The organism is Herbidospora cretacea, assembly GCF_001570605.1.
GTDB classification, from domain to species: domain Bacteria; phylum Actinomycetota; class Actinomycetes; order Streptosporangiales; family Streptosporangiaceae; genus Herbidospora; species Herbidospora cretacea.
The window spans coordinates 1-55277 of sequence record NZ_BBXG01000011.1; the positions used below are offsets into that span (position 1 = coordinate 1).

At 70.0% G+C, this 55277-nt stretch carries 54 protein-coding genes and 3 tRNA genes (1 of these 57 running past the window's edge); 16 read left to right on the forward strand and 41 right to left on the reverse strand.

The genetic code is table 11. From position 1 onward, the window contains the following. The 4 genes from AW270_RS22060 to AW270_RS22075 form a co-directional block, all read right to left on the reverse strand. On the reverse strand, positions 1–304 hold a 304-nt coding region (locus AW270_RS22060), incomplete at its 3' end, for a helix-turn-helix domain-containing protein (RefSeq protein WP_157522393.1). Between the two features lie 98 nt (positions 305–402). Then, positions 403–1392 carry an SMI1/KNR4 family protein gene (locus AW270_RS22065; protein ID WP_157522396.1) on the reverse strand — a complete coding sequence of 330 codons (990 nt, stop codon included), beginning with the start codon at positions 1390–1392 and terminating at the stop codon, positions 403–405. 142 nt (positions 1393–1534) lie between these two features. Further along, positions 1535–2272, reverse strand: a complete 738-nt coding sequence (locus tag AW270_RS22070) for a hypothetical protein (protein ID WP_061297034.1) — start codon at positions 2270–2272, stop codon at positions 1535–1537. A 127-nt stretch (positions 2273–2399) separates the two neighbouring features. Further along, entirely contained in the window at positions 2400–2987 is a 588-nt protein-coding gene (locus tag AW270_RS22075; protein WP_061297035.1) for a sigma-70 family RNA polymerase sigma factor, read from the reverse strand. 228 nt (positions 2988–3215) lie between these two features. Here AW270_RS22075 and AW270_RS22080 point away from each other — a divergent pair, with 228 nt between their 5' ends. Together AW270_RS22080 and AW270_RS22085 are read left to right on the forward strand one after the other, a co-directional pair. Then, positions 3216–4286 carry a PLP-dependent cysteine synthase family protein gene (locus AW270_RS22080; protein WP_061297036.1) on the forward strand — a complete coding sequence of 357 codons (1071 nt, stop codon included), beginning with the start codon at positions 3216–3218 and terminating at the stop codon, positions 4284–4286. A 19-nt stretch (positions 4287–4305) separates the two neighbouring features. Beyond that, positions 4306–4794, forward strand: a complete 489-nt coding sequence (locus AW270_RS22085; RefSeq protein ID WP_061297037.1) for a DUF6461 domain-containing protein — start codon at positions 4306–4308, stop codon at positions 4792–4794. A 121-nt stretch (positions 4795–4915) separates the two neighbouring features. Here AW270_RS22085 and ftsY read toward each other — a convergent pair whose 3' ends face one another. The 14 genes from ftsY to AW270_RS22155 form a co-directional block, all read right to left on the reverse strand. Then, positions 4916–6082 carry a signal recognition particle-docking protein FtsY gene (gene ftsY, locus AW270_RS22090; RefSeq protein WP_061297038.1) on the reverse strand — a complete coding sequence of 389 codons (1167 nt, stop codon included), beginning with the start codon at positions 6080–6082 and terminating at the stop codon, positions 4916–4918. 295 nt (positions 6083–6377) lie between these two features. Then, on the reverse strand, positions 6378–9269 hold the full coding sequence (locus AW270_RS22095) for a glycosyl hydrolase family 95 catalytic domain-containing protein (protein ID WP_061297039.1): 2892 nt from the start codon (positions 9267–9269) through the stop codon (positions 6378–6380). Positions 9270–9560: 291 nt separating this feature from the next. Further along, positions 9561–13250, reverse strand: a complete 3690-nt coding sequence (locus AW270_RS22100; protein ID WP_061297040.1) for an AAA family ATPase — start codon at positions 13248–13250, stop codon at positions 9561–9563. A gap of 128 nt (positions 13251–13378) precedes the next feature. Next, entirely contained in the window at positions 13379–13573 is a 195-nt protein-coding gene (locus AW270_RS41365; RefSeq protein ID WP_061297041.1) for a hypothetical protein, read from the reverse strand. Positions 13574–13762: 189 nt separating this feature from the next. Next, positions 13763–14032 carry an acylphosphatase gene (locus AW270_RS22110; protein ID WP_245674800.1) on the reverse strand — a complete coding sequence of 90 codons (270 nt, stop codon included), beginning with the start codon at positions 14030–14032 and terminating at the stop codon, positions 13763–13765. Then, entirely contained in the window at positions 14026–14883 is an 858-nt protein-coding gene (gene mutM / locus AW270_RS22115) for a bifunctional DNA-formamidopyrimidine glycosylase/DNA-(apurinic or apyrimidinic site) lyase (protein WP_061297043.1), read from the reverse strand. Before mutM ends, AW270_RS22110 begins: the two co-directional genes overlap by 7 nt. After that, complete coding sequence (gene rnc / locus AW270_RS22120) at positions 14883–15638, reverse strand: ribonuclease III (protein WP_061297044.1); 756 nt, start codon at positions 15636–15638, stop codon at positions 14883–14885. Before rnc ends, mutM begins: the two co-directional genes overlap by 1 nt. A gap of 241 nt (positions 15639–15879) precedes the next feature. Then, entirely contained in the window at positions 15880–16059 is a 180-nt protein-coding gene (gene rpmF, locus AW270_RS22125; RefSeq protein WP_030456611.1) for a 50S ribosomal protein L32, read from the reverse strand. Position 16060: 1 nt separating this feature from the next. After that, entirely contained in the window at positions 16061–16618 is a 558-nt protein-coding gene (locus AW270_RS22130; RefSeq protein WP_061297045.1) for a YceD family protein, read from the reverse strand. 75 nt (positions 16619–16693) lie between these two features. Further along, positions 16694–17170, reverse strand: a complete 477-nt coding sequence (coaD, locus tag AW270_RS22135) for a pantetheine-phosphate adenylyltransferase (protein ID WP_061297046.1) — start codon at positions 17168–17170, stop codon at positions 16694–16696. 10 nt (positions 17171–17180) lie between these two features. Continuing rightward, on the reverse strand, positions 17181–17747 hold the full coding sequence (gene rsmD / locus AW270_RS22140) for a 16S rRNA (guanine(966)-N(2))-methyltransferase RsmD (RefSeq protein WP_061297047.1): 567 nt from the start codon (positions 17745–17747) through the stop codon (positions 17181–17183). A 535-nt stretch (positions 17748–18282) separates the two neighbouring features. Further along, entirely contained in the window at positions 18283–18783 is a 501-nt protein-coding gene (locus AW270_RS22145) for a hypothetical protein (protein WP_157522399.1), read from the reverse strand. 74 nt (positions 18784–18857) lie between these two features. Continuing rightward, a complete protein-coding gene (recG, locus tag AW270_RS22150) occupies positions 18858–21020 on the reverse strand; it encodes an ATP-dependent DNA helicase RecG (RefSeq protein ID WP_061297049.1) in 2163 nt (720 codons plus the stop codon). 34 nt (positions 21021–21054) lie between these two features. After that, on the reverse strand, positions 21055–22590 hold the full coding sequence (locus tag AW270_RS22155; protein ID WP_061297050.1) for a DAK2 domain-containing protein: 1536 nt from the start codon (positions 22588–22590) through the stop codon (positions 21055–21057). A gap of 122 nt (positions 22591–22712) precedes the next feature. On the opposite strand from AW270_RS22155, the gene rpmB reads away from it, so the two are divergent. Then, positions 22713–22898 (forward strand): 50S ribosomal protein L28, encoded by a 186-nt coding sequence (rpmB, locus tag AW270_RS22160; RefSeq protein ID WP_030456605.1) that lies wholly within the window; start codon positions 22713–22715, stop codon positions 22896–22898. Positions 22899–22948: 50 nt separating this feature from the next. Here rpmB and thiD read toward each other — a convergent pair whose 3' ends face one another. The 3 genes from thiD to AW270_RS22175 form a co-directional block, all read right to left on the reverse strand. Continuing rightward, a complete protein-coding gene (gene thiD / locus AW270_RS22165; protein WP_061297051.1) occupies positions 22949–23752 on the reverse strand; it encodes a bifunctional hydroxymethylpyrimidine kinase/phosphomethylpyrimidine kinase in 804 nt (267 codons plus the stop codon). Between the two features lie 19 nt (positions 23753–23771). Continuing rightward, a complete protein-coding gene (locus AW270_RS22170) occupies positions 23772–24905 on the reverse strand; it encodes a hypothetical protein (RefSeq protein ID WP_169807353.1) in 1134 nt (377 codons plus the stop codon). Positions 24906–25066: 161 nt separating this feature from the next. Next, the gene (locus AW270_RS22175) at positions 25067–25999 is read right to left on the reverse strand and encodes a thiamine-phosphate kinase (RefSeq protein ID WP_061297053.1); all 933 of its coding nucleotides are present in this window, start codon (positions 25997–25999) and stop codon (positions 25067–25069) included. 64 nt (positions 26000–26063) lie between these two features. Here AW270_RS22175 and AW270_RS22180 point away from each other — a divergent pair, with 64 nt between their 5' ends. Both AW270_RS22180 and AW270_RS22185 read left to right on the forward strand, forming a co-directional pair. Beyond that, entirely contained in the window at positions 26064–26297 is a 234-nt protein-coding gene (locus AW270_RS22180) for an Lrp/AsnC family transcriptional regulator (RefSeq protein ID WP_061297054.1), read from the forward strand. After that, positions 26294–26713, forward strand: coding sequence for a DUF3515 domain-containing protein (locus AW270_RS22185; protein ID WP_061297055.1), 420 nt, complete (start codon positions 26294–26296; stop codon positions 26711–26713). Before AW270_RS22180 ends, AW270_RS22185 begins: the two co-directional genes overlap by 4 nt. A gap of 10 nt (positions 26714–26723) precedes the next feature. Here AW270_RS22185 and AW270_RS22190 read toward each other — a convergent pair whose 3' ends face one another. The 3 genes from AW270_RS22190 to AW270_RS22200 all read right to left on the reverse strand — a co-directional run bounded on the left by AW270_RS22190 (position 26724) and on the right by AW270_RS22200 (position 29605). After that, a complete protein-coding gene (locus tag AW270_RS22190; protein WP_061297056.1) occupies positions 26724–27818 on the reverse strand; it encodes a D-alanine--D-alanine ligase family protein in 1095 nt (364 codons plus the stop codon). Between the two features lie 83 nt (positions 27819–27901). Further along, positions 27902–28906: an NAD(P)H-dependent glycerol-3-phosphate dehydrogenase gene (locus tag AW270_RS22195; RefSeq protein WP_061297057.1), complete on the reverse strand. Its 1005-nt coding sequence runs from the start codon at positions 28904–28906 to the stop codon at positions 27902–27904. A gap of 21 nt (positions 28907–28927) precedes the next feature. Continuing rightward, on the reverse strand, positions 28928–29605 hold the full coding sequence (locus AW270_RS22200) for a lysophospholipid acyltransferase family protein (protein WP_061297058.1): 678 nt from the start codon (positions 29603–29605) through the stop codon (positions 28928–28930). Positions 29606–29688: 83 nt separating this feature from the next. Here AW270_RS22200 and cofC point away from each other — a divergent pair, with 83 nt between their 5' ends. Next, complete coding sequence (gene cofC, locus AW270_RS22205; protein WP_082801748.1) at positions 29689–30315, forward strand: 2-phospho-L-lactate guanylyltransferase; 627 nt, start codon at positions 29689–29691, stop codon at positions 30313–30315. Here the strand turns inward: cofC and AW270_RS22210 are convergent. Next, positions 30304–31746: an MFS transporter gene (locus tag AW270_RS22210; RefSeq protein ID WP_157522405.1), complete on the reverse strand. Its 1443-nt coding sequence runs from the start codon at positions 31744–31746 to the stop codon at positions 30304–30306. The two genes, cofC and AW270_RS22210, sit on opposite strands and share 12 nt — an antisense overlap. 107 nt (positions 31747–31853) lie before the next feature. Here AW270_RS22210 and AW270_RS22215 point away from each other — a divergent pair, with 107 nt between their 5' ends. Next, positions 31854–32771 (forward strand): TetR/AcrR family transcriptional regulator, encoded by a 918-nt coding sequence (locus AW270_RS22215; RefSeq protein WP_063819301.1) that lies wholly within the window; start codon positions 31854–31856, stop codon positions 32769–32771. 59 nt (positions 32772–32830) lie between these two features. Here AW270_RS22215 and AW270_RS22220 read toward each other — a convergent pair whose 3' ends face one another. From AW270_RS22220 to leuC, 4 genes are read right to left on the reverse strand one after another with little or no spacing between them, the layout of a single operon-like run. Next, a complete protein-coding gene (locus tag AW270_RS22220; protein WP_030456592.1) occupies positions 32831–33130 on the reverse strand; it encodes an HU family DNA-binding protein in 300 nt (99 codons plus the stop codon). A 60-nt stretch (positions 33131–33190) separates the two neighbouring features. After that, the gene (locus AW270_RS22225) at positions 33191–33433 is read right to left on the reverse strand and encodes an SCO5555 family protein (RefSeq protein ID WP_061297060.1); all 243 of its coding nucleotides are present in this window, start codon (positions 33431–33433) and stop codon (positions 33191–33193) included. After that, positions 33412–33999, reverse strand: coding sequence for a 3-isopropylmalate dehydratase small subunit (leuD, locus tag AW270_RS22230; RefSeq protein ID WP_061297061.1), 588 nt, complete (start codon positions 33997–33999; stop codon positions 33412–33414). The genes AW270_RS22225 and leuD overlap by 22 nt, the downstream gene beginning before the upstream one ends. A 14-nt stretch (positions 34000–34013) precedes the next feature. After that, positions 34014–35402, reverse strand: coding sequence for a 3-isopropylmalate dehydratase large subunit (gene leuC, locus AW270_RS22235; protein WP_061297205.1), 1389 nt, complete (start codon positions 35400–35402; stop codon positions 34014–34016). A gap of 119 nt (positions 35403–35521) precedes the next feature. Here leuC and AW270_RS22240 point away from each other — a divergent pair, with 119 nt between their 5' ends. Continuing rightward, entirely contained in the window at positions 35522–36250 is a 729-nt protein-coding gene (locus AW270_RS22240) for an IclR family transcriptional regulator (protein WP_061297062.1), read from the forward strand. A 52-nt stretch (positions 36251–36302) separates the two neighbouring features. Then, positions 36303–38000 (forward strand): hypothetical protein, encoded by a 1698-nt coding sequence (locus AW270_RS22245; RefSeq protein ID WP_061297063.1) that lies wholly within the window; start codon positions 36303–36305, stop codon positions 37998–38000. On the opposite strand, the gene AW270_RS22250 is transcribed toward AW270_RS22245, so the two are convergent. The 5 genes from AW270_RS22250 to AW270_RS22270 form a co-directional block, all read right to left on the reverse strand. Beyond that, positions 37997–38494 (reverse strand): PaaI family thioesterase, encoded by a 498-nt coding sequence (locus AW270_RS22250; protein ID WP_157522407.1) that lies wholly within the window; start codon positions 38492–38494, stop codon positions 37997–37999. The two genes, AW270_RS22245 and AW270_RS22250, sit on opposite strands and share 4 nt — an antisense overlap. 56 nt (positions 38495–38550) lie before the next feature. Next, positions 38551–39495 (reverse strand): TlpA disulfide reductase family protein, encoded by a 945-nt coding sequence (locus tag AW270_RS22255; protein WP_061297065.1) that lies wholly within the window; start codon positions 39493–39495, stop codon positions 38551–38553. Between the two features lie 72 nt (positions 39496–39567). Beyond that, a tRNA-Glu gene (locus AW270_RS22260) sits at positions 39568–39640 on the reverse strand. 31 nt (positions 39641–39671) lie between these two features. Continuing rightward, positions 39672–39744: transfer RNA gene (locus AW270_RS22265), tRNA-Glu, on the reverse strand. An 18-nt stretch (positions 39745–39762) separates the two neighbouring features. Further along, positions 39763–39834, reverse strand: a tRNA-Gln gene (locus AW270_RS22270). Positions 39835–39982: 148 nt separating this feature from the next. Here AW270_RS22270 and AW270_RS22275 point away from each other — a divergent pair. Further along, positions 39983–41953, forward strand: coding sequence for a M3 family metallopeptidase (locus tag AW270_RS22275; RefSeq protein ID WP_061297066.1), 1971 nt, complete (start codon positions 39983–39985; stop codon positions 41951–41953). Positions 41954–41957: 4 nt separating this feature from the next. Here AW270_RS22275 and AW270_RS22280 read toward each other — a convergent pair whose 3' ends face one another. From AW270_RS22280 to AW270_RS22290, 3 genes are all read right to left on the reverse strand, one after another. Next, on the reverse strand, positions 41958–42536 hold the full coding sequence (locus AW270_RS22280) for a hypothetical protein (protein ID WP_157522410.1): 579 nt from the start codon (positions 42534–42536) through the stop codon (positions 41958–41960). 186 nt (positions 42537–42722) lie between these two features. Further along, positions 42723–44093 (reverse strand): glutamate--tRNA ligase, encoded by a 1371-nt coding sequence (gene gltX, locus AW270_RS22285; protein ID WP_082801749.1) that lies wholly within the window; start codon positions 44091–44093, stop codon positions 42723–42725. After that, positions 44086–44856 (reverse strand): fumarylacetoacetate hydrolase family protein, encoded by a 771-nt coding sequence (locus AW270_RS22290; protein WP_061297069.1) that lies wholly within the window; start codon positions 44854–44856, stop codon positions 44086–44088. The genes gltX and AW270_RS22290 overlap by 8 nt, the downstream gene beginning before the upstream one ends. Positions 44857–44888: 32 nt before the next feature. Between AW270_RS22290 and AW270_RS22295 the strand changes: the two genes are divergently transcribed. From AW270_RS22295 to AW270_RS22310, 4 genes are all read left to right on the forward strand, one after another. Continuing rightward, positions 44889–45179: an antibiotic biosynthesis monooxygenase family protein gene (locus AW270_RS22295; RefSeq protein ID WP_061297070.1), complete on the forward strand. Its 291-nt coding sequence runs from the start codon at positions 44889–44891 to the stop codon at positions 45177–45179. A 47-nt stretch (positions 45180–45226) separates the two neighbouring features. Then, the gene (locus tag AW270_RS22300; protein WP_063819302.1) at positions 45227–45619 is read left to right on the forward strand and encodes a hypothetical protein; all 393 of its coding nucleotides are present in this window, start codon (positions 45227–45229) and stop codon (positions 45617–45619) included. Then, a complete protein-coding gene (locus AW270_RS22305) occupies positions 45619–46281 on the forward strand; it encodes a nucleotidyl transferase AbiEii/AbiGii toxin family protein (RefSeq protein WP_061297071.1) in 663 nt (220 codons plus the stop codon). The genes AW270_RS22300 and AW270_RS22305 overlap by 1 nt, the downstream gene beginning before the upstream one ends. 247 nt (positions 46282–46528) lie before the next feature. Then, complete coding sequence (locus AW270_RS22310) at positions 46529–48052, forward strand: heparinase II/III family protein (protein WP_245674801.1); 1524 nt, start codon at positions 46529–46531, stop codon at positions 48050–48052. 141 nt (positions 48053–48193) lie between these two features. Here AW270_RS22310 and cimA read toward each other — a convergent pair whose 3' ends face one another. Further along, complete coding sequence (gene cimA, locus AW270_RS22315) at positions 48194–49768, reverse strand: citramalate synthase (RefSeq protein ID WP_061297072.1); 1575 nt, start codon at positions 49766–49768, stop codon at positions 48194–48196. Positions 49769–49970: 202 nt separating this feature from the next. Between cimA and AW270_RS22320 the strand changes: the two genes are divergently transcribed. Continuing rightward, a complete protein-coding gene (locus AW270_RS22320) occupies positions 49971–50621 on the forward strand; it encodes an O-methyltransferase (RefSeq protein WP_061297073.1) in 651 nt (216 codons plus the stop codon). Here the strand turns inward: AW270_RS22320 and AW270_RS22325 are convergent. From AW270_RS22325 to serA, 3 genes are all read right to left on the reverse strand, one after another. After that, the gene (locus AW270_RS22325) at positions 50618–51709 is read right to left on the reverse strand and encodes a branched-chain amino acid aminotransferase (protein ID WP_061297074.1); all 1092 of its coding nucleotides are present in this window, start codon (positions 51707–51709) and stop codon (positions 50618–50620) included. The genes AW270_RS22320 and AW270_RS22325 overlap by 4 nt on opposite strands. A 119-nt stretch (positions 51710–51828) precedes the next feature. Continuing rightward, entirely contained in the window at positions 51829–52875 is a 1047-nt protein-coding gene (locus tag AW270_RS22330) for a 3-isopropylmalate dehydrogenase (protein ID WP_061297075.1), read from the reverse strand. A 400-nt stretch (positions 52876–53275) separates the two neighbouring features. Beyond that, on the reverse strand, positions 53276–54865 hold the full coding sequence (gene serA / locus AW270_RS22335; protein ID WP_061297076.1) for a phosphoglycerate dehydrogenase: 1590 nt from the start codon (positions 54863–54865) through the stop codon (positions 53276–53278). Positions 54866–55124: 259 nt separating this feature from the next. Here serA and AW270_RS22340 point away from each other — a divergent pair, with 259 nt between their 5' ends. Then, positions 55125–55277, forward strand: the 5' end (the start) of a protein-coding gene (locus AW270_RS22340) for a hypothetical protein (RefSeq protein ID WP_061297077.1). 741 nt of this gene lie beyond the right edge of the window; the window shows 153 of its 894 coding nt (coding positions 1–153); it begins with the start codon at positions 55125–55127; its stop codon lies beyond the right edge, outside the window.

Genomic DNA, 55277 nt, shown 5'->3' on the forward strand with positions numbered 1-55277 from the left:
CCGTTGAGGGCGGCAGGCCCACGATCGGGCCCAGGCGGGCCGGGCCGAGTTTGCGGGTGGCGCGCAGCTGGCAGACCTGGGTCTCGACCTCCGCCGGGGTGCGATGCGGTGTAGTGCGGGGGCGGCTGGAGCGGTCATGGAGACCAGAGGGCCCTTCCTGCCGCCAGCGGCGCACCCATTTGTGGGCGGTGGCGCGGGAGATGCCCATCTCGGCCGCCACGTGGGCCACCGGCCGTCCGGATTGGACCCGATCGATGAGCAGTTGGCGGCCATACACGGTCAGCCGGGCGTTACGGTGGGGCACGAAGACCTCCGGTGGGCGGTTCCTAGACAGCTCCACCACACCGGAGGTCTTCGCTATTGATCAACCCCTGCAGTCAACAACGTTCGTGGTCAATACATCTAGTCGACGATCACGTCCCACTCCAGCTCACCCTTGACCACCGTGGGCTTCCAGTAGCCGACCTGGCCGCCCTTCTCCAGCGCGTCGGCGGTGAGCCGGAGGAGCTCCAGGTACGAGCGGATCTCGCGGCCTCCCGGCGTGAAGCTCATCGAGCCCTCATGGTCGGTGTCGCCGACGTCCCCCACGACCGAGTCGATGACGAGATGGTCGCCGCCCAGACTGGCCGCGAAGGGGATCATGCGGCCGTCCCACCAGTCGAACCGGTCGTCGTAGTTCATGGTGTCGATCTCACACAGCGTCTTCCAGTTCGACGCCATCCCGGCCACCGGCAGGAGTTCGCCGCCGAGGATGCCGAACCCCCACGCCTTACGGCTGGTGACGCTGCCGTCGTGCCGCAGCAGCGAGGCCTTCAGATCGTCGGGGAACCGCAGGCCCATATTCGCCTCGGCGGCCGCGATCCTCTTCGGGGTGGCGGGCCCGGCGAGGGTGGCGCGGGTCTTGGGCGCGTTGGCCGCGAGCCACCGCTCGATCCGCCGCCACTGGTGATCGACCAGCCGGGTGGTCCTCTTCGCGGGCGCGGCGACCACTGGCCGTCTCTTCGGGGGTAAGCAGTCGGCGTCCCGCTCGTCGACCGGCTCACTGACCGGTTCACTGACCGGTTCACTGACCGGGGCGGGGAAGGACTCGTTCTCCAGATACGCCGGGCCCGGGTCCCTGAACTCGTCGATCCCGGCCCAGTCGACCTCGACCTCTTCGACGGGGACACTTGAGTCGACGTCGGGCTTGTCGAAGACGGCGTACACGACCGCCTGCCCGAGAACGGCCACGACGGTCAGCGCCACCCCGGCGACCGCCCAGCGCGGCCACGGCCCGCGCGGCTTCCGGGGCACCCGCTCGCCCCGCATGCGGGCGAAGTCCTCCTCGGTGGGCCGCCCGAGAACCGGAACGGGAGGCCACTCCGGGATCTCCGGCTCCGCGGATTGCGCCACGACTGGTTCCGGGTGTCGACGCCATAAGAAGAACACAGTGGCCACGGCCGTCGCGACCGTGACCAAGAAGATGATTAACGCCTGGGGCGTGAGAAATCGCCGCACGCCCGGCAGGCTATACCGGGCGACGATCTCCAAAACCCTAATACCTGTGGCCGGGCCACCGCGGGTCCTCGTAACGCGCCGGATCCGGCAGGCCCAGCAGCCTCACCCGATCGAGCAGTTCCCCGGAGGCGCCGGCCCTCCGGAGCCGGGCCGGGGCGTGGCGCAGGACCCAGGCCGTCAGCTCGACGCGTTTGTCCTCCTCGTCGTCCCAGCTCTCCCAGGGCAGCTGGTCCCCGAGGAGGGCGTACTCCCAGGACGCCACCGCTTCGGCCAGGTGCCGGTCGGCCACGTCATGCGTCTGCCTCTCCCATACCTGGAGCCACGGGCTCAGCGTGCCGGAGGCCTCGACACAGACGGTGAGGACGTCGTGGGCGGGCATCCCCGGATCCGGGTCGCCCAGCGTGCACGCCCACCAGACGCGCAGGAAGTCCCCCACCGCCGCGCCCTCCTCGGCGGGCCGCTCGTGCCAGTCGCCCCGATCCAGGCAACGCCCGGCCTGGCCCATTCCGAACCACGGCTCGACCCGGCCATGGACGAGGGCGACGGTGAACTGGGGCAGGATGCGGCGCAGCACGGCCCCGGGGTCGTCCCAGTCGCCCGCCCGCCAGGTGCGCTGGAGGAGGTCGTGGTCCAGCTCCACGTCAGGCACCTTCAGCAGGGCGAGCTCTTCCGCGCTCCCCCAGTGACACTCGCAGTTGCTCTCGTCGGGACGGGCGGTCGCGCCGCGGAAGGTGACGGCCACCTGGTCGAGCGCGGCGACGAGGTCAGGGTGCATGGGGGCATTGTTCCGGGGGGCGTTCGCCTTCCGGAACGCCACCAGCCGTGAAGGCCACACCTGGTCGTGTGGCCGGCCAGGCGGAGCCGTAACGGAAGAAAGCCTTTGAACCGACTGCGGCGAGGAGTTACGCGGCCATCGCCTCGCGGACGACGCCCTCCTCGCGGGCGTAGCCCTCCAGCATCCCCCGCAACTGCCGCCGCCCCCGGTGCAGCCGCGACATCACCGTCCCGATGGGGGTGCCCATCCGGTCGGCGATCTCTTTGTAGGCGAAGCCCTCGACGTCGGCGAGGTAGACGGCCACCCGGAACTCCTCGGGCAGCGAGCGGAGCGCGTTCATCACGATGTTGTCCGGGAGCGAGTCGAGCGCCTCGTTCTCCGCCGAGCGGAGCCCGGTGGAGGTGTGGGACTCGGCGGCGGCGAGCTGCCAGTCCTCGATCTCCTCGGCCGCCGACAGCTTGGGCGAGCGCTGCTTCTTGCGGTAGTCGTTGATGAAGTTGTTGGTCAGGATGCGGTGCAGCCAGGCCTTGAGGTTGGTGCCCTCGCGGAACTGGTGGTAGGAGGTGAACGCCTTGGTCACCGTCTCCTGCACGAGATCCTCGGCGTCGGCCGGGTTGCGGGTGAGTCGCATGGCGGACGCGTAGAGCTGGCTGGTCACCGGCACGACGTCGCGCTCGAACCAGGCCTGACGCTGCTCGTCGGTCATCGAGATCATGTCATCCCCCCTGCTGAACTCTCCCCCGATTACCCGTCCGCTGTGGCTCCATGCGGGTTCGGCGGATCCCGTCGCTATGGTCTCAACCGGCCCGTAAGTCGGGCGTTAGGCGGTGAATCAGCGAGCGTGGCCTCGGTCACACGCAAGCCGGACAGGTCTCATTAGCGTAACACTGAACCCCCTAACCGGCGTAAAATGTGTCAAACCACACTCACTACAGTGGGCCGCATGAAACACGTGGACCGGCACGACCCCGCGACGCGGACCTGGGTGAACGACGCCATCCGCGCCGTCGAGGCCGACGCGAACCGCAGCTGCGACACCCATCTCCACGTCTTTCCTCTCCCGCCCTCGTGGGGCGTGGACCTCTACCTGAAAGACGAGTCGGTCCACCCGACCGGTTCACTCAAACACCGGCTGGCCCGCTCCCTTTTCCTCTACGGCCTGGCCAACGGCTGGATCGGCCCGGCCACGACGATCATCGAAGCCTCCTCCGGCTCGACGGCGGTCAGCGAGGCGTACTTCGCCCGGCTCCTGGGTCTGCCCTTCATCGCGGTGATCCCAGCCACCACTTCTCCCGAGAAACGGGAGATCATCGAGTTCTACGGCGGCAAGTGCCACCTGGTCGACGACCCCGGGAAGATCTACGAAGAGTCCACGAGACTGGCGGCCGAGACCGGCGGCCACTACATGGACCAGTTCACCTACGCCGAACGGGCCACCGACTGGCGCGGCAACAACAACATCGCCGAGAGCATCTACGAGCAGATGGCGATGGAGCGCTTCCCCGAACCGGCCTGGATCGTCGTCGGCGCCGGCACCGGCGGCACCTCCGCGACGATCGGCCGCTACATCCGCTACCGCCGCCACTCCACCCGCCTGTGCGTGGCAGACCCCGAGGGCTCGGCCTTCTACCCCTCATGGGTGACCGGCGGCTCCCACCCCGGAACCCCGTCGAGGATCGAGGGCATCGGCCGCCCCCGCGTGGAACCGTCGTTCCTCCCGATGATCATCGACCGGATGACCTCGGTCCCTGACGCGACCTCGATCGCCGCCATGCGCTGGGTCAACGAGGTCACCCACCACGAGGTCGGAGCCTCGACCGGCACCAACGTGGCCGCCGCCATCGAGATCATCCGCGAGATGCGCAGCCACGGCGTCCGAGGCAGCGTGGTGACCCTGATCTGCGACAGCGCCACCCGCTACAAGGGCACCTACCTGAAGGACTCCTGGCTCAAGAAGAGCGGCATCGACATCACCCCGGCCCTCGACGACTTCCGCGCCCTGTTCCGCCGCTAGAGCCTGGCATGATCGCCGGATGAGGAAGGCCACCGCCCGCACCTACACCTGGCTCTACCGCGACTCCACCGACGACGCCGGGGACACCTGGCTGGAGGTCGCGTTCGTCCGGGGCCTGTCCCCCGACGAGGCGCTCGCCCGGCTCGCCGGCGAGAAGGAGCTCTACGCGGCCCCCGCCGAGGGCGGCACGGTCGTGTTCTGCGGCGAACTCAGCGAGCACCCGCTCCGCCTGGCTGCCATGGCCTCCGCCGGGACCGCCGCCGCCGTGGTCATGATCACCGTCGGCGACGACCTCTTCGCCTACTACGAAGACGGCAGACTGATCACCAAGTTCAGCCTGTTCTCCTACGACCGCCGCGAGGGCGTCGACCCCGACCGGCTCGGAGCCGAGGTCGAAGACCTGCGCCTCCACCTCACGGGCGAGTCGAACGACTTCCCCAGCGACTACGTGGCCCGCGCGCTCGCACTGGCCGACCGCGCGACGGGAGTGCGGCTCCCGCGCCAGTGAAGATCTTCTTCCGTTACGGCTCCGCCCACCCCAGCCCCGACCGAGGCTCCCGGCGATCGCCACCCCCGGCGCCGACCGGCCGCGCCCGCCTCCGCGCCCAACGCCGTAAAGCCGAACGGTGTTAGGCGTCGCCCAGGAGGGCGTCCACGAAGACCTCGGGGTCGAACGGCGCCAGGTCGTCGGGACCCTCGCCGAGGCCCACCAGCTTCACCGGCACCCCCAGCTCCCGCTGCACCGAGATCACGATGCCGCCCTTGGCCGTCCCGTCGAGCTTGGTCAGCGCGATCCCCGTGATGTTGACGACCTCGCCGAACACCTGCGCCTGCCGCATCCCGTTCTGCCCCGTCGTCGCGTCGAGCACGAGCAGCACCTCGTCAACCTGGGCCTTCTTCTCGATGACCCGCTTGACCTTGCCCAGCTCGTCCATCAGACCGGTCTTCGTGTGGAGCCGCCCGGCGGTGTCGACGATCACCACGTCGGCCTTGTCGGCGATCCCCCGCGACACCGCGTCGAACGCCACCGACGCCGGGTCACCCGCCTCCGGACCCCGGACCACCGGAGCCCCGACCCGGTCCCCCCACGTCTGGAGCTGGTCGGCGGCGGCGGCACGGAAGGTGTCGGCCGCGCCCAGCACCACGGTCTTGCCGTCGCCGATCAGCGAGCGGGCCAGCTTGCCGGTCGTGGTCGTCTTCCCCGTCCCGTTCACCCCGACGACCAGCAGGACCGCCGGGCGCGCACCGGGCGCGGACGTGTGGAGGGTCCGGTCGAGGCCCGGGTCGATCTGGGTGAGCAACTCGGCCCGGAGCAGGGCACGCACCTCCGACGGGGTGCGGCTGCCCAGAACCTTCACCTTGGTCTTCAGGTCCTCCACCATGGCCCGCGTCGGCGCGACCCCGACATCGGCCGTGATCAGGGTCTCCTCGATCTCGTCCCAGACGTCGTCGTCGAGCCGGTCACGCGACAGCAGTTCCAGCAGCCCCCGGCCCAGCGTCGTCTGCGACCGCGCCAGCCGCGCCCGCAGCCGGATCATCCGCCCCGCCGACGGCGGCGGGACCTCCACCTCGGGAGCCTTGACCAGCTCCTCGGCCGGCGCGGCCGGAGCCGGCGGCGCGAGCGTGTCGACCGCCCCCGCCTCTTCCTCCTCGACCGGCGGCGCGGGGGCCTGCGGGGTCGGGGCCGGCGGCGGCAGGGTCGTCTTCGACCGCGGCCTGACGAGCAGGGCGGTGGTGCCTACGCCCAGCAGAAGGACGACGATGATGATCGCGATGATGCCGATGTACCCATCCACAAAACGTCAGTCTGGCAGAGCTGTGTCAATGGCCGTGCCTCCGGCACGGCGGGCCTGCCGCTCTTGTCCGCTGTCTTCCCTCCTCCGCTCTGGTCGCTGCGCTCCCGGCGCTCCGTCAGTCCAGACACCGGCGCGGCAGGCCGGTCTATGGCCGTGCCTCCGGCACGGCGGGCCTGCCGCTGACGGGCAGGGGGTACCTGCGTGTAGCGGAGACCGGTCTGAGCGTATGAAGTCGCCGGCCCGGCAGCACGAGGACAACGAACGGGGGGCGGTGAACGGAAGCGGGTCGGGGGTGTCACACGGCGATGATCTGCCACTCCTGGTTGGCGCCGCTATTGGTGGTCCATTGGATGACTCGGGCGCCGTCGGCTGTGGAGCCCGCCTCGACGTCGGCGCACAATCCGTTGCCGATGTTGACCAGTCGGTAGTAGCCGCTTGTGGTGGCGGGGACGAGTCTCCACCGCTGGTTCGCGCTGTTGTTGTCGGTCATCTGAACCAGGGCGGTGCCCTGATTGGCGTTCGGGCTGCTGAGGACCTTACCGCTGCCGACACCAGACAGCCGGAACGAGCCGTCGGAGTTCTGCGACATCTGCCAGCGCTGGTTGGCCCCGCCGCTCCACGGCCACTGGACGATGGCGGCGCCGTCGGCGCTGGAGCCGCCGAAGACGTCCAGCACCTTGCCGCTGTTGCGGTTGACCAGGCGGACGACGCCGGTGGACGGGCCGCCGGCCCCCAGGCCGATGGAGATCAGGGTTGTCGTGCCGGCGATGAGTGAGACCTGTCGGGCGTAGCTGCCCACCGGCGAGGTGGCCACGCCTGCACCGGTGGTGATGGACGCGATCCCGCGCCGGCAGATGAGCGTCACGGTCTGGGTGATGTCGGAGATGACGGTGGCGGTGACGGTCCGGGCGCTGAGGTCCCAGGCGAGCGACTGGATCCGGATGCGGTTGCGGCCGCGCACGCCGGTGATCGTGCCCTTGGCCAGCTGATCGGGTAGCGCGGGCAGCAACTCCAGGATGCCGGGCCTGGTGTAGATCAACGCCTCGGCGAGAATCGCGGGCAGCGAATTGGCGGCATCGGCGTTGTAGATCGCCAAATTCGGGTTGTGGGAGGTCATCAACGACCGGAAGATCATGTTGTTGCCCAGGATCTTCCGCAGGTTGCCGTACACACCGGCGCCGTCCTTGAGCCGGGCCCGGGCGAGGCTGCGGTGGATGGCGCCGTGGGCCTCTCCTGACTCGTCTCCTCGCAGGTCCAGGGCGCGGCTCGCGTAGCGGATCAGGTCGGGCTTGTCCTCGGGGTTGATCTCATGCAGCGGCCAGAGGGGGTACATGTGCTGTACGTGACGGTGGTTGTACCGGTCGGCCAGGCTGGGCCACGACCATTCCGCGAGTGCCCCGTCGCCGTTGATTCGATAATCGGGCATCTTGGCCAGCAAGGCGGTCCAGCGTTGCACGCCTTGGCCTGAGCCCTGTTCGGTGCCGAGGGCGTTGGCGGCTTCGATGGCGGCCTGCAGCGCGTGCTTACCTGCGGCGATCTCCCCGGTCGCATTGATCGACAGTTGCCGGCCCGTGTTGCCGGGGCTGTTCTCCATGGAGAAGCACGGCACGAAGATGACCTTGCCGTTGGCGTCGGTGCGGGTGAGGAAGTCCTCGTAGAACAACGCGAGCTCGATCAGAACGGGAGCGAGCTTGGTGCGGTAGAAGGTGGCGTCACCGGTGACCTGGTAGTACTCGAGAAGCGGATAGAGCAGCCAGTCGGCGCCGCCGATCCAGGTGTGGCCGGGAAATCCGCCATCGAAATGCAGCATCTTGCCGTACTCACCGTCGGTCCGGGAAGGAGCGAGCAGGCCGCGAGTGCCGTAGAGGTTCCTGGCGTTGATGCGCCAGTCGTTGATCTGGCCGAGGATCAGGGTGAAGTAGCCGTCCATGGCTTCGGTGAGGGACAGGATGTTGCCGCCGGCGACCTGGAAGTTGACGTTGGCGTCGGTGGTGAAGTCGCCGGCCCACGCCGCGTCCCATGCGCCCGTCCACAAGCCAGTCAGCCGTGGCGGCAGGACGCCGCTGGAACTGAGGAACAGGTAACGGCCGGAGTCGTACATCCGCTCCAGTAACGCGAGGTCGATGACATTGCGGTTGGAATTTTGCCGCGCGATCAGCTCACTGGTCGACAGTTGCCTGTCGGCGGCGCTGACGCTCAGGTCGAGGCGTGAACGGTCGTACAGTTCGGCGTGCAGGGCGGTATGCCTCGTGAGCGACGTCGCGTAGTCGGCGCTGAGCGCGGCCAGGGCCGTGTGCAACGGTTTGGCGTCCCACGCGGTGGACGAGTCGTAGCGATCGAGTTTGGTCAGCAGTAAGAGCTTGGTCGCCGCTGCCACGACGATGGCCGACCCGCTCACCCGTACCGAACCGCCGGTCGCGACCACCCGGGTGACGCCCTCATAGCCGAACGCCCCCTGCCCTGTCGGGTATCTGCCCCGCAGGTTCAAGTAGCCCTCACCGTTGCTGACCGTGGCCGAAGTGGTGAAACCGACGGACCCCGGCACACCGCTCAGGGCTGTGTTGACACTCAGGGTGGTGTCGATCGTCCGGCCCGGCGCGGCAGTGAGTTCGTGGACGATCACCCGGTCGGCTCGGGAGGCGAAAGCCCGCCGGGTCCACGTGCCGTAATTGTCGGTCCACGTCGAGGTGACCTCACCGGTCCTGAAATCGGTGATCCGGGCGTAATTACTGGCCGTCGTCATTCCCGGGGTGCTGATCTGCAGCTCATAGCCCGGATGGAAGGTCTGGGTCCAGCGCAGCGACCAACCGGAGGTGAAGTCGCCGGTCGCACCGTTGAAATCACCGGCGAGCGCCTTGTTCCTGACCCCCGCCAACCGGTCCGACAGCACCGGCGGAGTCACGTTACGGGTGCCGTTGGGCAGCACGAACCGATGATGTGTGAAGATCACCTTCTCCAGGGTGGGCGCGCCGTAGAACATGGCCCCGTACTCACCGTTGCCGGTCAAGAAGGCATCGGCCCAATTCGTTGCGGCGGCCGTGTCGTAGATGCCGCGCTGCGGCAGCGTCACCTGTGGCGGTACGGCGGCGGCCACCCGGCCAACGAAGATCACCGAAGGCAGCGCGGCAGCACCGACGGTCGCCGCCGTGGTGGCGATGAAGCGTCGACGGTTCAGCGGCATGTTCATCCAGTCTCCTGGTGGCGAGGTGGGGGTGACGGTTGCCGCTTATGTCGCTACCGGTCCATCGCCCCGGTCGGGACCACCGTTTGACGAGACACCCTGAGATGGGGGCATGTGGCTGAAGGCCACCTCTGGGCGTAAGAGCACAATCGGTTTGCCAACGGCAACATTCGCGAAACGTATGACGTCTCATGTATGACGTCAAGAGTCACCGTGAGCACTGTGCGAGGATGATCGGCCGCCTGCTCGCCAACCGGAATTGGCTGACCGGGCATCACCGACGTGGCCGTCTTAGGGTCAGGCGTGTTCGCGGAGGCGTTGGCTGACGACCTGGGTGACGCCGTCGCCGCGCATCGAGACGCCGTAGAGGGCGTCGGCGATCTCCATCGTGCGCTTCTGGTGGGTGATGACGATGAGCTGGGAGCTCTGCCGCAGTTCCTCGAAGAGGGTCAGGAGGCGTTGGGTGTTGGTGTCGTCGAGGGCGGCCTCGACCTCGTCCATCACGTAGAAGGGGGAGGGGCGGGCCTTGAAGATGGCGACCAGGAAGGCCACCGCCGTCAGCGACCGTTCGCCGCCTGACAGCAGGGACAACCGCTTGACCTTCTTGCCCGGCGGGCGGGCCTCGACCTCGACGCCGGTGGTGAGCATGTCGGTGGGGTCGGTCAGCAGCAGGCGGCCCTCGCCGCCCGGGAAGACCCGCTCGAAGATGGTCGAGAACTCGCGCTGGACGTCCTCATAAGCTGCGGAGAACACCTGCTCGACCCGGTCGTCGACCTCCTTCACGACCAGCAGCAGGTCGCGGCGGGTCTTCTTGAGGTCTTCGAGCTGCGAGGTGAGGAACGTGTGGCGCTCCTCCAGGGCGGCGAACTCCTCCAGGGCCAGCGGGTTGACCTTGCCGAGCTGCTGCATCTGCTTGTCGGCGACGCGGGCCCGCTTCTCCTGCTCCTCGCGCACGTAGGGGACCGGAGGGTCTCCGGGGACGAGCGCCTTCGGGCCGTATTCGGTGGACAGGGCCTCCAGTTCGACGCCGTACTCCTCCAGCGCGCGCTCCTCCAGCTGTTCGAGGCGCATGCGCTGTTCGGTGCGGGCCATCTCGCTGCCGTGGGCGCGGTTGACCAGCTTGTCGAGCTCCGAGCCCAGCTCGCGGACCCGGACGCGGACCGTCTTGAGCTCGGCGTCGACGGCCTCCCGGGCGACCGCGAGCTCGTCGCGCTCGGCGGCGGCCCGCATGATCGAGGCCTCCAGCGAGTGGAGGGCCACCCGTGCGGCCACGACCACGCTCGCGGCGACCTGGGCCTGCCGGCGGCGCCTGGCCCGCTGGGCGGCGGCCTGGGCGCGGTCGTCGCGTTCGCGCTGGGCGGCGCGCATGAGGCCGTCGGCCCGGCCGGCGATGCCGCGCACCCGCTCCTCGGCGGTGCGGACGGTCAGGCGGGCCTCCATCTCGGCCTGGCGGGTGACGCCGACCGTCGCGGCCAGCCGGTCGCGCTCCTCGGTGGTGGGCTCGGACTCCAGCTCGGCGGCGAACTCGGCCTCGGCGAGGCGCTCCTCCAGCGTGAGGGCCTCCTCGCGGGCCAGTTCGCGGCCCTCCTCGGCGAACTCCACCGACTTCCTGCCGCGCTCGGCCTCGTCGAGGGCGGCCTTGACGTTGGCCTCCAGGCGGGCGAGCTGCTTGGCGGCGTCGGCTAGGCGCTGGTCGGCGGCGCGCTGGCGGCCCCGGGCCCGGTCGAGGGCCGACTGGGCCTGGTCGAGACCGGAGCGGGCGGTGTTCACGCCGTTCTGCGCGGCGGCCTGCTGGGCCTGCGCCTCGGCCACGGCCCCTTGAGCCGTCTCCATGGCCTCGTGGGCCGACTCCTCGCTGAAAAGGGCCTCCTCCAGGGCGAGAGCGGTCTCCTCGGCCCCTTCCCCGGCGAGTTCGAGGTCGCGGGTGGCCTGGTCGAGCGCCGCCCGGACCTGGAGGACCGACCCGCCGCCCGAGCCGCCTTGGGCGGTGAACGCCCCCAGGAGGTCGCCGTCGCGGGTGACCGCCTTGAGGTCGGGGCGCGACTCGACGATCTTGCGGGCGGCTTCGAGGTCGGGGGCGACGACGACCCCGTACAGCAGATGTTCAAGGGCGGGCCGCAGCCCGGCCGGGACCTCGACCAGGTCGGCGGCCCACTCGAACGAACCCTCGGGCCTCGCCACGGCGGGGGCGTCGCCGACGACCACCGACGTGCGGCCGGTCTCCTTGGCGCGCAGCAGTTCGACCGCGTCGACGGCCGCGCCGAAGGACGCCACGGTGACCGACTCGGCCAGCGGCCCCAGCACGGCCGCGATGGCGGTCTCCGCGCCTCGGAGCACGCTCATCACGGCGGCCAGCGGGGGGTGACCGTCGTCGGCCAGCAGGGCGGTGCCGTCGGCGCCCCCGGCCAGGCTGAGCTCCAGCGCCTCGCGGCGGGCCTGGAGGGCGGTGACGGCCTTCTGGGCGTCCTGATCCGCCGTACGGGCCCGGGAGACCCCCGATGACGCGGCGGACAGGGCCGCGCGGGGGCCGGCCAGCGCGGCGCGGGCCTCATCGACCTTGGCCTTGGCCTCCTCGGCGACCTCGCGGGCCGCCTCGACCTGGGCCCGGGCCAGCTCGACGCCCTCCTCGGCGGCGGCCAGCTCGGCGAGCACCTCGGGATCGGTGGCGGGCTCGGCGGCGGCCTGCGCCTCCAGTTCGCCCTGCGCCTGGACGGCGCGCTCCCCGGCCTGCCGGACGGCGGCCTCCAGACGGCCGATCTCGTCGTCGGCGGCGCGCACCCGGCCACGGGCGGAGTCGGCCTGGCCGCGCAGCCGGGCGAGGGCCTCACGGCGGTCGGCGGCGGCGCGGGCCGCGATCGACAGCCGGCGCTCCTCTCCCGTCAGCGCCTCCTCGGCCTCGGCGCGCGCGTCGACGGCCGCCTCCAGGCGCATCTGGGCCTCGTCGAGGGCCTCCTGGAGCACCCGTTCCTTCTCGCGGACCTCGGCGGCCTCGCGCTCGAACTCCTCGGGGTCGCGCCCCCGCCGCTCGATCGCCGCGGCGTCGGTGGCGTGGCGCTCCCGCTCGGCCGCGAGGCTCTCCACCGACCGCAGGCGCTCCCGGAGCGCGGAAAGTGCGTAAAAGGTCTCCTGGGCGACAGTCAACCGTGGCTGCGCCTCGGCGGCGGCGGCCTCCAGGGCGGCCTCGCGCTCCTGGGACTCGTTGAGCTCCCGCTCGACCTGCGAGCGCCGGTTCTGCACGGCCGCCTCGTCGGCCGCCTCGCGCTCCAGCGTGTCGCGCAGGGAGACCACGTCGTCGGCGAGCAGCCGCAGGCGGGCGTCGCGCAGGTCGGCCTGGATGACGGCGGCCTTGCGGGCGATCTCGGCCTGGCGGCCCAGCGGCTTGAGCTGGCGGCGCAGCTCGGTCGCGAGGTCCTGGACGCGGGTGAGGTTGGCCTGCATCGCGTCGAGCTTGCGGAGCGCCTTCTCCTTGCGCTTGCGGTGCTTGAGGACGCCCGCGGCCTCCTCGATGAAGGCGCGGCGGTCCTCGGGACCGGCGTGGAGGACCTGGTCGAGCTGGCCCTGACCGACGATGACGTGCATCTCCCGGCCGATGCCGGAGTCGGAGAGGAGCTCCTGGATGTCGAGCAGACGGCAGGTGTCGCCGTTGATGGCGTATTCGCTCTGGCCCGAGCGGAACATGAGGCGGCTGATCGTCACCTCGGCGTATTCGATGGGCAGCGCGCCGTCGGTGTTGTCGATCGTGAGCGTCACCTCGGCACGGCCGAGGGGCGGCCGGGAGGAGGTGCCCGCGAAGATCACGTCTTCCATCTTGCCGCCGCGCAGCGACTTGGCGCTGTGCTCGCCCATGACCCAGGCCAGAGCGTCGACGACGTTGGACTTCCCCGACCCGTTGGGCCCGACCACACAGGTGATGCCGGGCTCGAACTGCAGCTTCGTGGCCGACGCGAAGGACTTGAAGCCGCGCAGGGTGAGGGTCTTCAGGTACACCTCATGTGCCCCTCCCTGCGCCGACAGTACCGGGGAAGACTACCGGAACCGTGGTCGGGGCACGGGAAATGACGAGGGACGCCCCGTTGAGGCGCCCCTTGCAATTAGTTTCGTGAAAACCCGGTCTCTCAGGTGAGAGCCGGCTCGCGATCCTGCAGCCTTGCCAGGTCTTCGTCACGAGTTTGCGCCGCTAGGGCCTCGTTCTGTTCCTGGAGTCGGGTGAGTTCTGCCTCAAGATCACGGATGCGCTGCTGGAGGCGACGCATTTCCGAGACCATTCGAGGATCAGGACCGCCGACGTGGCCGAGTAGAGCCTTAGCCATGGTTAAGGGTCCTCCACGCTGAGTGACCAGACTGGTTCGCGCACTTCAAGCCGCGGGAGGGGTGCGCGTGGTTCTTGTCCAAGAGTCGCACCGGCTGCGAAGTCGGTCAAGTTGAACGCCTCGTAAGGATCAGCCGTTGGACACTGTCGACATGTAAATATACCTCATTTGGGCGGTTTAGGGGAAGGGCTACCGCTCCACAAAGCCCTCCAAACCCCCCTTGACGTCCGACCAGCGCTCCGAGACTCCTAAGACATGTCCGGGCGTGTCAGGGCTTCTCAGGCGCTCCAGGAGGCGCTCACAGGCCTCTCTGGGCCCCTCGGCCACCACTTCCACCCGGCCGTCGGCCAGGTTGAGCGCCCAGCCCGCGAGCCCGAGTTCCAGCGCCCTCGCCCGCGTCCACCAGCGGAAACCCACGCCCTGGACGCGTCCGCGCACCCAGGCGGTGAGCCTCACCACCGCCCGTTCCTCGGACGTGGCTGACACACGGGGCAGGAGTAGCTGCTGCGGTTCATGAAGGCGTCTCTCCGGATCGGCGTGCCACATCTCGGGCAGGGTTCGTCGCGGCGGCCGTACACGCTGAGTGATCGGTCGAAATAGCCAGACTCGCCGTTCACGTTCACATACAGGCTGTCGAAGGACGTACCCCCTTCGCCGAGGGCCTCGGTCATGACGGCACGGGCGGCGGCAAGGAGTTCGGAGATCTTCGGCCGGGTCAGCGTCTCGGTGGCGCGGGCCCAGTGGAGTCTCGCCCGCCAGAGGGCCTCGTCGGCGTAAATGTTCCCCACCCCGCTGATCAGGCTCTGGTCGAGAAGTGCCCTTTTTATCCCTGTTTTCCGTAGCCGAAGCTTGACCGCGAACGCCGCGTCGTCGAACGCCTCTTCGAGCGGGTCAGGGGCGATGTGCGCGATCGGCGACGGGACGGTCCGGCTCCCGCTGAAAATCAGCGGAGTGACCATCAGGTGACCGAACGTCCGCTGATCGACGAAGCGCATCTCCGGCCCGTCGTCGGCGAAGGTCACCCGCACCCGGAGGTGCTTCTCGTCGGGCGCGCCCTTGGGGAGCATGAGCATCTGGCCGCTCATCCCCAGATGGGCCATCAGCGCCGCGCCGTCGTCGAGCGGCAGCCACAGGTACTTGCCGCGCCGGTCGGCCGACTCGATCGTGCGGCCCTTGAGCTGGTCGGGCAGCACGCCCTCCTGCCGGCGGACCGCACGCGAGTGGAGCACCTCGGCCGACTCGATCGTCCGGCCCGAGACCCAGACGTCGAGGCCGCGCCGGACGACCTCGACCTCCGGCAGCTCAGGCATCAGACGGTGGCCTGTCCCGCCGCCGTGGCGGCCGCGGCCTCACGGGCGTCGCGCATGGCGCGGATGGCCGTCCAGGCGGCCTCGGCGGCCTGCTGCTCGGCCTCCTTCTTCGACCGGCCCGCGCCGGTGCCGTAGTCCTGCCCGCCGACGCGGACGGTCGCCACGAACGACTTCGCGTGGTCGGGGCCCGACTCCTCGACGTGGTATTCGGGCACGCCGAGCACCTCGGAGGCGGTCAGCTCCTGCAGCGAGGTCTTCCAGTCGAGCCCGGCGCCCAGCGAGGCCGACCGCTTGATCAGCGGGTCGAACAGCGTGTGGACGACCCGGAACGCCTCGTCGAGGCCCTTGTCGACGTAGACCGTGCCGATCAGGGCCTCCAGCGTGTCGGCCAGGATCGACGACTTGTCACGCCCGCCGGTGCCCTCCTCGCCCCGGCCCAGCCGCAGGTAGCGGCCCATGCCGAGCGAGCGGGCGACGTCGGCCAGCGCCCGCATGTTGACCACGGCGGCCCGCAGCTTGGCGAGCTGCCCCTCGGGCAGGTCGGGATGGTCGCGGTAGAGCGTGTCGGTGACCACGAGACCCAGCACCGAGTCGCCGAGGAACTCCAGGCGCTCGTTGGTGGGCAGGCCGCCGTTCTCGTAGGCGTAGGAGCGGTGGGTCAGGGCGCGTTCCAGGATGCCCAGGTCGAGCCGGACGTCGAGCACACCCTCAAGCTCGTCCCGGACCACTTCGACGGCGACGGGCTTACCGATCATCGAGTTCCTCCTCGTGCATGGCGAACAGCCGGCACGGTGGCAGGAGTGAACTTCTGGCGAAGCCCCGAAGGCGTGGTGGACGCCGGGTTGAACCCGGCGTCCACCACGACCGCGGGCACAGCCGCCGCCGCGCGCAGTGGAGCCGCGCCGTGTGACGCGTCTGTGGAGCAAAATAACGCCGACCGGGGTCGTTTGACGATCCCGGTCGGCGATGGAGTCACGCCGGTCGAGTCACACCGGGTCAGGCGTTGGGCTCGATGACCTGGCGGCGGTTGTAGGTGCCGCACTCGCCACAAGCCATGTGGGGGCGCTTGGGGGAGCGGCACTGGGGGCAGCTCACGAGCGCGACAGCGCTGGTCTTCCACTGGGACCTGCGGGCGCGCGTGTTGGCCCGCGACATCTTCCTCTTGGGAACGGCCACGTCAGGCCTCCTGATCGTCTTCGTCGTTGTTGGAAACCAGGCCCCGCAGTGATGCCCAGCGGGGATCGAGCGTCTCGTGGCGGTGGTCGGGACCGGCCTCGGCCAGTCTGACCCCGCACTCCGCGCAGAGACCGGTGCAGTCGTCGCTGCACACCGGGCTCAGCGGCAGTGCGAGCACCACCGCGTCACGGAAGGTCGGCTCAAGATCCAGCAGCTCGCCGTCGAGGATCTGGTCGTCCTCTCCGGCGTCTTCCGCCGTGTAGAAGAAAAGCTCCTGGAAGTCGACCTCGACATCCGAGGTCAGGGGTTCCAGGCAGCGCGAGCACTCTCCCGTGAGAGGGGCCAGCGCCGTGCCCGTGACGAGCACGCCTTCCATCACTGCTTCGAGCCGGAGATCCAGCTCGACGTCGGCGTCTTTGGGGACACCGATCAAGCCGACCGCGACATCCGCCGGAGCCGGGAGAACGGGTTTCATCGTGCGCATCGACCCCGGGCGGCGCCCGAGGTCATGGGTCGAAATCACCCATGGAGCGCGTGGGTCGAGGGTGTGCACTTTCATCCTGGTCTCTTAGGCATGGCGAATGAACGCCGTCGTGCAAGGCCGAAACGCAAGAATACCAGCCCGCCGAAGGGCTCAGCCGCGCACGCGTTCTACCAGCAGCTCAAGCACGAGATCGGGCACCAGGCCCGACACGTCGCCGCCGTAGCGGGCGATCTCCTTCAGCCTGCTGGAGGACAGGAAGGAGTATTCGGGGTTGGTCGACATGAACAGCGTCTCGACCCCCGACATGCGGTAGTTGAGCTGCGCCATCTGGAGCTCGTAGTCGAAGTCGCTGACCGCGCGCAGCCCCTTGACGATCGTGGGGATGCCCTGCTGCCGGGCGAAGTCGACCAGGAGGCCGTGGAACTTCTCGACCCGGACGTTGCCGTACTCCTTGGTCACCGCCTGGAGCATGTCGATGCGCTCCTCGACGGTGAACAGGCTCTTCTTCTCGATGTTGATCAGGACTGCGACGACGACCTCGTCGTACAGCCGTGACGTGCGGCCAATGATGTCCAGGTGGCCATTCGTCACGGGATCGAAAGATCCGGGGCAGACGACCCTGCGCACAACAACCCCCTCAATCGGCCTGGTTGGCGTGACCGTACCAAACGGTCGCTTCACCGTAACGACGGGCCCTGGCCTCCTCATAGCCGGGGGGCCATCGCAGATCATTCCCTCTGGTCTCGCGTTCGACCGCGACGAGCGCCCCGTCGGCGAGCCACCCGTTCTCCCTGAGCTGGACCAGCATCTTCTCGACCACGTCGTCGGAGACCGCGTAGGGCGGGTCGGCGAACACGAAGTCGTAGGGCTCGCCCTCGCACGGGCGCGCGACCAGCCGCTCGACCCGGTCGGCCACCACGACCGCGCCCGGCAGGCCCAGCGCGGCGACATTGGCCCTGATCGTGCGCAGCGCCTTGGCGTCGGACTCGACGAGCAGCGCGTGGCCCGACCCCCGGCTGAGCGATTCGAGCCCGACGGCGCCCGACCCGGCGTAGAGGTCGGCCACCCGTTCCGGCACGCCGGCGAGCGACCCGACGGTCGAGAAGATGCCCTCACGGGCGCGGTCGCTGGTGGGCCGGGTTCCCTTGCCGGGCGGGACCTCGATCCGCCTGCCACCGGCGATTCCGGCGATGAGACGCGTCACGCGCCCATTCTCCCGGAGATCCGGAAGGGAAACTCTCGGTAATGCCTGGCGAAGGAACGGCCAGGGTCGTTCCGTTCACGCCCGGTGACCTGCACTATGAATCTGCGGCCTTCAAGGTGACCCAGGGGAAGGCCGGCCGGCGTGATCGTGAGCCCTTCCGCACGCCGGCGCCCTCGGCACCTGACCCGAGGGTGGGCCCAGCCGGGGACGGCATTCGGGGGGAGGCCGTCCCATGGCTGGGCCCTGGGTCATTTCTATGACCCAGGGCCACCGGCCCGGCAGCCCCCGGTACGGATCGCTCCCGTATCTCCGCCATTTCGCAACCAAGCGCTGTCTCTTGAATGCCTGAAAAGCCTTCCTTCCGTTACGGCTCCGCCCACCCCGGCCCCGCCGCCCGCGTCCGCACCGCCCCGTAACCGGCGCTCACCACCCGCTCCCGCCCCTCACCGCGACGTCGGTGATGTCCGGCGATGTCTTTCAGCCGGATTCCCGTTCACGGCGCCATTTTCACGGCGCCATTTTCACGGTGCGATTCTCACGGTGCGATGACGCCGATGGTCCAGCTCTGGCGGCACCGGGAACCCCCGGCGGTGGTGTCGCACCCCTCGACGGCGAAACGCAGATGGTCCTCCCACGGCAGGCCGTATTTCACCTGTCCTCCGGTGCCGCCGCGCACGGTCGCCTGGAACCACTTTCCGGGAATGTTGGTGTATTCGCCACGCACGAGAAACTTGTCGTAGGAGAACGGATTCGTCGGCCCCCAGTTGAAATGCACGTGGACGCCGACGCGCCACGCCGCCACCACCATGGTGGACCCCTGAGAAGGCGACCAGGCGATCTGTCCCCGGCCGAACGTCTGCCGCCGCCCGACCCACACGCTGTTCCGGTAGACGTCGTATTCCGGCCTTTCGGCGCACCCGAAGGTGGCGGCCCCGCCGAGCCGCGCATAGCGCTCCCCGATCAGCCCGTAGGGCGCGACCGGGCACCCGGCGCCGGCCGACGCGGCGGGCGCGACGCCCGCGAAGGCGATGACCATCGCCACGAGAATGAACCTGTACACGATTCCTCAGAATCGACGGGAAACGTCATTCCCGGCAGGGTGGTATCCCTCTAGGTCTTCTCCAGGTATTCCGCGCGTTCCCCGGCCGCCAGCGCGTCGAGTTCCGCCTTCAGCGACGGGTGGTTCTCCAGATCCGGATCGTGGGACAGCAGGTTCTGCGCCTCCTCGCGGGCGGCGGCGATCACGTCTTCGTCGCGGAGGAGCTGGAGCATCCGCAGCGACGACTTGCGCCCCGACTGGGCCGCGCCCAGCACGTCGCCCTCGCGGCGCTGTTCCAGGTCGACGCGGGAGAGCTCGAAACCGTCGAGCGTGCTCGCCACCGCGTCGAGGCGCTCGCGGGCGGGGGTGCCCGGCATGGTCTCGCTGACCAGCAGGCACAGCCCCGGCAGGCCTCCCCGGCCGACCCGGCCGCGGAGCTGGTGGAGCTGGGAGACGCCGAAGCGGTCGGCGTCCATGATGATCATCACTGAGGAGTTCGGCACGTCGACGCCGACCTCGATGACCGTCGTGGCCACCAGGACGTCGATCTCGCCCCGGGTGAAGGCCCGCATGATCGCGTCCTTCTCCTCGGGCGGCAGCTTGCCGTGGAGGACCTCGACGCGCAGCCCGGCCAGCGGCCCGGAGGCCAGCATCTCGGCCACGTCGAGGACCGCCAGGGGCGGGCGGCGCTCGTCGGCGTCCTTGGTCAGGTCGCCCTCGTCGCCCTCCAGGTCGCCGATGCGCGGGCAGACGATGTAGGCCTGGCGGCCCAGCCCGACCTCCTCGCGCACCCGCTCCCACGTCCGCTCCAGGTAGTGGGGCTTCTCGGCGGCGGGGACCACGTGGGTCGTGATCGGCGCGCGGCCCGAGGGGAGCTGGGACAGCGTCGAGACCTCCAGGTCGCCGAAGACCGTCATGGCGACCGTCCGGGGAATCGGGGTGGCCGTCATGACCAGCACATGCGGACGCCCGGACGACGACTTCTCCCGCAGCGCGTCGCGCTGCTCGACGCCGAACCGGTGCTGCTCGTCGACGACGACCAGCCCCAGGTCGGCGAACTGGACCTTGTCCTGCAGCAGCGCGTGGGTGCCGACCACGATCCCGGCCGCGCCGGACGCCGCGTCGAGCAGGTTCTGCCGCCGCGCGGCGGCGCCCATCGAGCCCGTCAGCAGCGCCACCGAGGTGCCGCCGAACATGCCGCCGCCCGCCAGGTCGCCGAGCATCGCGGAGATCGAGCGGTGGTGCTGCTGGGCCAGGACCTCGGTGGGGGCCAGCAGCGCGGCCTGCCCGCCCGAGTCGGCGACCTGGAGCATCGCGCGCAGGGCCACCACGGTCTTGCCCGCGCCCACCTCGCCCTGGAGCAGGCGGTGCATCGGGTGGTCGCGGCCGAGGTCGGCGGCGATCTCCTCCCCCACGGTCCGCTGGCCCTCGGTGAGCTCGAACGGCAGCCTCCCGTCGAACCCGTCGAGCAGGCCGTCGGCGCTGCCGGGCCTCGGCCGGGCCGGGAGGGCGTCGGCGGCCATGCGGCGGCGGACCAGGACCGCCTGGAGGTTGAAGGCCTCGTCGAACTTGAGCCGGTTGCGGGCGCGGGCGATGTCGCCCTGGTCGCGCGGCCGGTGGATCAGGGTCAGCGCCTCGGCCAGGCCGATCAGGTTGTGGCGCCCGCGCAGGTCGGCGGGGAGCGGGTCGTCGAGGGACAGGGTGTCGAGGATCAGCCGGACCGCGCGCCCGATCTTCCAGCTCGCCAGGCTCTGGGCCGACGGGTAGATCGGCACGGGCGCGGTGGCGAACTCCTCGCTCGTCTCCTCGTCGTCGGTGACGTAGTCGGGGTGGGTGAGCGAGCGCCGTTTCGCCCCCTTCGGGGAGACGAAGACGTTGACCTTCCCGGAGAAGGTCGCCTCGGTGCCCGGCAGCAGCCGCTGCTCGGCCACGAACGCGCCCTTGCCGAAGAAGGCCAGGTGGATGCGGTCTTTGCCGTCGGTGACCTCGACGTCGAGCCAGGTGCCCTGCCGGTTCTTCATCGGCCGCCGCTGCACCGCCGACACCCGGCCCCGGACGGTGGCGATCTCGTCGTGTTCCAGCGAGGCGATCGAGGTCAGCTCACCCCGCTCGGCATAGCGCCGCGGGTAGTGGCGCAGCAGCTCACCGACGGTGGCGACGCCGAGGGCGCTTTCGAGCGGCGCGGCGGTCTTGTCGCCGACCACCCGCTTCAACGGCTCGTCGAACCTGGTCACGACACCCAGTTCTACCGCGCCCGGCCGACAGATTTCACTCGACACCGATGAGCAGCGGATATCCGCCCTGCCCGCCCGCGTAGGTGACGACCTCGACGTCCGGCCGCTCGGCGGCCAGTTCCCTCCGCACGGCCTCGGCCAGCCCCTCCCCCGTCTCTCCGCCCGTGACCAGCGTGACCAGCTCGCTGGAGGCCGAGGTCAGCCGCCGGACCACCTCCCTGGTCACCTCGCCGAGCTCCGCGCCGATCAGGGCGACGTCCCCGTCGACGACCCCGAGCACGTCGCCCGGACGGCACACCCCCGCCGACGTGAACGCCTCCCGGTTGGCCACCCACACGTGCCCGTGCCGGGTGTGCGCGGCGGCCTCGGCCATGGCCAGCACGTCGTCGTCGAACCGCCGGGCGGCGTCGTGCACCGCCAGCGCCGCCAGGCCCTGCACCGACGCGAGCGTCGGGAGCACGCTGACCGACGCGCCCTCCTCGCGGGCGATCTCGGCGGCGGCGGCCGCGACGGCCCGGGTCCCGCCGTCGTTGGGCAGCACCGCCACCTCCGACCCCGCCTCCCGGATCGCCGCCAGCAGCGCCGCCAGCGGCGGCGACGACCCCGGCTCCCGGGTCACCACCACGGCCCCGGCCTGCCGGAACAGCGCGCCGAGCCCGTCTCCGGCGGCGACCGCGACGACCCCGCGCCCACCGGTGACGTGGGCCCGGCCGCCGAGATAGGTGACCCTGATCCGGTGCGGCCGTCCGGCCGCCAGGCCCGCCTCGATCGCCGCCCCGGCGTCGGCGACGTGGACGTGCACGTTCCAGAGCCCGTCGCCGCCCACGATCACCAGCGAGTCGCCCAGGGCGTCGAGATCCCGCCTGAGGGCGTCGACCGAGGGGGCGTCCAGGAGGTACATGACCTCGTAGCCCTCCGAGGGGCTCTCCGAGAGGTCCACCGGGCGGGCCGGCGCGGGCACCTCGTGGCGGCTGTGGACGCCCGTGACGACGTCAACGAGAGATTCCAGGATGATCACCAGCCCGGCCGCGCCCGCGTCGACGACCCCGTTCCTGGCCAGCACCTCCAGCTGACCCGTGGTCCTGGCCAGCGCCTTCCTGGCCTCCTCCGCCGCCCGCGCGGCGATCACCGCCAGGTCGCCCGGCAGGTCGCGGACCGCCGAGGCGGCCGTGGCCAGCACGCTCAGCACCGTCCCCTCGACCGGCCGGGACACCGCCGCCCTGGCGAGTTCGGCCGCCCTGGCCAGGCCGGTCCTCAGGTCGCCGGCGCCGCGGAGCACCTCGGCCAGCCCGCGCAGCGCCTGGCTGACGATCACCCCGGAGTTGCCGCGCGCCCCCAGGAGCGCGCCGTGCGCGAAGGCCCGCCACGCGGTCTCGCGGTCGGCGGCCGGGGGCAGCGCGTCGAGGGCGTCGGCCGCCGCCAGCAGGGTCAGATGGAGGTTGGTGCCGGTGTCGCCGTCGGGGATCGGGAAGACGTTCAGCGCGTCGATGTCGCCCCGGGCCGCGCCGAGCGCGTCGGCCGAGCGGCGCGCCCACGCCCGGAGTGCCTGCGTGTCCAGCACGTCCAGCATGGGTGATCCCTTCGTTTAACATGCATTGGCCGACATCGGCTATCCTCATATGGCCAGCCGTTCGGCCTGGCCTTTCTGCCCGAAACGACCGGGCTCTCTGATTCCTTGAAGGAGCGATGACCGTGGCTTCCGTCTGCGACGTCTGCGCTAAGAAGCCGATTTTCGGCAACAACGTCTCCCACTCGCACCGCCGAACCCGCCGCAACTGGAAGCCCAACATCCAGACCGTGCGCGCGACGGTCAACGGGACGCCGAAGCGGCTGAACGTGTGCACCTCCTGCATCAAGGCCGGGAAGGTCACCCGCTAGACCTGTCGAAAAAGGCCCGCCCTCTCCCGGGCGGGCCTTTTCGTGTTCCCCTACTGCACCACGTCGAGAGGCCGCCACTGCCAGGCGTGGTCGACCGGACCGATGCCCGCCCCGAGGGCGAACCCGTTGGCGATGGCACCCGTCACGTAGTCCTTGGCCAGCCTGACCGCGTCGGGCACGTCCTCACCGTGGGCGAGGTGCGAGGCGATGGCCGAGGCGAGCGTGCAGCCGGTGCCGTGGGTGTGGTCGTTGTCGTGGCGTTCGGCGCTGTAGCGGTATTCCGTTTTCCCGTCGGTCAGCAGGTCGACCGGCTCCCCGGGCAGGTGGCCGCCCTTGATCAGCGCCCACTTCGGCCCCAGGGCCAAGACGGCCTGCGCCGCCGCCATCATCTGCTCCTCGGCCTCGATCCTCAGGCCGGTGAGCTGCTCGACCTCCCACAGGTTGGGCGTCACCACGGTGGCCAGCGGCAGCAGCCGCGCCTTCAACACGCCCACCGCCGCCGGTTCGAGCAGCGGATCACCGTGTTTGGACACCCCCACCGGGTCGACCACGATCGGCGCGCCGACCCCCGCCAGCACCTCGGCGACCGTCTCGACCAGCACGGGCGAGGCCAGCATGCCGGTCTTGACCGCGTCGACGCCGATGTCGGAGAGCACCGAGTCGAGCTGCGCCCGCACCGCCTCGGGCGGCAGCTCCCAGTAGCCCTGCACGCCCAGGGAGTTCTGCGCGGTGACCGCGGCGAGCACGCTCATGCCGTGTACGCCGTTGGCCAGCATCGTCTTCAGGTCGGCCTGGATCCCGGCGCCACCGCCGGAATCGGAGCCCGCGATCGTCAGCACACGCGGTGGGGTCATGCCGCCATCCAATCAGGCGCTACCCCGGGTTGAACCCGAGCCCCGGCTGAGCCGGCCCGGGATCGAGGTCGACCTCCACGGGAGGCGGCTCGGGCGTGGGCGTGGTCGGCTTGGGCTTCGGGCTCGGCTTGGGCTTGGTGACCACCGGCTGCGGGTGGGGCCGCGAGGTGGCCTGCGCCGACTCGGTGACCTTCGGCGAAGGGCTCGGCGAGGGCTTCTCCGGCGTCGGGGACGGCGGCGGCGTGGGCGCCTCGCTGGGCGTGGGCACCACGACGAGCTCGGTCCCGCCGGAGGTCAGCCGGATCCCGGCGACGGTGAGGCAGACCGCCGCGACGACCGCCACCCCGGAGATCACCGCCATCCGCCGCGACCGGGCGAGCGTGGTCGTCTGCCGGTTGCGCCGCCGCCGTCCCGGCCGGGGACCGGCGGGCTCGGGCGTCTCGCCGCCGGCGGGGTCGCCCTCGCCGTCGGGCCACCGGTAGCTGAGCTGCGCGGTGACCGGCGCTCCCGGGAGCGGTCCCGCGGAGGGTTCGCGCGCGGCCCGCACCGGAGCCGTGATCGGCCCGGTCGCGGGATCGTAGGCGGCCTGCGGACCGGTCCCGATCGGACCGGTGAAAGGACCGGTGGCCGCATCGCCCGCCGCGTTCGCCGGGGGAAGAAGGACAGGCCCCGTGAAAGGTCCGGTCGGACCGTCGACCGGGACACCGGGAACCGGGCCCGTGAAAGGACCTGTCGAGGGATCACCCGCGGCCGGCTGAACCGGTGGGGTCGGCCCTTGGGCCGCGAACGCGCCCGTCGAGGGGACGCCGGGACCCGCCAGCGGATCGGCGGCGATCGGCCCGGTGGCGGGGTCGCCCAGCGGATCGACAGGCCTGACCTGCGCCGGGGACGCGAACGCCCCCGTCGACGGCGGGCCGAGCACCGGCCCGGTCATCGGCCCGGTGGGGAGCTGGCCGGTGGAGGAGGAGGTCAGCGGGAGGATCGGCGGAGGCCCGCCGGGGACCTGCGTCGGTCCCGTGAACGGCCCGGTGGAGGCCTCGCCCGGCGGGTCGGTCACCGGCCCGGGAGGAGCTTGGACGGGGGCGGCGAGGGGACCTGAGGGCAGGTGATCACCTGGGTTCGGATGCGGCGCGGCCGGCGCCGGATCTGTCATCGGGCCGCCGGCCTCCTCGACCGTCGGCATGGGAACCGTGGTTTTCTTGACCGGGGTCGTGGCCGTACGTCCGGCCCGGTGGCGCCCCATTGCTGGTCCTTCCTGATCTGCACCCGCCAACCTTCATAACAGGTCACGCTGCCGCTGTCACAAAGTTCCCATCATCCTCGAAAGTGATCCCAACCCCCCGGGACATTCTCCCGCCCTCCGGCCTGTACTCCATCCCCTTCGGCCACATTTCCTACAATCCGCCACTCGGGCGGTAGAAGAACGCCTGATGGGAAGGTCGCCGCGAGCGCGTGGTCCTCGCCACCGGTGAGGATCCAGCCGACGGGGTCGGCCCCGAGCGCCTTGGCCGCCGCCGCGAGATCGTCGGGCACCTCGACGGGGTCGAGGACGAGCGCCACCCCGCTGGCGGCGGCGATGTGGCCGATGTCCTGGAGCAGGCCGTCGCTCACGTCGAGCATGGCCGTCGCGCCCAGCCGGGCCGCGCGGGGTCCCTCCGGGTAGGGCGGCCGGGGCCGCCGGTGGGCGTCCACGAGATCGTCAAAACCTGACAATCCCGCCAGAAGGAGCTGGAGACCCGCCTCGGAGCGCCCCAGGGACCCCGCCACGGCCACCACGTCGCCGGGCCGGGCCCCCGACCGGGTCACGGCCGCGCGGCCCTCAAGATCGCCCAGGGCGGTCACTCCGAGGACCACGGTGGACGACCGCGTCACGTCCCCCCCGGCCAGGCTGGCGCCCACGAGGGCGCACTCGTCGCGCAGTCCGTCGATCAGTCCGTCGAGCCAGGTAACGGACAGGTCAGCGGGTATGCCGAGGCCCACGAAAAGCCCTGTCGGCACCGCTCCCATGGCTGATATGTCGGAAAGATTCTGAGCTGCGGCTTTCCTGCCGATCTCGTACGCACTGGACCAATCGCGGCGGAAGTGTCTACCCTCAAGGAGCATGTCCGTCGTGACGACGACCCTGCCGTCCGGTGCGCGCAGAATCGCGGCGTCGTCCCCTGGGCCGAGGAGGACTGTCGCGCCTTGGGGCAGACGCCCCGATATCCGGCTAACAACACCGAATTCGCCGAGTTCTCCGACTGTGATGTCACACCTCCTGGTGTTCGGGGTACCTTGACCTTTCGGTGGTGATCAATCCCGGGAGGACCTGATGGTGCAGGCCTACATCCTTATCCAGACCGAGGTCGGCAAGGCGGCGGCGGTGGCCGAGGCCATCTCGAAGATCCCTGGGGTCACCCAAGCCGAAGACGTGACCGGGCCCTACGACGTGATCGTCCGGGCCGAGGCCAACAACGTCGACGAACTGGGCAAGCTGGTGGTCGCCCAGATCCAGTCCGTCAAAGGGATCACGCGCACGCTGACCTGCCCTATCGTCCACATATGAAGCGTGGCTGGTTGATCGTGGTGGTGCTGGCGGCGGGGTGTTCCCAGACGGTCCGCCTCGACCCGCCCGCCCCCGAAGGGGCCGCCGCGACCGCCTGCCAGGCCCTGTCCGCGAGGCTCCCGGCCAGCATCGAGGGGCTGGAGCGCACCGACACCGATCCGGTGTCCCCCTACACCGCCGTGTGGGGGCCCGGCGAGATCGCCCTGCGCTGCGGGGTGAGCCGCCCGGCCGCGATGGATCCGACCGCCGAGGTGAGCGACGTCAACGGCGTCGGCTGGTTCGCCGATCCCGCCCGCCCCACCCTGTTCACCTCGGTCAACCGTGAGGCCTACGTCGAGGTGACGATCTCCGCGAACCATCAGCCGGGCAGCGTCCTGGTCGATCTGGCCGACCCGATCAAGGCCACGATCCCGTAGGCCACGAGCCCTAGCGCAGGCCCAGCGGGCGCTGCAGGGCCAGCTGGATCAGCCGGTCGACGAGTTCCGGGTAGGACAGCCCCGTCGCCGCCCACAACTGGGGCGCCACCGAGAGCGACGTGAATCCGGGCATCGTGTTGATCTCGTTCAGGACCAGCCGTCCGTCGGGGGTGTAGAAGAAGTCCACCCGCGACAGCCCCTCGCAGCCGAGCGACTCGTAGGCGCGCACCGCCATCGCCCTGAGCTCCTCGGAGACCTCGTCGGGCAGGTCGGTCGGCACCTTCAGCGCCATCTGGTCGGGGTAGTACTTCGCCTCGAAGTCGAAGAACTCCTGCCCGCCCGTGACCAGCACCTCCCCCGGGACGCTCGCCGCCGGCGGCTCGTCGCCCAGGCCCTGGAGCACGGCACACTCGATCTCACGCCCGGGGATGGCCGCCTCGACCAGGACCTTCGGGTCGTGCTCGCGGGCGAACTCGATCGCCCTCTCCAGTTCCTCGGGCGTGGAGGCCTTGGAGATGCCCTGCGACGACCCGGCCCGCGCGGGCTTCACGAAGACCGGCCAGCCGAGCTCCTCGATCTCCTTGAGCACCCGGTGGCGGTCGGTGCGCCAGGCCCGGTCGGCCACCACGACATACGGCCCCACCGGCAGCCCGGCCGACTGGAGGACCGCCTTCATGTACGCCTTGTCCATGCCGACGGCGCTCGCGAGGACCCCGGAGCCGACGTAGCGGACCCCGGCCATCTCCAGCAGGCCCTGGATGGTGCCGTCTTCGGCGAAGGGGCCGTGCATGACCGGGAAGACCACGTCGACCGTGCCGATCGAGCGCGGGATGTCCCCCGCGTCGAGCGCGACCAGCGAGCCGTCGCCCGGCGGGATGGCCAGGGCCGATCCGCTGGTGTCGACCACCGGCAGGGCCCCGTCCTCGATGGCGTAGCTCTGCGTGTCGGCCGCGATGACCCAGCGGCCGTCCGGGGCGATGCCGATGGGCACCACGTCATATTTTTCACGATCTATCACCGACAGGACGCTCCCGGCGCCCATCAGCGACACCGCGTGCTCGGAGTTGCGTCCGCCGAACACGACGGCGACTCGAATCCGGTTCATGAGGTCCGAATCTATCCTGTCGAGGTTGGAAAAACCCCTCGTCAGGTCCGAGCTCGGGGCAAAGAGCCCAATGTGCCGCCCTCTCACACGTAGCGTTCCGGCTTCGGAGTGCGGGACATCAGCAGCATCGCCGCCTCGCCGGGGGTCATGCCGTCGTGGACGACGCCGACGACCACCTCGGTGATGGGCATCTCCACGTCGTGCTTGCGGGCCAGCTGCAGCACCGACTCGCACGACTTGACCCCCTCGGCGGTCTGCTTGGTCACCGAGACGACCTCGTCGAAGGTCATGCCGCGTCCGAGGTTCTCACCGAAGGTCCGGTTCCTGGACAGCGGGGAGGTGCACGTCGCGATGAGGTCGCCCATCCCCGCGAGCCCGGCGAAGGTGTGCTGGTCGGCGCCCAGCACCACGCCCAGCCGGGTGATCTCGGCCAGCCCTCGCGTCATCAGGGTCGCGGCCAGGTTGTCGCCCATGCCCATGCCGGCCGAAACGCCGACCGCCAGGGCGATCACGTTCTTGACCGCGCCGCCGACCTCCACGCCGACCACGTCGGTGTTCGTGTACGTCCGGAACCACGGCAGGTGGATCGCCTCCTGCAACCGGGCGGCCACCGTCTCGTCGGAGGACGCCACGACCGTCGAGGCCGGCTGCCGCTGCGCCAGCTCCCCCACCAGGTTGGGCCCCGACACGACCGCGATGCGCTCCGGCGGCACCTCGCCGACCTCGGCGATGACCTCGCTCATCCGCTTCGTGGTGGACAGCTCGATGCCCTTCATCAGACTCACCAGGACCGCCCGCGGCGGCAGCCAGGGACGCCACTTGGCCAGGTTGTCGCGGAGCGTCTGGGAGGGCACCGCCAGCACGACGAACTCGGCGCCGTCCATCGCCTCGGCCGGGTCGGTGGTCGCGCGCAGCCGGTCGGGCAGCCGGAGCCCGGGCAGGTAGTCGGGGTTCTCGTGGCGCTCGTTGATCGCCTCGACAAGATCGGGCCGGCGGCCCCACAGCGTGGTCTTCGTGCCCGCCTCGGCGAGGATGAGCGCGAACATCGTGCCCCACGAACCGGAACCGAAAACGGCAGCCTTGGTCATGGAACTCACCGTACGCGCTAGTTAGATGTCAGGCGCCTTCTCGCCTCGCAGCTCGGCGAGCAGCAGCGTGAGGGCCCGCATGATCTCCGCCGTCGCCTCGGCCGGACGGCCGGCGAACCCCGACAGGTCGACCGGATCGCCGGCGATGACCTTGAAGCTCTTGCGGGGGAACAGGCGGGGCCTCTTCTCCCCGTACGGCAGGAGGTCCTGCGCCCCCCAGTGGGCGATCGGGATCACCGGCGCGCCGGTCTCCAGGGCGAGCCGGGCCGCGCCGGTCTTGCCGGCCATCGGCCACAGGTCGGGGTCGCGGGTGATGGTGCCCTCGGGATAGAAGAGGATGCAGCCGCCCTCGGCCAGGCGCTCCTCGGCGTCGGCCAGCGAGGTGTTGGCGTCGGAGCGGCCCCGGTAGACCGGGATCGCGCGCAGCGCGACCAGCACCCTGCCCAGGACCGGGACCTTGAACAGGGTCGACTTGGCCAGCACGACCGGCCAGCGCCCGGCCGCCCAGAGGAAGTGGCCGAGCAGCACCGGATCGGTCAGCGACAGGTGGTTGGTCGCCACGATGACGCCGCCGGTGCGCGGCAGGCGGTCGGCCCGCCGCCAGTCGTGTCTCACCAGCAGGTGGGAGAGCGGCTTGATGATCACGACGGCGACCGACTCCCAGAACAGGGACGGTCGTCCGGGTCGGCGGCGGGTCATCTCACACACCTCGTACTGATGACGGTTAGGACCCCCAGTCTCCCGGTTGGCCTGAGCGGATGTCGAGGCGCGATGCTGGGGGCATGGAAGGGCTCGGATGGACGATCGTCATCCCCGTCAAGACGCTGATCAGGGCCAAGACCCGGCTGGCCGCCGCCGTGGGGCCGCACCGGGAGGACCTGGCGGTGGCGGTGGCCGCCGACACGGTGACCGCCGCGCTCGCGACCGGCGGGGTCGGCCGCGTGATCGTGGTGACCGCCGACCCGAGACCGGCCAAGGTGGTGGCGGAGCTGGGGGCGGAGGTCGTACCGGACCCTGATGTGGGTCTGAACGCGGCCCTGCGCGCGGGAGCGGCGCAGGCCGCCGGCGCGGGACCCAGGGCGGTGGCCGCCCTGCAGGCCGACCTGCCCGCGCTGCGCCCGCCCGAGCTGGCGCGGGTGCTGGCCGCGGCGGCCGAGTTCGACCAGTCGTTCCTGCCCGACGCCGCCGACGTGGGGACCGTCCTCTACGCGGTGCGCCCCGGGGTCCCCTTCCGGCCGCGTTTCGGCGGCGAGTCGCGGGCCCGGCACCTGGCCGGCGGCGCCAAGGAGCTCTGCCTGGAGGACGTCGACTCGGTCCGCCGCGACGTCGACACGATCGAGGACCTGAGAGCGGCGGCGGCGCTGGGCCTGGGGCCCCGCACCGCCGCCGTGGCCCGCCTAGTGCTGTAGGTCCTCTTCCCGCACGTGCTTGGGCAGCAGGAACGACACCACGAAGGTGAGCAGCAGCATCCCGGCGACCACCCACAGCGTGGTCTCCATCGCGCTCTCGAACGCGGTCTGCGAGGGCACCTCGCCCAGCAGGTCGAAGAAGACCGTGCCGATCAGCGCCACCCCGAAAGCGCCGCCGAGCTGCTGCACGGCCGTGAGGGTGCCCGAGGCCGAGCCGGTCTCGTGGGGCTCCACCCCGGCGAGCACCAGGTTGAAGAAGGGCGCCATCAGGAAGCCCATGCCGATGCCGGTGACGATCAGCGCGGGGGCGAGCTGCCACGGGGTGACGCCGAGCCCGGCGATCTGGAGGGTCACCCAGACGAGCACGACGCCGAGGGTCATCATCAGCGTGCCGCCCTGGAGGCAGGCGCGGCCGTGCTTCATCAGCGGCTGGACCAGCCCGAAGCCGATGATCATGCCGACCGACCACGGGACGCCCGCCAGGCCGGCCTTCAGCGGCGAGTAGTGCAGCCCGATCTGCGTGTAGAGGTTGAAGACCAGCATGAAACCGGACATGCCGGAGAAGAAGACGAGCCCGGTGACCAGGCCGCCGTTGAAGGCCCGCTTGCGGAATAGGCTGCCCTCGATCAGCGGGTCGCGCCCGGAGCGGGTCCGCCGCCCCTGATACCACCCGAACAGCCCGAACAGCGCGACCGAGGCGGCCAGCATCACGAACGCCCAGGCGGGCCAGTCGTGCTCACGGCCCTGGACCAGCGGGAACACCACGAGCAGCCCGGCGACCGAGGCCAGCACGACGCCGAGCAGGTCGAGCGACGGCGGCGTGGGCGACTTCGACTCGGGCAGGTAGCGCAGCGCTCCCGCGATGGCCAGCAGGCCGACGGGCAGGTTGATCAGGAAGATCATGCGCCAGCCGGTGCCGAAGAAGTCGGCGTCGACCAGCCACCCCGCCAGGATCGGCCCCCCGACCGACGCCAGGCCCATGACCGGCCCGAACAAGCCGAACGCCTTGCCCATCTCGGAAGGCGGGAACATCTCGCGCAGCATGCCGAGCCCCTGCGGCAGCATGACGGCGGCGAACAGGCCCTGGAGGGCCCGCGAGGCGATGAGCATCTCGGGCGACATCGCGAGGCCGCACAGCAGCGAGCTCACGGTGAAGCCGACGGCGCCGAGGATGAACATCCGGCGCCGGCCGAAGACGTCGCCGAGCCGGCCGCCGGTGAGCAGGCCGGTGGCCATGGCCAGGGTGTAGGCGGCGCCGAGCCACTGGAGCAGCGTCTCGGAGCCGCCGAGCTCGGCCTGGATGTGCGGACCGGCGATGTTGGTCACCATGGCGTCGATCAGGTCCATGATCTCGGCGCCGAGGATGACGAAGAGGGCGGGCCAGCGCCACCGGTAGCCCTCTTCCACCCCCGTGACCGTGCTTTGGGACATGCGATTACCCCCGGGAGGAGAACAGTGTTCATAATGAAGTGAACACTGTTCTAGCATGAACAGTGTTCAGTAAGCAAGAACAGTGTTCATCTGAAAGGCTTGGGTTCATGACCATGCCGACGCCCCCGTGGGAGAAGAACGAGCAGGAACCCCGGCGTCCGGCGAAGGTCCCGCTCACCCGCGACCGCATCGTCGACGCGGCCTACGTCGTGCTCGACCGCGAGGGCTACCACCGCCTGAGCATGCGCCAGGTCGCCGCCGAGCTCGGCGTCGCGGTCTCGGCGCTCTACGCCCACGTGCAGAACAAGGAAGAGCTCTTCCGGCTCATGTACGAACGCATGTTCGTCGGCGGCGGCCTGCCCGAGCCCGACCCGGACCACTGGATCGAGCAGATCAAGGACTTCGCGCGGGCCGGCCGCGAGCGCCTGCGCGCCCACCGCGACCTGGCGTGGATCTCGATGCAGCACGTGCCGTTCACGCCCGAGCTGATGCCCAATGTCGAGAAGCTGATGGCGATCCTGCGCTGCGGCGGCCTGCCCGACCGGGTGGCCGCCATCGCGGGCGACCTGCTGTCGACCTTCCTCGAAGGGTTCACCCTGGAGGAGAGCACCTGGGAGCAGCGCTTCAAGGCGTCCACGCCCGAGGAGTGGGCCCAGGTCATGGAGCAGATGGAGGGCTACTTCCGCGACCTGCCGGCCGACGACTACCCGAACCTGACGGCGATGGCGCCCTACATGACCGGCGAGACCAACGACTACCGGTTCGACCTCGGGCTCGACATCATCCTCAGGGGCCTGGCGTCCTACATCGACTACCCTGACGGCGTGCAGGCGACGGTGAAGTCCTTCGACGACGAGACCCGTTCCGGGTCGGTCTACCTCGACGACGGCACCGAGGTGCCGTTCCCGGCCGCGGCCTTCGAGGCCGGCCCGCTGCGGCTCCTGCGGCCGGGCCAGCGGGTCAACATCGTGCTGGCCGACGACGTGATCACGTTCATCACGCTGAGCACATTCCCGATGCCCTGAAAAGGAACGGCGCCCCCGAAACGCAATGGATCGGGTGCGCCGTTTTCCTGAATGTCTCGCTACTTCTTCTTCTGCGCCTTCTTGCCGCCCGCGTTGACCAGTTCCTTGAAATCGGCCCCCGGACGGAACTTCGGCGCCCAGCTCTCCGCGACCTTGATCGGCTCCCCCGTGGAGGGGTTGCGCGCGGTGCGGGCCGGCTTGTGCGCCATTTCGAAAGCGCCGAAGCCGGTGATCGAGACCTTGTCACCACTGGCCACTGCGTGCTGAATGGCGTCGATCACGGCGTTGATCGCCTCGGTCGCCGTCTTCTTGTCACCGACCCGGTCGGCGATGGCGTCGACGAGTTCCTTCTTGTTCATGTGGTTCCTCCCCCTTACGCGCTTTGAAAGTAGGGGAGGAACGCGCGTTACTCAATCACCTTACGTGAATTCGCCGCTACTCGGCGTGTCGAATTCGCCGTCCAGGAAGGCGATGAAGCCCTCCAGTCGGGTGGTTGCGTGGGGAATGTCACGCTTTGCCGCATCACAGATCGCGAGCAGCCTCCGAGCGACACGTTCCCGCTCCTCCCCTGTCAAGGGTAGGTCCCGAACGCGGCGCTGCGCGTCGCGCAGCCGCCGCGCCAGTTCTTCTTCGGGGCTGGTCAGGCCGTCTTCGGCAGCCACGGCTGCCGCCCGCTCTCGTAGTCGGCGATGGCGTCGGCGTGGCGCAGGGTCAGCCCGATGTCGTCGAGGCCCTCCAGCAGCCGCCAGCGGGTGTAGTCGTCGATCTCGAACGACCACGCCTCGCCCACCGCGCGCACCTCGCGCTCGGACAGGTCGACGGTGATCTCGGTCGCCGGGTCGGCCTCCACGGCCTTCTGCAGGGTCTCCACCGCCTCCGGCGGCAGGACGACCGGGAGCAGGCCCATCTTGGTGGAGTTGTTGCGGAAGATGTCGCCGAAGCGGGCCGCGATGACGACGCGGAAGCCGTACTGCTGGAGGGCCCAGACGGCGTGCTCACGCGAGGAGCCGGTGCCGAAGTCGGGCCCGGAGACGAGGATCGAGGCGCCGTCGTAGGCCGGGTCGTTCAGCACGAACGACGGGTCCTCGCGCCAGGCCGCGAACAGGCCCTTCTCGAAGCCGGTGCGGCTGACCTGCTTGAGCCAGACGGCCGGGATGATCTGGTCGGTGTCGACGTTGCTGCGGCGCAGCGGGACGGCGGTGCCGGTGTGGGTGACGAAGGCGTCCATCAGAGGTCTCCGGGTCAGACGAGGTCGGCGGGGGCGGTCAGCTTGCCGGTGACGGCGGTCGCCGCGGCGACCTGCGGCGACACCAGGTGGGTGCGGCCACCCTTGCCCTGCCGGCCCTCGAAGTTGCGGTTGGACGTGGAGGCGCTGCGCTCCCCCGGCGCGAGGGTGTCGGGGTTCATGCCCAGGCACATCGAGCACCCGGCCTCCCGCCACTCGGCCCCGGCGGCCTTGAACACCTCGTGGAGCCCCTCGGCCTCGGCCTGGAGCTTGACCATCATCGAGCCAGGCACGATCAGCGTGCGGGTCCTGACCTGGCGGCCCTGGAGGATCTCGGCGGCGGCCCGCAGGTCCTCCAGCCGGCCGTTGGTGCACGACCCGACGAAGACGGTGTCGACCTCGACGTCGGTGAGCCGGGTTCCGGCGGTCAGCCCCATGTACTCCAGCGCCCGCTCGGCGGCCGACCGCTCGATCGGGTCGCCGAACTGCTCCGGCGCCGGCACGACCGAGCTCAGCGGCGCGCCCTGGCCCGGGTTGGTTCCCCAGGTCACGAACGGGGTGAGCGTCGCGGCGTCGATCTCCACGACCCGGTCGAAGACCGCGTCGTCGTCGGTGCGCAGCGTCTTCCAGTATTCGACCGCCTGGTCCCACGCCTCGCCCTCGGGGGCGTGGGGGCGGCCCTTCAGATAGCTGAAGGTGGTCTCGTCGGGGGCGATCATGCCCGCCCGCGCGCCCGCCTCGATGGACATGTTGCAGACCGTCATGCGGCCTTCCATCGACAGGGCGCGGATGGCCTCGCCCCGGTATTCGACGATGTAGCCCTGGCCGCCGCCGGTGCCGATCTGGGCGATGATCGCCAGGATCAGGTCCTTGGCCGTGACGCCGTAGGGCAGCGCGCCCTTGACCTCGATCGCCATCGTCTTGGGCCGGTAGGCCGGCAGCGTCTGGGTGGCCAGCACGTGTTCGACCTCGGAGGTGCCGATGCCGAAGGCGATGCCGCCGAAGGCGCCGTGGGTCGAGGTGTGGCTGTCGCCGCAGACGATCGTCATGCCCGGCTGGGTCAGCCCGAACTGCGGGCCGATGATGTGCACCACGCCCTGACCGGCGTCGCCCATCGGGTGGAGCCGGACGCCGAACTCCGCGGCGTTCTTGCGCAGCGTCTCGACCTGGGCGCGGGACACCGGGTCGGAGATCGGGCCGCGGACCGTCGGCACGTTGTGGTCTTCGGTGGCGATGGTCAGGTCGGGGCGGCGCACCGGGCGGCCCGCCATCCGGAGCCCGTCGAACGCCTGCGGGCTGGTCACCTCGTGAATGAGATGGAGGTCGATGAAGAGCAGGTCGGGCTCACCTTCGGCGCGCCTGACGACGTGCTGCTCCCAGACTTTCTCGGCCAGTGTGCGTCCCATGGTCTCCAACGCCTCCTCATCTCTTATCATGAGATAGAAATATCGGGATATGGACAGCGTATCCTCTGCACGCCCCTGCTGCGGTTGCATCTCGGATAGCGAGACGGCAGTATCGGGGTATGGACAACTCTAGCGGAGTCGGCGTACTCGACAAGGCCGTCCTCGTGCTCAACGCCCTGGAGGCCGGGCCGGCGTCGCTGGCGCAGTTGGTCCAGGCCACCGGGCTGGCCCGGCCCACCGCCCACCGGCTGGCGGTGGCCCTCGAACACCACAGGATCGTCACCCGCGACACGCAGGGGCGTTTCATATTGGGGCCGAGGCTGTCCGAGTTGTCCACGGCGGCCGGCGAAGACCGCCTGCTCGCGGTGGCCGGTCCCGTCCTGACCCAGCTGCGCGACCTCACCGGGGAGAGCGCCCAGCTCTACCGCCGCCAGGGCGACGAGCGGGTGTGCGTCGCCGCCGCGGAACGCGCCAGCGGCCTGCGCGACACCGTTCCCGTCGGGTCGGCGCTGCCGATGACCGCCGGGTCCGCCGCCCAGATCCTGCTGGCCTGGGAGGAGCCCGACCGCCTCCACCGCGGCCTGCGGGGCGCCAAGTTCACCGCCGCCACCCTCGCCAGCGTGCGGCGGCGCGGCTGGGCCCACAGCGTCGGCGAGCGCGAGCAGGGGGTCGCGTCGGTGTCGGCGCCCATCCGGGGCGCGGGCGGCAAGGTGATCGCCTCGGTCTCGGTCTCGGGCCCGATCGAGCGGCTCACCCGCACCCCCGGCCGCCTCCACGCCGCCCCCGTCGTCAGCGCCGCCGACCGCATCACCGAGGCGATGCGGCGAGCCGGGGCGAACGGGGCCTGACGCCTCGAAGAAGCGGTTAGATGGCCCCGCCTGTTGGGCCTAGGCTGGCGGGGTGACAGATCGCATTGAGGCAGCCGCGGCTGAACTGCGTCCACTGCTCCAGGAATTCCTTCTCTGGGTGCCGGTCAACGCCCCCGAAAGCGACCCCGACCTGGTCGGCTCGGCCGCCCTGTGGCACCGCCTGAGCCAGCGTTCCGACGTGGGCCACTGGCGCCGCGACGATCTGCGCCCCCTGCTGCTCGATCGGCTGCCCCAGGTGGTCGAAGACCCCGACGCGGCGGCCGACGTGATGGTCCCGTCCCTGCGGGCCTACCTGACCTTCCTCGACGAGACCGGCCGCCTGACGGCCGCCTCCGACCGGCTGGAGCTGCTGCTGCGCGAGCTCGACGCGCTCGACGACGACTTCGCCGACCGGATGGAAGACGCGCTGGGCGAGCAGGAATGGGACGACGAGGACGACGAGGGTGAAGACGAGGGCCTCGGCGACTTCGAGCCCTTCGCCGACGAACTCGCCGAGCTGCCCACCCTGCGGCTGCGCCCCGACGCCGAGCTGGCCGCCCAGGCCCGCCTGGTGCCGCTGATCGCGCAGGCCCGCGACCTGTCGGTCTGGATCGGCGCCGACCGCAAGGTCGGCGCGGAGACCCTGCTGACCGACGCCGAGGTCGAGGAGGCGGTGACCGCCCTCGGCCTCGACGGCCCGCAGAAGCTGTGGAACCTCTGGAACCTCGCGATCGACCTGGAGTTCGTCGCCCCCACCGGCGACGACACCGTGGGCATCGACTCCGACACCGCCGCCTGGCCGTTCGACGACGACGAGGACGTCCTCGACGCCTGGATGCTCGGCCTCGGCTCGATCGACTACGGCGACCCCGAGCTCGACGACGACGAGCTGACCCTGGCCCTGTCCGGCCTGACCCGCGAGACGCTGGTCCGCGTGCTGCTGGCCGGCGGCCAGAAACCGCTCGACGAGCTGCGCGAGGAGCTGGCCGAGGCGGTCCGCGACTACGACGACCTGGGCGAGACCGCCTGGGAGACGGCCGGCGACCCGCTGGCCCCCGTGCTGGCCTGGCTGGCCGGCTACGGCATGGCCGAGATCGACGGCGAGACGGTCAGGCTGACCTCCCTCGGCACCGAGGGCGTCGTCCACCTGGTCGACGAGGCCGACCTCGACATCGACGCCCGGCCCGCCATCGACGCCATGACGGCCCACGACCTGCTGTCGCTGATGGCCGACATGTCCGAGGAAGAGGCCGACGCCGAGTGCGCCGCCTGGATGCACCTGCGCGAGCCCGCCCAGGCCGCCGAGGAACTGCTCGGCGCGGCGGTGGAGGACGAGGCCGACGCTCTGGTCCGCGTCCAGGCCGCCTCCCTGGTCGCCCAGCTCGGCGAGGTCGCGATCCCCGCCTGGCGCAACGCCCTCGGCGAGGTGTCGCTGCGCCCCTACGCCGCGACCCACCTCACCCAGCTCGAGGTCGAGGACGCGCCCGAGCCGACCCAGGCCGACACCCACTGGATGATCCTCGACATGTGGACCATCTCGGCGGGCCTGGGCCGCGCCGAGTTCGTCAGCAGCCTGGAGGAGGTCGGCCACGGCACCGACCTCGACCTGGTCAGCCTGCTCGACGTGATCTGGCGGGTCCGCCACCCCCACCTCGACGAACTCCTTGAGGCGATCGCCGAGGCCCACCCCGACCGGACCGTCGGCAAGGCCGCCAAGCGGGCCCTGTTCAAGGCCCGCTCGGGCGACTAACGCAGCGGGAAGACCGCGCAGGTCGTGGTGCCGTGGGCGTAGAGCTTCCCGTCGTTCACGCCCACGAGCGACCCTTCGGCGGTGGCGGTGGTCCGGCCGACGTGCAGGGCGCGCGCCTCGCAGCGCAGCGGGCCGGTGTGCGCGAAGGCGGGCCTGATCATGTTCACGTTGAGCTGCACCGTGGTGTAGGCGCTGCCCGCCGGGAGGGCCGACATCACCGCGCAGCCGAGGGCCGAGTCGAGCAGCGTGGAGAAGTAGCCGCCGTGGACGGTGCCCATCGGGTTGTACTGGTGCTCGCCCGTCTCCCCCTCGAAGACGGCCAGGCCCTTCTCGACCCGGAGCATGGTGAACCCGAGGGTGCCCGCGATCGGGGGCGGCGGGATCTTCCCGTCCAGCATGGCCTGGAGGAACTCCAGCCCCGACAGCTCGGCGATGTCGGCGGGGACCGTCGGCGGGGCCCAGGAGTGGGTTCGGCTCTGCATCGTGGTCGTCATGAGTCTAATTTTGGAACCCAGCAGCGGCCGGGGGCAAATCGCCTGCGTGGGACCTGTCACGACCAGTCGGGCAGTGGGCGGTAGATGGGGACGCCCGCGCTCTCCAGTTCGTCCTTGAGCGCGAAGTAGGCGTCGCCGAACGGGTCGACGCCGTCGAGCGGCATCAGCCCGCGCCTGATCGCCACGTCGTGGGGGGCCAGACCGGCCGCGACCGCCAGGTGGTGGCGCGCCTGCCCGGGGCGGCCCTGCCGGAACGCCCAGGCGGCGATCCTGGCGTGCAGGCGGGCGGTGCGCTCCGCCTCGGTGGCCCCCCGCAGGGCCTGGCCCGACGCGCCCGACTCGCCCGTCAGCGCCCAGTGGCGCAGCGCGGCGACGGCGGCCTCCGACGACAGGCCGTTCATGGAGCGGAAGGTGTCGGTCGCGGTCATGGTGTCCTGGGGGCGGGCGATCCGGCCGTCCTCGTCGACCCAGACCACGGTCGGGACGTTGACGACGTTGTAGAGCTCGGCCACCACGCCCTCGGCGTCGACCGGGCCGTCGTGCCACGCGGCGGCGTCGGCGGGGTCGCGGTCGAGCGAGACCGGCACCACCTCCACGGGCAGCTCCTCGCCGAGGGCCAGCCAGGCCGGCAGGTCGTAGCGGCAGCCGCACCACGAGGCCCAGAAGACCAGGACGACCTTCCTCCCCCGCAGCGACGACAGGGTGAACCCGCCGAGGGCGAAGTCGGGCGCGGTGACCAGGTCGCTCGCGGCCGGTTCGCCGACCGCGACGACCCCCTCGCCCGTCACCACGGGACGCCCGAGGAGCTCGGCGAACTTCGCGACGTCCACCCCTTCGGCCGACTCGGCGGAGGCGGCGCGGAAGGCCGGGACGCACGCGTCTCCCCGGCACCAGCCGTGGGGCTTGCGTTCCCAGCCCAGCAGGGTCACGCCGTGGGGGACCACGGCTCCCGCGAGGGTCTCTTCCCGCCCGTCGGCGAGCAGGGTAACTGGATAGTTCATGTATCGATAGTAACACTATCCAATCTGAGGACAACAGAAAACGGACTCCCGGATGGGAGTCCGTTTCGAAGGTAGCCCCGAGCGGATTCGAACCGCCGCTACCGCCTTGAGAGGGCGGCGTCCTAGGCCGCTAGACGACGGAGCCCTAGAACTACTGGTGAGAGGGGAAATTCTCGTACTCCCGAGCGGATTCGAACCGCCGCTACCGCCTTGAGAGGGCGGCGTCCTGGGCCACTAGACGACGGGAGCAATGCTGCACTTTGTGCGCTGGGGTACCAGGACTCGAACCTAGAACAACTGAACCAGAATCAGCCGTGTTGCCAATTACACCATACCCCATCAGCGAACTTGTTCCCCGGAGGGCCTTGCGCTCGCGACTCCGAAAGAATAGCCCAGCTTCGGGCTCACTACCAAAACGAATGCCGATCGCCGCGCCGACGACCGGTGTGACAAGCTGAAAGTCCCGATTCGCGAAGGAGCCCGGCCGATGACCAACCCGTTCTTCACGCCCAGCGCCCTCCCCTACGGGCTCCCTCCGTTCGCGGAGATCAGGGAGGAGCACTACATCCCGGCGTTCGAACGGGGCATGGCCGAACACCTCGCCGAGGTCGACGCCGTCGCGACCGACACGGCCCCGGCGACCTTCGCCAACACGGTCGAGGCGCTGGAGCGGGCCGGTGAGACGCTCCAGCGGGTCTCGATCGTCTTCTTCAACCAGGCGGGCAGCGACACCACGCCGGGGATCCAGGAGATCCAGAAGGAGATCACGCCGAGGCTCGCGGCCCACGGCGACTCCATCCACCTCAACGCGGCGCTCTACGCGCGGCTCAAGGCCGTGCAGACCGACGTGCCGGAGGAGCGGTGGCTGCTCCAGCGCTACCTGACCGACTTCGTCCGCGCGGGCGCCGAGCTCGACGAGGGGCAGCAGGCCCGGCTCCGGGAGATCAACGAGGAGCTGTCCGGCCTCGCCACCGACTTCCAGCAGAACCTGCTGACCGACACCAACGAGCGCGCGGTCGCCGTCGACGACGAGGCCGCCCTCGACGGGCTGAGCGCCGACGCGATCGCCGGGCTGCGCGAGACCGCCACCCAGCGGGGCCTCGACGGGAAGTACCTGATCACCCTGGTCCTGCCGACCGGCCAGCCCTCGCTGTCGTCGCTGACCGACCGGGCGCTGCGCGAGCGGATCCACCGGGCCTCGACCGGCCGGGGCGCCGGGAACGCCGAGCTGATCACCCGGATCGCCGGGCTGCGCCGCGAGCGGGCCGAGCTGCTCGGCTACCGCAACCACGCCGAGTTCGTCTTGGCCGACCAGACCGCCGGCACCACCGGCGCGGTCACCGAGATGCTCGACAAGCTGGTCTCCCCCGCCGTGGCCAACGCCCGGCGCGAGCAGGAGGCCCTGGAGGAGCAGGCCGGGTTCCCCATCGAGGCCTGGGACTGGTCGTTCTACGCCGAGAAGGTCCGCCAGGCCCGCTACGACCTCGACAGCGCTGCCATGCGGCCCTACTTCGAGCTCGACCGCGTCCTGGTCGACGGCGTCTTCCACGCCGCCCACCGTCTCTACGGCCTCTCGTTCACCGAGCGGCCCGACCTCGTCGGCTACCACCCCGAGGTGCGGGTCTGGGAGGTCTTCAACGAGGACGGCTCCCCGCTGGGCCTGTTCCTGGGCGACTTCCACGCGCGGGCGTCCAAGCGCGGCGGGGCGTGGATGAACAGCCTGGTCCACCAGTCGGGCCTGACGGGCTACAAGCCGGTCGTGGTCAACAACCTCAACATCGTCAAGGGCGAGCCCACCCTGATGACCTTCGACGAGGTCAACACGATGTTCCACGAGTTCGGCCACGCCCTCCACGGCCTGTTCTCCGACGTGCGCTTCCCCCGCTTCTCCGGGACGTCGGTGCCGCGCGACTTCGTCGAGTACCCCTCCCAGGTCAACGAGATGTGGGCGACCCACCCCGAGATCCTGGCCAACTACGCCAAGCACCACGAGACCGGCGAGCCGATGCCCCGTGAGCTGGTCGACAAGATGCTGGAGGCGCAGAAGTTCAACCAGGGCTTCGCGACGGTCGAATACCTGGCCGCCACCCTGCTCGACTGGGCCTGGCACACCGACTACACCGGCGGCGACGCCGAGACGTTCGAGGTCGCGGCCCTGCGCAGTGCCGGGGTCGACCTGCCCGCCGTCCCGCCGCGCTACCGCAGCACCTACTTCGCGCACATCTGGGCGAGCGGCTACGCGGCGGGTTACTACTCGTACATCTGGAGCGAGGTCCTCGACGCCGACACGGTCGACTGGTTCACCGAGAACGGCGGGCTGACCAGGGAGAACGGCGACACCTTCCGGTCGCGGCTGCTGTCGAAGGGCGGCAGCGCCGACCCGATGGAGGCCTTCCGCGCCTTCCGGGGCCGCGATCCGCGGATCGAACCGCTGCTGGAGAGGCGCGGGCTCCTCTAGACGATCAGTAGGTGCACTGGACGACGACGTCGTCCAGTTCGATCTCGGCGGGGTAGGGCCCGTTGTCCGTGGCCACCAGGGCGAACCGGAGCACGACATCGGCGCGCTGCGCGGTCCAGCTCACCGTGTGGAGCGTGTAGTCGGCCCGCCAGCCGGGATAGGGCACCGTCTTCAGGGCGATGTACGTCCAGGTGTCCGGATCGATCACTTCCACGTTCAGCTGGGGACCTCCGCCGCGCAGTCTCGCCCAGACGCCCGCGGTGCACCTGATGGGTCCTGGCCGGGTGATGAACGGCGTGAGGGTGATGGTGCGCCCGATCGCGCACCAGTCGGGCCGGTAGAGCACCCGCCAGTGGGCGAAGCCGGTCCCGGTGCGGGGCGGCCCGATTCCGCCGGTGTAGTAGGGCCCCCAGCACTGGTCGACGACGGTGGCCGACCATCGGCTCTCCGGGTTGCTGGACGGCTCGAACCCGTCGCTGAGCTGCCAGATCCCGGCGGACGCCGGGCCGGCCGGGGCGAGCACGACCGTGAAGGCGACCGTGACCGCGACGAACGCGCGGGACAACCTCGAACGTAAGCGCATGCGCCCAGTGTGGGAGCCCTTCGACGCCCTGTGGACCCTGGTCTTTCCGGGCGCAGACCCTGGGGTCCGCCCCCGCTCCCGCCGTGGCGGCGGGAGGCGGGAGCGGCCGGTGAGCGCCGGGTTCGGCGGGACGCAGGGGCGGCGGGCGGGGCCGGCCAGGCGGAGCCGTAACGGAGGAAAGAGCTTCTAGGTCAGCTTCGTGAGGGCGGCGTTGATCCGGTCGATCGACTTCTCGCGGCCGAGGACCTCGATCGACTCGAACAGGGGCAGGCCGACGGTACGGCCGGTGATCGCGACGCGGACCGGGGCCTGGGCCTTGCCGAGCTTGAGGCCGTGTTCGGCGCCGACCTCCTCAAGGGCGGTCTTGAGCGACTCGGGGTTCCAGTCGGCGGTGGCCAGGCGGGCGGCGTAGCCGGTGAGGATCTCCCGGGCCCCCGCCTTCATGGCCTTCTCCCACGACGGCTGGTCGTGGACGGGCTCGTCGAGGAAGAGGAAGTCGACGTTGGGCGCGATCTCCGACAGGACCGAGACGCGGGTCTGGGCGAGCTCGGCGAGCTTGGCGAACAGGTCGCGGTCCCACGCCGGGTCGAGGAACGGGTCGCAGCGCTCGACGAACTCGGCGAGGGTGAGCCTGCGGATGTACTCGCCGTTGAACGCCCGCAGCTTCTTCTCGTCGAAGAACGCCGACGACAGGTTCACGTTGCGCAGGTCGAACAGGGGCGCCATCTCCGACCACGGCATGATCTCGCGGTCGTCGCCGGGGCCCCAGCCGAGCAGCATCAGGTAGTTGACCATGGCCTCGGCGAGGTAGCCCTCGTCGCGGTAGGACTCCAGGGCCACCTTGTCCCGGCGCTTGGAGAGCTTCTGGCGCTTCTCGTTGACGATCACCGGCACGTGGGCCCACACCGGCGGGGTGTGGCCGAGGGCCTCCCACATCAGCTGCTGCTTGGGCGTGTTGGACAGGTGCTCCTCGGCGCGGATGACCTGGGTGATGCCCATCTCCACGTCGTCGACCACGTTGGCCAGCACGAACAGCGGCGAGCCGTCGGCGCGGGCGATCACGAAGTCTTCCATCGCGTCGTTGGGGAACTCGACCGTGCCTCTGACCTGGTCTTCCACCACCGTGACACCGGTGTCGGGGGTGCGGAAGCGCAGCGCGCCCTCGGTCAGCCCGCGATCGCGGCAGTGGCCGTCGTAGCCCTTGTGCTCCGAGCCGGTCCGGGCCTTGACGTCGTCGCGGGTGCAGGTGCAGTAGTAGGCGCGGCCCTCCTTGTGGAGGCGGGCGGCCGTCTCGCGGTGCTGGTCGGCGTAGGACGACTGGAAGTAGGGGCCCTCGAAGAGCGGCGACTCCTGGTGGATGCCGATCCACGCCAGGGCCGAGATGATGCCCTCGGTCCACTCGGGGCGGTTGCGGGCCGCGTCGGTGTCCTCGATGCGGAGCACGAACCTGCCGCCGGTCTGCTCGGCGACGGCCCAGTTGAAGAGGGCCGAGCGGGCGCCGCCCACGTGGAACATGCCGGTGGGGGACGGCGCGAAGCGAACACGTACCTCAGTCACGAGAGACAACCCTGTTGGTGAGAGTTCCAATGCCTTCGATGCCCACGGAGACCTCGTCACCGGGCTTGACCGGCCCGACGCCGGCGGGGGTGCCGGTGAGGATCACGTCACCCGGCAGGAGGGTCATGACGGCGGTCACGTGGGCGATGAGCGCCGGGATGCCGAAGATCAGCTGGCTCGTGCGCCCGCTCTGCCGCAGCTCGCCGTTGACCGTCGTGGTCAGCGCGAGGTCGGCGGCGTCGAGGTCGGTCTCGATCCACGGCCCGAGCGGGCAGAACGTGTCGAACCCCTTGGCGCGGGTGAACTGGACGTCCTTCCGCTGCAGGTCACGGGCGGTCACGTCGTTGGCGCAGGTGTAACCGAAGATCACGTCCTTGGCCCGCTCGACCGGCACGTCGCGGCAGAGCCGCCCGATCACGACGGCGAGCTCGCCCTCGTAGTCGACGTGCTGGGTGAGGTTCTCGGGATAGGCGATCGGCTCGTTGTGCCCGATGACCGAGGTCGACGGCTTCAGGAAGATCATCGGCTCGTCGGGGACGTCGTTGCCCATCTCCTTGGCGTGGTCGGCGTAGTTGCGCCCGATCGCCACGACCTTGGACGGCAGCATCGGCGCGACCATGCGCACCTCGGCGACGGGGAACCGCTCCCCCGTCAGCGACACCCCGCCGAAGGGATGACCGTCGATCCTCGCGAGCACCTGCTCGCCCTCTTCGACCACACCGAAGGCGACCCCGCCACCAGTGGAGAACCTCGCGATACGCACCGTCCCAGGCTAGTGCCTCGTAAGGTGGCGCCATGGCATCGGTAGTGAAGATCAACGTCCTGACCGTCCCGGCGGAGATGCGCGACGACCTGGAGAAGCGGTTCGCGGGCCGCGCGGGCACGGTCGAGTCGGCCGACGGGTTCGAGTGGTTCGAGCTGCTCCGGCCGGTCGACGGGACGGACAAGTACCTGGTCTACACGCGCTGGCGCAGCGAGGAGGACTTCCAGAAGTGGGCGGGGCAGGGCCACGGCCAGGGCCAGGCCGAGGTGTGGACCTTCGACGTCGTCCAGAGCGCCGGTGCTGTACGGGATCTGAACCAATAACGCCGATCGAGCTGCGTGATCAGGGGCAGCGGGGAGATAATCGGCCCATGGCCTTTCCGAGTCGTTACGACGATGTCCCGGACCGCGCCCCCCTGTCCCTGAGCGCTCTGCGCGGCCCGTCCGAGGGTGTCGTCGACCTGCCGCTCCGGCTCTGCTGGTCGGGCCTGCGCAGCTTCGACGTCGGGGATCCGACGGAATGCAGGATGATGTACCAGATCGTCATCACCGAGGGCGTGCGGGCCGATGTCGAGCGCTATCTGGCCTACGACCGGCTGCTCGAAGTGTGGCCCCGATTCCACCTGATGCTCGGGTCCGCCTACGTGGACACCTGGGAAGATCGCTTCCCGGTCCTCCGTGAAGTGGCCGAACGAGGCGCTCCGGCCCTCAAGGCCGAACTGCGCCGGGCGCGGGAAGTGCTTGAGGCGAGGCGTCCGGCCTGATGGACATGCCCGATTTCCATCGGCGCGTCCTCCTGATCGCACTCGAGGTGTGCGACGAGCACGGTCTGGTGCTGGCCGGTGGTTACGCCATGCGCGCCCACGGCCTGGTGGATCGGCCAAGCATGGACCTCGACTTCGCCAGCTTCGACGCTCCCTCCATACCTGACGCGACACGGGCGATGGCCGAGGCGTTCCGACGCCATGGCCTGACCTCCGAAGAGGTGCGCGGCACTCCGCTGCTCGGCCGTCTGATCGTCACGGACCCTGCCGTCGACGAGTCCATCGCGGTCGACCTCATGAAAATGCCCCTTCAAAGGGCTCCGGTCCGGAGGCATGACATCCCGGTCGCCAGTCTTGACGACATGGCGGGCATGAAGGTGGCGGCGCTCAACGGGCGCAACGTTCCCCGAGATCTCATCGACGTCGCGGCCGTCAGGGACATCTACAGCTTCACCACACTGGAACGCCTCGGGTCGTTGTTCGACGACGACTTCGACCTCATCCGCCTCGTCGACCGCTTGGAAACCGCCGTGGAGACCGACGCGCGGGTCTTCGGGCACTACAAGCTGACCGACGATCACATCGAGAGCATCCGGCAGTTCGCTCTGGACTGGTATAAGGATCTCGCACTCCGCCTGGCGCGAGACGAGATCGTCGATTAGCACGTTCCGGCTTCTCAGGTGTTTCCCAGGCTCCGCCGACCGACTTGACCTGCACCGCACCGTCGGCCAGCATGAGCCGCGCCCCCCTATGGAAGGATCAGGCGTGACGCGCCGTCTTCGATTCGGCGTGTTCGCCGTTCTTGTCGTTTTAGGGAGTCTGCTTCAGGTCGTCCCCGCGCAGGCCGCGGCCAAGACGCCCGAGTGTCAGGGTGAGTGGCTGCCTTCCACGCCGACCTCTCCCGAGGTCATGAACGGCGAGCTGGGGTTCCTCGATCTCGACACGGTGCGGATCGGGGATCGGGTCGACTGGAAGCTCGACCCGTACAAGAACCGCTCCTGGGTCATGGTGTTCCAGTCGCTGCGGTGGGCCGGGCGGCTGGTCGCCGACTACGAGACCACCGGCAAGGACGCCTACCTGGCGCGCGGCACCGCCGTGATCAGGGACTGGGTCGAGAAGAACCCCTACCGAGGGCGGAACACGCCGAAGCTGGCCTGGGCGGAGCACACCGTCTCGCTGCGGACGCCGGTGCTGGTGTGCCTGTCGAAGCACCTGTCGGCGAAGTGGCTGACCGACAGCCTCAACGCCCACGCGCGGTTCCTGAACGACAACTCCCACTACAAGTGGGGTCACAACCACGGTCTCGACGCCGACATCGCCCTGCTGGGGGTCGGGTGCCGGATGGGCAACGCGGCCTGGCGCTCCAAGGCGCTGAGCCGGATGACCACGACGACCAAGATGGACGTCGACTCCCAGGGCGTCCTGCGGGAGCAGTCGCCCCGCTACGCGATCTACTTCCACGAGCGGCTCAAGGTCGCCATGGACCGGATCCGCGAGTGCGGCCAGCAGGTCCCCGCCGAGCTGGCCAGGCGCTTCGGCCTGATGCCCGAGCACATCTCGGCGGCCACGATGCCCAACGGCTACCTGGTCCCGATCGGCGACGGCGCCGCCGACGTGCAGCCGTCCGCCTACGCGCGGCCGGACTCGAAGGTCCAGATCTACAAGGCCGGGTACGTGTTCGGGCGGTCCGCCTGGGATTCCAAGGACGCCTCCTACTACTCGATCCGGTACGGCCCCGGCATGAAGTTCCACGGCCACGAAGACCACCTCGGCGTCACCTACTACGCCCAGGGCCGGGCGATCCTGACCGAGGCCGGCTTCCACTCCTACGAGCCGAGCCCCTACCGCGACTGGACCCTCTCCCCCCAGGCCCACAACGTGCCGATCCCGCAAGGACGCAAGCTCCGGCCGAGCACTCCGTCGTCGCTGACGAAGAAGACCGTCACGGACGATCGCCAGTCGTACACGCTGACCGACAAGGCTTACGGCGTAGGCCGGACCCGGGCCGTGCTGGTCAACCACGACCGCAAGGACGTCATGGCGGTCCTGGACACGGTCTCCTCGGGCAAGGTCGCCAACCTGTGGCACCTCGACCCGAAGCTGGCCGTCACCGAGAACAGCGGCGGCCGCGTCGTGGTCAAGGACAACGACTGGCGCGCCTCGGTCGTGCAGTTCAGCTTGCCGGGCTGCAAGCCGGTGAAGGGTCAGAAGATCGTGACAGGCCGCCCGAAGCCCTTCCAGGGCTGGATCTCCCAGACGTACATGCAGAGGACCGCCGCCCCGGTGATCGTCTCCCCAGCGGCGAAGGCCCTGCTCACCGTAGTCGTGCCCGGCACCGCCGACGGCCCGGTGACCTGTTCGGGGAGCACGGTCATCGCGCACACCCCGAACGGCCCCGTCTCCTTCAAGATCTCTGGAAAGAACCTGGCCTGACTTGGTCATACGGCCAACCAGTCGTGGCTTGGCCGCGTCCGGGTCCTGGACTGAGGAGCGCAGGAGAGCGAAGCGAACCGGAGCGACGAGGGAAGGCCCGGACTGAAGGCGGCCAAGCCCGCCGCGCCGGAGGCGCGGCAATTAGATCTGGTAGCCCGCCCGGAGCAGGCCGAACGTCACCGCCTGCTCCAGGGCGTGCCAGGAGGCCTGGATGATGTTCTCGTCGACGCCGACCGTGCTCCAGTCGCCCTTCGGGTCGCTTGAGGTGACCAGCACGCGGGTGACCGCGTCGGTGCCGTGGGTGCCCTCGACGATGCGGACCTTGAAGTCGATCAGCTCGACCGTGGCGAGCTCGGGGTAGAGCTTCTCCAGCGCCAGCCGGACCGCCTTGTCGAGCGCGTTCACCGGGCCGTTGCCCTCGCCGGTCGCGACGATGCGCTCGTCCTTGGCGTGGAGTTTCACGGTCGCCTCGCTGACGACCTCGCCGGTCGGGCGGCGTTCGACGATCACGCGCCACGACTCGACGGTGAAGTGGCGGCGGCTCTCACCGTGGAGGGTGTCGCGGAGGAGGAGCTCGAACGACGCGTCGGCGGCCTCGAAGGTGTGGCCGCGCGACTCCAGGTCCTTGACCCGGTCGACCAGTTCGCGCGACTGGTCGCCGGTGAGCTGGTAGCCGAGTTCGCGGCCCTTGAGCTCGACCGACGCCCGGCCGGCCATGTCGGAGACCAGCATGCGCATGTCGTTGCCGACCTCGGCCGGGTCGATGTGCTGGTAGAGGTTCGGGTCGACCTTGATCGCGGAGGCGTGGAGGCCGGCCTTGTGGGCGAAGGCCGAGGCGCCGACGTAGGGGGCGTGGGAGTTGGGGGTCACGTTGGTGACTTCGGTGATGGCGTGGGCGACCCGGGTCATGTCGCGCAGCGCCTCCGGCGGCACGAGGTCGAAGCCCCGCTTGAGCTGGAGGTTGGCCACCACGGTGAACAGGTTCGCGTTGCCCGACCGCTCGCCGTAGCCGTTGGCGCAGCCCTGCACGTGGGTGGCGCCCGCCTTGACCGCCGCGAGGGTGTTGGCGACGGCGCAGCCGGTGTCGTCGTGGCAGTGGATGCCGATCCGGGCGCTGGTCGAGGCCGCGTGGTGGACGACGTCGGCGAGCTCGTCGGGCAGCATGCCGCCGTTGGTGTCGCACAGGGCGATCACCGAGGCCCCGGCCTCGGCCGCGGTGCGGAGCACCTCCAGGGCGTAGGCGGGGTTGGACTTGTAGCCGTCGAAGAAGTGTTCCGCGTCGAGGAACACCCGCTGACCCTCCGCACGCAGGTGGGAGACCGTGTCGCGGATCATCGCGAGGTTCTCCTCCAGGGTCGTGCGGAGGGCCAGCTCCACGTGCCGGTCGTGACTCTTGGCGACAAGGGTCACGACGGGGGCACCGGATTCGCGCAATGCGGCCACCAGTGGGTCGTCGGCGGCCTTCACTCCGGCCCGGCGGGTCGCGCCGAACGCGGCGAGCTGCGCGTGCTTCAGGTCGAGCTCTGTTTGAGCGCGCCGGAAGAATTCCGTGTCCTTGGGGTTGGCGCCCGGCCAGCCGCCCTCGATGAAGCCGACCCCCAGGGCGTCCAGGTGACGGGCGATGGCCAGCTTGTCGACCACGGAGAGGGTCAGGCCCTCCTGCTGTGCGCCGTCGCGGAGTGTGGTGTCGTACACGTGGAAGCGGTCGTCGGCCATCTCGGGTTCCCTTGGGGTGTTTGTAATCGCGTGACAAACAAAAAGACCCCTCACGGGCGTGAGAGGTCTGCGCGCCTGGCTGGAATGATCCGTCAGCCGGCGCGCCTGCCAATAATGAGCAGACCGTTGAACATGGTGATGCCGAGCTTACCCATAGGAACCACCATCTGGCACATCGATCTCAACAGATAAGATAGTGATCATGAAGGGTTCCTATCTGGGCGAAGCGCTGCCGCCCTACCTCTCCGCCCACGCCACCCAGCCCGACCAGATCCTCCGCGACCTCGCGATCGAGACCTCCGCCCTGCACACCAAGTACGCGGGCATGCAGATCTCGCCCGAGCAGGGCACGTTCATGACCATGTTGACCCAGCTCACCGGCGCGAAGCTGGCGGTCGAGGTGGGCACGTTCACCGGCTACTCCTCGATCTGCATCGCCCGCGGCCTGGCGCCGGGCGGGCGGCTGATCGCCTGCGACGTGAGCGAAGAGTGGACCGCCATGGCCCGCAAGTACTGGGAGCGGGCCGGGCTCACCGACCGCATCGAGCTGCGGCTCGGCAACGCCGTCGAGACCCTGAACGCGATGCCCGCCGACGAGGAGATCGACTTCGCGTTCATCGACGCCGACAAGGCCGGCTACCCGGCCTACTACGAGGCGCTGCTCCCCCGCATGCGGCCGGGCGGGCTCATCGTCTGCGACAACACGATCCAGAACGGCAACATCACCGACCCGGACGCCGGCGGCAACGTGCCGGTGCTGCGCGAGTTCAACGACCAGGTGACCGCCGACCCCCGTGTCGATTCGGTGCTTCTCTCGGTGGCCGACGGTCTGACGCTGGTCCGCAAGCGTTAGGCGATCTTGTGCACCCAGTTGCGGGGGTCGGGACGGCTTCCGTACTGGATGCCCATGAGCTCTTCCCTGATCCTCAGGGTGACCGGGCCCGGGGTGCCGTCGCCGACGGTCCAGGAGCGGTCGGCTCCCTTGACCGAGCCGACCGGCGTGACCACGGCGGCGGTGCCGCAGGCGAAGACCTCGGTGAGCTCGCCCGACTCACACCCGGCCTGCCACTCCTCGATCGAGATGCGGCCCTCCTCGACGGTCAGGCCGAGGTCGCCGGCGAAGGTGAGGATCGAGTCGCGGGTGATGCCGGGCAGGAGCGTGCCGGTGAGCGCCGGGGTGAACAGGCGGTCGCCGAAGACGAAGAACAGGTTCATCCCGCCCATCTCCTCGACGTAGCGGTGCTCGACGGCGTCGAGCCAGACGACCTGGTCGCAGCCCTCGGCGACGGCCTGGCGCTGGGCCACGAAGGCCGCCGCGTAGTTGCCGCCGCACTTGGCGAAGCCGGTGCCGCCGGGGGCGGCGCGGGTGTACTCGGTCGACAGCCACACCGAGACCGGCTGCACGCCGCCCGTGAAGTAGGAGGCCGCCGGTGAGGCGATCACCATGTAGCGGTAGCTCTTGGAGGGGTAGTTGACGCCCAGCCCCGCCTGCGTGGCGATCATGAAGGGGCGCAGGTAGAGGCTGTGGCCCTCGGTGGTGGGCACCCATTCGCGGTCGGTCTGCACGAGCAGTTCGAGGGACTCCACGAAGGTGTCCTCGGGCAGTTCGGGCATCGCCATGCGGGCGGCCGAGGCGTTGAAGCGGGCCGCGTTCGCGTAGGGGCGGAACGCGACGATCGAGCCGTTGGCCTGACGGTAGGCCTTCAGCCCCTCGAACAGTTCCTGCGCGTAGTGGAACACCGAGGTCGCGGGGTCGAGCACGAGGGGACCGTAGGGCTCCAGGCGGGCGTCGTGCCAGCCCTGTCCCTCGGTGTAGTCGATCGACACCATGTGGTCGGTGAACGTCTGCCCGAATCCGGGCGCCTCCAGCACCCGCTCTCTTTCTGACGCGCTGCGCGCCTGGGGGTTCTGGCGCACCTCAAAGCTGAGCTGGCTGGTCATGGGTTCCTTCTCTCTACGCTACTGATGAAAACCTAAGGCATGTCACGGGGCACAAAAAAGCGCACAGTGACCCGAACACGGGCCACTGTGCGCTACGGAACGAGGAAGGTGGCCGGCGGTCAGCCGGCTACTCGGGCGGCGATGTCGTCGCCGATCTCACGGGTCTGCCGGGCCGCCCAGGCGCCCCCGCGCTCGACGAGGTCGTCGGCGACCGCCTGCTCGACGCGGGCGGCGGCCTCGGAGTGGCCGAGGTGGTCGAGCAGCATGGCGACCGACAGGATGGTCGCGCTCGGGTCGGCCTTGCCCTGGCCCGCGATGTCGGGCGCGGAGCCGTGGACAGGCTCGAACATGCTCGGAGCGGTGCGGTCGGGGTTGACGTTGCCGCTGGCCGACAGGCCGATGCCGCCGGCGATGGCGGCGCCGATGTCGGTGATGATGTCGCCGAAGAGGTTGTCGGTGACGATCACGTCGAACCGCTCGGGCTGCGAGACGAAGAACATCGACGCGGCGTCGACGTGGCAGTAGTCGGTGGTGACCTGAGGATATTCGGCGGCGACGCGGTTGACCGTGCGCTGCCAGAGGTCACCGGCGAAGGTGAGCACGTTGGTCTTGTGGACCAGCGTGAGCTTCCTGCGCTCGCGGCCCGCCGCCTTCTCGAAGGCGTAGCGGACGACGCGCTCGACGCCGTAGGCGGTGTTCACCGAGTCCTGCGTGGCGATCTCGTGGGGCGTGCCCTTGCGCAGCACGCCGCCGGCTCCGGCGTAGGGGCCCTCGGTGCCCTCGCGGACGACGACCATGTCGATGTCCTCGGGGCGGGCCTTGCCGAGAGGCGTCTCCACGCCCGGGAACAGCTTCACCGGGCGCAGGTTGACGTAGTGGTCGAGCTCGAACCGCAGGCGGAGCAGCAGCTCGCGCTCCAGCACGCCCGGCGGCACGCTCGGGTCGCCCACGGCGCCGAGCAGGATCGCGTCGAACCCGCGCAGCTCGGCGAGGACCGAGTCAGGCAGGGTCTCGCCGGTGGCGTGGTAACGCGCGGCACCCAGGTCGTAGTGAGTGGACTCGACCTTGACGCCGATCGCGTCGAGAACTTTGAGGCCCTCCGCGACGACCTCGGTGCCGATCCCGTCACCGGGGATCACTGCCAGGCGGATGTTGCTCGACTCCATGGAGGTACCTTATCGGGCTGTCTCGGAGATCGAACACCGATCTCACCATACGGGCAGCGTGGCGTCAGCGCTCCGGCGTGCCGCCGTTGTCGCGCAGGTCGAGGGCCGTCTGCAGCGCCTCGGCGACCTCGTCGTCATGGTCTTCCGGACGGTTCCACGGATACATGTCGTACATGGGAGTCTCCAGCTCTTCACAGAGAAAGGGGAGGTCGGCGCGCCACGACTCCGCGGCGGGTCGCCGGCCTGCTGGATCAGACCCCGCCGCGGCAGGTAATTACGAGAACCCGACGCATCCCCGCCAGATTACCCCAGCGGTCTCGTAGGACGACCTACCATCTCACCTCATGAGACGACAAAAGGCCGCCCCCGCCGGAGCGGAGACGGCCTCGTAAAAATCGGGTCAGCCCTCCAGGTCCACGACCCGGCCGCTGTCGGCGCCGATCTCGGCGGCGATCTGGTCGACCACGTCGGCCGGGGCCGCGGTGTCGAGGGTCAGCGCGATCAGGGCCTTGCCGCCCTTGGCCCCACGGGCGACCTGCATCGAGGCGATGTTCACGCTCTGCTCGCCGAGCAGGCGGCCCACGATGCCGACGATGCCGGGACGGTCGGTGTAGGTGAAGAACGCCAGGTGGTCGGTGGGCTCGATCTCCATCGTGAAGCCGTTGACCTCGACGATCTTGGTGATCTGGCGCGGGCCGGAGAGCGTGCCGGAGACCGAGACCGTGCGGCCGTCGGCGAGGACGCCGCGGACCGTGATCACGTTGCGCCAGTCGGGGCTGTCGGGGCTGGTGACCAGCTCGACGACGGTGCCCCGGTCCTGGGCCAGCAGCGGCGCGTTCACGTAGGTGACGCCACCCTCGACGACGTCGGTGAAGACGCCCTTGAGCGCGGCCAGCTCCAGCACCCGCACGTCCTGCGAGGCGATCTCGCCCCGGACCTCGACGACCAGGCGGGTGGCGACCTCGCCCGCCAGGGCGGTGAAGACGCGGCCGAGACGCTCGGTCAGCGGCAGGCCCGGCTTGACCTCCTCGGCCACCGCGCCGCCCTGCACGTTGACCGCGTCGGGCACGAACTCACCGGCGAGCGCGAGCTTGACGCTGCGGGCCACCTGGGTGCCGGCCTTCTCCTGGGCCTCGTGGGTGGAGGCGCCGAGGTGCGGCGTGACGACGACCTGGTCGAGCTCGAACAGCGGGCTGTCGGTGACGGGCTCCTTGGGGAACACGTCGATGCCGGCGCCGGCGACGCGGCCCTCCTTGATGGCGGAGTAGAGGGCGTTCTCGTCGATGATGCCGCCGCGCGCGACGTTGATCAGGCGCACGTTCGGCTTGACCATGTGCATCTCGCGGTCGCCGATGAGACCGATGGTCTCCTTCGACTTCGGCAGGTGGACGGTGATGAAGTCGGCCTGCTGGAGGACCTCCTCCAGGGTGACGAGCTTCACGCCCATCTGGGCCGCGCGGGCGGCCGGCAGGTAGGGGTCGTACGCGATCAGTTCGACCCCGAACGGCGCGAGGCGCTGCGCGACGAGCTGGCCGATCTTGCCGAGGCCGAGGATGCCGACGACCTTCTCGTCGAGCTCGACACCGGTGTACTTGGACCGCTTCCACTCGCCGCCCTTGAGCGCGGAGTGGGCCTGGGCGACGTTGCGGGCCGAGGCGAGGATGAGCGCGACGGTGTGCTCCGCGGCGCTGGTGATGTTCGAGGTGGGCGCGTTGACGACCATGACGCCGGCCTTGGTGGCCGCCTCGACGTCGACGTTGTCGAGGCCGACGCCCGCACGGGCCACCACGCGCAGCTTCGGCGCGTGGGCCACGGCCTCGGCGTCGACCTGGGTGGCGCTGCGCACGATCAGAGCGTCGACGTCGGAGAGAGCCGGAAGGAACGCGGACCTGTCGGCTCCGTCGACCTGACGGACCTCGAAGTCAGCTCCGAGGACGGCGAGACCGGCCTGGGAGAGCTCCTCTGCGACCAGTACGACGGGCTTGTTCACTGGTGATGTCCTTCGAACGTGACGACTGCATCGGTCGCCATGGAGTCTATCCGCGCCGTTCGGAGAGCCTTCGGAGGATCCGCCATACGAGACGGCTGTTACTCAGGGGAGTCGTGAGAATCCCTCACGTAAACAGCAGATCTGGGGGCATACCCGGCTTGGACCGCACCAATCCACACAGCCGCCAAGTTGGTATTGATCGCACCTAATCTTGGCGATTAGCCTGCTAAATCGTGGTTCGGTACCTATGGTTCAGCATATGAGCATCGGGAATCCCGCTCTCGGCGAAGTGCTCGCCCAGCACGGCAGTCCGCACCGACTTCTCTCCGCTTTGGCGGAATGGGGCATCCTCGTTGCGGTCCGGCCCGATCGTTCCGTGGTGCTCGGCACCACGCAGAGTGGCGAACGGGTG

What these genes read in the sequence shown, in the direction of transcription:
- AW270_RS22070 (WP_061297034.1), bottom strand. Translation starts at nt 2,272, where the DNA reads ATGCACCCTGACCTCGTCGCCGCGCTCGACCAGGTGGCCGTCACCTTC.
- AW270_RS22075 (WP_061297035.1), bottom strand. Translation starts at nt 2,987, where the DNA reads ATGATCTCGATGACCGACGAGCAGCGTCAGGCCTGGTTCGAGCGCGAC.
- AW270_RS22080 (WP_061297036.1), top strand. Translation starts at nt 3,216, where the DNA reads ATGAAACACGTGGACCGGCACGACCCCGCGACGCGGACCTGGGTGAAC.
- AW270_RS22085 (WP_061297037.1), top strand. Translation starts at nt 4,306, where the DNA reads ATGAGGAAGGCCACCGCCCGCACCTACACCTGGCTCTACCGCGACTCC.
- AW270_RS22095 (WP_061297039.1), bottom strand. Translation starts at nt 9,269, where the DNA reads ATGAACATGCCGCTGAACCGTCGACGCTTCATCGCCACCACGGCGGCG.
- AW270_RS41365 (WP_061297041.1), bottom strand. Translation starts at nt 13,573, where the DNA reads ATGGCTAAGGCTCTACTCGGCCACGTCGGCGGTCCTGATCCTCGAATG.
- mutM (WP_061297043.1), bottom strand. Translation starts at nt 14,883, where the DNA reads ATGCCTGAGCTGCCGGAGGTCGAGGTCGTCCGGCGCGGCCTCGACGTC.
- rnc (WP_061297044.1), bottom strand. Translation starts at nt 15,638, where the DNA reads ATGATCGGTAAGCCCGTCGCCGTCGAAGTGGTCCGGGACGAGCTTGAG.
- AW270_RS22130 (WP_061297045.1), bottom strand. Translation starts at nt 16,618, where the DNA reads ATGAAAGTGCACACCCTCGACCCACGCGCTCCATGGGTGATTTCGACC.
- AW270_RS22145 (WP_157522399.1), bottom strand. Translation starts at nt 18,783, where the DNA reads ATGGTCATCGCCTTCGCGGGCGTCGCGCCCGCCGCGTCGGCCGGCGCC.
- AW270_RS22155 (WP_061297050.1), bottom strand. Translation starts at nt 22,590, where the DNA reads ATGCTGGACGTGCTGGACACGCAGGCACTCCGGGCGTGGGCGCGCCGC.
- thiD (WP_061297051.1), bottom strand. Translation starts at nt 23,752, where the DNA reads ATGACCCCACCGCGTGTGCTGACGATCGCGGGCTCCGATTCCGGCGGT.
- AW270_RS22170 (WP_169807353.1), bottom strand. Translation starts at nt 24,905, where the DNA reads ATGACAGATCCGGCGCCGGCCGCGCCGCATCCGAACCCAGGTGATCAC.
- AW270_RS22180 (WP_061297054.1), top strand. Translation starts at nt 26,064, where the DNA reads ATGGTGCAGGCCTACATCCTTATCCAGACCGAGGTCGGCAAGGCGGCG.
- AW270_RS22185 (WP_061297055.1), top strand. Translation starts at nt 26,294, where the DNA reads ATGAAGCGTGGCTGGTTGATCGTGGTGGTGCTGGCGGCGGGGTGTTCC.
- AW270_RS22190 (WP_061297056.1), bottom strand. Translation starts at nt 27,818, where the DNA reads ATGAACCGGATTCGAGTCGCCGTCGTGTTCGGCGGACGCAACTCCGAG.
- AW270_RS22195 (WP_061297057.1), bottom strand. Translation starts at nt 28,906, where the DNA reads ATGACCAAGGCTGCCGTTTTCGGTTCCGGTTCGTGGGGCACGATGTTC.
- AW270_RS22200 (WP_061297058.1), bottom strand. Translation starts at nt 29,605, where the DNA reads ATGACCCGCCGCCGACCCGGACGACCGTCCCTGTTCTGGGAGTCGGTC.
- cofC (WP_082801748.1), top strand. Translation starts at nt 29,689, where the DNA reads ATGGAAGGGCTCGGATGGACGATCGTCATCCCCGTCAAGACGCTGATC.
- AW270_RS22210 (WP_157522405.1), bottom strand. Translation starts at nt 31,746, where the DNA reads ATGTCCCAAAGCACGGTCACGGGGGTGGAAGAGGGCTACCGGTGGCGC.
- AW270_RS22215 (WP_063819301.1), top strand. Translation starts at nt 31,854, where the DNA reads ATGACCATGCCGACGCCCCCGTGGGAGAAGAACGAGCAGGAACCCCGG.
- AW270_RS22220 (WP_030456592.1), bottom strand. Translation starts at nt 33,130, where the DNA reads ATGAACAAGAAGGAACTCGTCGACGCCATCGCCGACCGGGTCGGTGAC.
- leuD (WP_061297061.1), bottom strand. Translation starts at nt 33,999, where the DNA reads ATGGACGCCTTCGTCACCCACACCGGCACCGCCGTCCCGCTGCGCCGC.
- leuC (WP_061297205.1), bottom strand. Translation starts at nt 35,402, where the DNA reads ATGGGACGCACACTGGCCGAGAAAGTCTGGGAGCAGCACGTCGTCAGG.
- AW270_RS22240 (WP_061297062.1), top strand. Translation starts at nt 35,522, where the DNA reads ATGGACAACTCTAGCGGAGTCGGCGTACTCGACAAGGCCGTCCTCGTG.
- AW270_RS22250 (WP_157522407.1), bottom strand. Translation starts at nt 38,494, where the DNA reads ATGACGACCACGATGCAGAGCCGAACCCACTCCTGGGCCCCGCCGACG.
- AW270_RS22255 (WP_061297065.1), bottom strand. Translation starts at nt 39,495, where the DNA reads ATGAACTATCCAGTTACCCTGCTCGCCGACGGGCGGGAAGAGACCCTC.
- AW270_RS22275 (WP_061297066.1), top strand. Translation starts at nt 39,983, where the DNA reads ATGACCAACCCGTTCTTCACGCCCAGCGCCCTCCCCTACGGGCTCCCT.
- AW270_RS22280 (WP_157522410.1), bottom strand. Translation starts at nt 42,536, where the DNA reads ATGCGCTTACGTTCGAGGTTGTCCCGCGCGTTCGTCGCGGTCACGGTC.
- AW270_RS22295 (WP_061297070.1), top strand. Translation starts at nt 44,889, where the DNA reads ATGGCATCGGTAGTGAAGATCAACGTCCTGACCGTCCCGGCGGAGATG.
- AW270_RS22300 (WP_063819302.1), top strand. Translation starts at nt 45,227, where the DNA reads ATGGCCTTTCCGAGTCGTTACGACGATGTCCCGGACCGCGCCCCCCTG.
- AW270_RS22305 (WP_061297071.1), top strand. Translation starts at nt 45,619, where the DNA reads ATGGACATGCCCGATTTCCATCGGCGCGTCCTCCTGATCGCACTCGAG.
- AW270_RS22310 (WP_245674801.1), top strand. Translation starts at nt 46,529, where the DNA reads ATGAACGGCGAGCTGGGGTTCCTCGATCTCGACACGGTGCGGATCGGG.
- cimA (WP_061297072.1), bottom strand. Translation starts at nt 49,768, where the DNA reads ATGGCCGACGACCGCTTCCACGTGTACGACACCACACTCCGCGACGGC.
- AW270_RS22320 (WP_061297073.1), top strand. Translation starts at nt 49,971, where the DNA reads ATGAAGGGTTCCTATCTGGGCGAAGCGCTGCCGCCCTACCTCTCCGCC.
- AW270_RS22325 (WP_061297074.1), bottom strand. Translation starts at nt 51,709, where the DNA reads ATGACCAGCCAGCTCAGCTTTGAGGTGCGCCAGAACCCCCAGGCGCGC.
- AW270_RS22330 (WP_061297075.1), bottom strand. Translation starts at nt 52,875, where the DNA reads ATGGAGTCGAGCAACATCCGCCTGGCAGTGATCCCCGGTGACGGGATC.